Here is a 55,753-nt window from a genome sequence, read left to right as displayed (position 1 = left end):
CCGTCCCCGAGGTCGTGCTCAACCAGCTCTACAGGTTCACACCGCTGCAAACCAATTTCGGCGCCAACATGGTGGCGCTGGATGCGGGGCGGCCGCAGCTCATGAACCTGAAAGACCTGCTGACGCTGTTCGTCGCGTTCCGCGAGCAGGTGGTCACGCGTCGCACCAAGTTCCTGCTCAACAAGGCGCGCGACCGCGCCCACATCCTGGTCGGTCTCGCCATCGCCGTCGCCAACATCGACGAGATCATTCGCGTGATTAGGGAGTCGCCGGATCCCAACAGTGCGCGCGAGACCTTGATGTCGCGCGACTGGCCGGCGAAGGACGTGGCGGCGATGATCACGCTGATCGACGATCCGCGCCACCGCATGTCGCCGGACGGCACGGCGCGGCTGTCGATGGAGCAGGCGAGGGCCATTCTCGATCTGCGCCTGCAGCGCCTGACCGCGCTCGGCCGCGAGGAAATCTCCGAGGAACTCGACAAACTTGCTGTCGAGATTGCCGATTATCTGGATATCCTGCGCTCGCGCGCGCGCGTGCAGGCGATCGTCAAGACCGAACTCTTGGCGGTGAAAGCCGAATTCGCCACTCCGCGCAAGACCGTCATCGTCGAGCAGGAAGGCGAGGTCGAGGACGAGGACCTGATCCAGCGCGAGGACATGGTCGTGACCGTCTCGCACGCCGGCTACGTCAAGCGGGTGCCATTGTCGACCTACCGCGCGCAGAAGCGTGGCGGCAAGGGCCGCTCCGGAATGCAGACCCGCGAGGAGGATTTCGTCAGCCGCCTGTTCGTGGCGTCCACGCACACGCCGGTGCTGTTCTTCTCTTCGCGCGGCCAAGTCTACAAGGAAAAGGTGTGGCGTCTGCCAATGGCCGCGCCGAACGCGCGCGGCAAGGCGCTGATCAACATCCTGCCGCTCGAGCAGGGCGAGCGCATCACCACCATCATGCCGTTGCCGGAAGACGAGTCGTCCTGGGCCAATCTGGATGTGATGTTCGCCACCACCAGCGGCACGGTCCGGCGCAACAAGCTGTCCGATTTCGTCGACGTCCGCCGCTCCGGCATCATCGCGATGAAGCTCGGCGAGGGCGAGGCGATCGTCGACGTACAGATCTGCACCGAGCGTGACGATGTGCTGCTGACCGCCGCCGGCGGCCAGTGCATCCGTTTCCCGGTGACCGACGTGCGCGTGTTTTCGGGCCGGACATCGATGGGCGTGCGGGGTATCGCGCTGGCCGGCGGCGACCGGGTGATTTCGCTCTCGATCCTGCACCACTTCGAGGCGACGCCGGCCGAGCGCGCCGCCTACCTCAAGCAGTCCGGCGCGATCCGTCGCGCCGCGACCGGCGAGGATATCGAGCCCGAAGAAGCAACGCCGGAGGCCGACGAGGCCGCGCACACTGATCTATCGCTGCCCGAGGGCCGTTACGTGGAGATGGGCGCGGCTGAGCAGTTCGTGCTCACCGTCACCGCGCAGGGCTATGGCAAGCGGTCGTCGTCGTTCGAGTTCAGGGTGTCAGGTCGCGGCGGCAAGGGCATCCGCGCCTCCGATCCGACCAAGATCGGCGAGATCGGTCACCTCGTGGCCGGGTTCCCGGTCGAGATGTCGGACCAGATCATGCTGGTCAGCGACGGCGGCCAGTTGATTCGCGTGCCGGTGGAGGGCATTCGCATCACCAGCCGCGCATCCAAGGGCGTTCGCGTCTTCAATACGGCCGATGACGAGCACGTGGTGTCGGTCGAGCACATCCGCGAGGAAAACGAGAACGGCAACGGCGGATAAATCACGATGATTTGGATCGAATCGATCTAAAATCATGGTTGCAACATCTTGGAGCGGGATGCGAGCCGGGAGCCGCTCCACTTTTATCTCCATCCCTCAATTACGCGCCGGACCCTGCAACTATTGACCCGTGCGGGGGGGACCCCTACACAGCGCAGCAAGTGAGCGCGTAGCTCAGGTGGTAGAGCACGTGACTTTTAATCATGGGGTCGAGGGTTCGAGTCCCTCCGCGCTCACCAATCCTTGCACAGGCCGGGGTTCCAGAGTCTAATCCAACTTTGTTGCATCAGACTCTGACCTCTTGATTCGACGCGTTTTCTTCATCCGGTCATTTCGTCCCCGCATCCGGCGACAGACCAGCTACCTCATACTTTTAAGAAACAATCATAATGTATTGGATTTATTGTTGATTATTAGAATCAGAATGGAAATCCAAATGGCGTGCAAATTAACCTTGGCAGTGAAGCACTGCCGACGGGATTTGCATCGCCGCTCATTTTGAACACAATCGACCGGAATAACGCGGGAATCACAAAATCGAGGATCTGATCCATGCGCGTTGCTTGCGTTCGAACTGTTTTGTTTTCATGTGCCCTGACTGCGGGCTTCGCGATTCCGGCTCTTGCCGGAACGGATTATGACGGCCTTTGGAATGTCAGGGTTGTCACCAAGACGGGAAGCTGTGACCCGGTCGCGCAATACCCTCTCACCGTCAGTCACGGTAAGGTTTCGGCGGCTGGTGCTGACGTTACCGGTAGCGTTGGAAACCAGGGTTATGTGAAAGTGTCGATCCGTGGCGCGTTCGCCAATGGCCAGCTCAGCGGCAATACGGGGTCCGGCAAGTGGAACAGCGCATCCGCCGGAGTGCCGTGCAGCGGTCGCTGGGAAGCGTCACGTCAGTAGATTCGGGATTGGCGGCAATGGGACTGGGGATTGCTATGTCACGGGGATTAACGGCCATCGGCGCTGCGGTGCTGTTGTCGGTGTCCGCGGCTTCCGCGGACGCCGGCCCGTTTGAGGGCCTGGGCGGCGTCTGGACTGGACGCGGTACCATACAGCTCGAGGACGGCTCCAGCGAAAAAATCCGCTGCAAAGCCACCTACGCGGTGAGCGGCGACGCGCAGGGCCTCAATCAGACGCTGCTGTGCGCCAGCGACAGCTACAAGTTCGAACTCAAGAGCAACGTGCTTGCGCGCGGCGGAATTCTGTCTGGCGACTGGCGCGAGACCAGCCGCAATGTCGGCGGAACGCTTGAAGGACGCGCGGGGAACGGCCAGTTCAACGTCGACGTCAGCGCTCCCGCGTTTACGGCGAAGCTGAAGCTGACCACGAATGGCAACCGGCAGGACGTCGTCATCCGCTCAGACGGACAGTTCAGGGGCGCCAATATCTCGCTGTCGCGTTCCTGATCTTCCTGCTCTCTGTCTAGAGTTTTCACCATTTCACGGAAACGGTGAAACTCTAGATTCCTGATTTGACGCGTTTTCTTCACGCGAACCGGTATCCACTTCGCTCGAAAACGCTATACAGCTTGATCCCGAAGGCACCGGTTTGCGAAAAAGATCATGCTCCAACAAAAAGATGAGCGACGAGTCTGATTCGACGCAGTTGAAACAAACTCTCAAAGAGTTCGCTCGCAATCAAATCCCCTCAAACAGCGCGGTCGAGAGATAGCGCTCCGAGAACGACGGGACGATGGCAAGGATCGTTTGGCCCGCGCTTTCCGGGCGTCCGCCGATGGCAAGCGCGGCCGCGATCGCCGCGCCCGACGAAATTCCGCCGGGGATGCCTTCGCTGCGCGCCAGCGCGCGTGCGGTCTCAAGCGCCGTGGCGCTGTCGATCTTGATGATTTCGTCGATGACGGAACGATCCAGAATTTCCGGCACGAAACCCGCGCCGATTCCTTGAATCTTGTGCGGCGAATGCCGGCCGCCCGACAGCACCGCGCTCTCTTCGGGCTCCACCGCGACCACGCGCAGCGTCGGCTTGCGCGGCTTCAGGGCCTGTCCGACCCCCGTGATGGTGCCGCCGGTGCCGACGCCTGCCACAATATAATCGACGTTTCCCCCCGTATCGTTCCAGATCTCCTCCGCCGTGGTGCGCCGGTGAACCTCCGGATTGGCGAGGTTCTTGAACTGTTGCGGCATCACGGCGTGTGGCGTGGTGCGCACCAGTTCCTCGGCCATGGCGATGGATCCCCTCATGCCCTCCGCCGCTGGCGTCAGAACGATTTCCGCACCGAGATACGACAGCATCTTGCAACGCTCGGTCGAGACCGATTCCGGCATTACCAGTTTCAGGCGGTAGCCGCGCGAGGCTGCGACAAAGGCCAGGGCGATGCCCGTGTTGCCCGACGTCGGTTCGATCAGGACGGTGTCGGCGTGAATCTTGCCGGCCTTTTCCATCGCGATGACCATCGCGGCGCCGATGCGGTCCTTCACGCTCGCGGCCGGGTTGAAATATTCCAGTTTGGCCAGAATTGTCGCGTTCACGCCGTGCTGCTGCGGCAATCTGCACAACCGGACAATCGGAGTGTCGCCGACCGCATCGACAATGCTGTCGAACACGCGGCCCCGGCCGGCACGGCGCGACGTATCGGTATTCGACTTCGTATCCATGTCAGCCTCCTTGAATTTTGCGCTGAAACAACGCCCACCCTTTCCATAAGGTCAGCCGGCGCCCGGCGGCAAGCGCCGCGCTCGCGACAGCAATCCGTTGCACCGCGAAAAAACGGAAGGGCTCCAAATGGAGTGTCCACTAGCAACTTGTATTTGGTAGGGGTCCTTCGATTCTCACATTCGGAAGGAGGCTCGAAAAACCGGAGGCCAATATCAGAACGGGATTTCTAGAATCGTAAAAGAAACGCATTTGTGTTGCGACATCGTCAAACAATGAGAGTATGAAAAGCCCGGGCTGATCAAATCAAAGAGCAAAGAGGAGGTCACGATGCCAGCAATTGCTGAAATCCCGTCGACCGCCCTGACGCATTCCGCGCGGCGCGGAACCGATCGTCCGGCCTGCCCGGTGTGTGCGGATACGATGATCGCGGCGGAAGCATCCGCATACATGCCGGATAATGTCATTGGCCACCTGTGGACCTGCGACACCTGCGGTTATGGTTTCGTGACCAAACATGTCGTCCAGCGCATTTCCTGCAAACAGGATATCGTCCGCGGTCACCCGTGATCAGTGCGCGGCAATATCGCCGCGCGCCCAATCTTCTCGCGTCCGTTCGCGGAATTGCTGAAAGGTTCCTTCGGCGATCGCCGTTCGCATGGCCTGCATCAGGTTCTGGTAATATGCGATGTTGATCCCGGATAGCAGCATCGCGCCCAGCGTTTCGCCCGATCGCACCAGATGGTGCAGATACGCTCGCGAATAGGTCCGCGATGCCGGCCAGGAATTCTCCTCGTCAAGCGGTCGCGGATCGTCAGCGTGACGCGCGTTGCGCAGGTTGATCTGGCCAAAGCGGGTAAAGGCCATGCCGTGACGTCCGTTCCGCGTTGGCATGACGCAATCGAACATGTCGATGCCGCGCGCGACAGCTTCCACCAGATCGTCAGGCGTGCCGACGCCCATCAGATAGCGTGGCCGGTCCGCGGGCATCCACGGAACTGTCTCCTCGATCATCGCGAGCATGACGGTTTGCGGTTCGCCGACCGCAAGACCGCCAATGGCGTAGCCGTGGAAACCGATCTTGGTCAATTCGCGCGCGCTTGCGTGCCGCAGTTCCGGATTGTCGCCGCCCTGAACGATTCCGAACAGCATGCGTCCCTCGGGTGTTCCCTCGAAGGCGCGCCTGCTGCGCTCGGCCCAGCGCAGCGAGAGCTGCATGGCGCGCTCGATGTCGTCGCGCCCGGCCGGCAGACGAACGCATTCGTCGAGTTGCATCGCGATGTCGGAGCCGAGCAGCCGCTGTACGTCGATCGCGCGCTCCGGCGTCAATTCGATCGCTGCGCCGTCGATGTGGGATCGGAAGGTGACTCCGTGTTCCTTCACTTTTCGCAACTGCGCCAGCGACATCACCTGAAAGCCGCCGGAATCCGTCAGCATCGGACCATTCCAGGTGGTGAATTTCTGCAGGCCGCCGAGGTCTGCGACCCGCCCGGCGCCGGGACGCAGCATCAGGTGATAGGTGTTGCCGAGGACGATATCGGTCCCGGCGTCGCGCACCTCGCGCCATTGCAGGCCCTTCATGGCGCCCTGCGTCCCGACGGGCATGAACGCCGGCGTTCGCACCGCGCCATGCGGCGTGGTGAGAAGGCCGGTGCGAGCCTCGCCGTCGCGGCCGAGCAGCTCGAAATGATTGGCGAGGCTCATGCGGCAGGCGCTGCCGGGAACAGCAGGCAGGCGTCGCCATAGGAATAGAATCGGTAGCCGCCGGCGATCGCGTGGGCATAAGCCTGTTTCATGGTGTCCAGACCGCTGAAGGCCGACACCAACATGAACAGCGTCGAGCGCGGCAGATGAAAATTCGTCATCAGGATATCGACGGCGCGGAAGCGATAGCCCGGCGTGATGAAGATCGAGGTCTCGCCGGTGAACGGGGTGACCCGGCCGTCCTCCGTCGCCGCGCTTTCCAGGAGCCGCAGCGATGTCGTTCCGACCGCGACGATCCGGCCGCCATTCGCGCGCGCTGCGTTCAGCGCCTCGGCGGTCTCCGCGGAGATCGTGCCCCATTCCGGATGCATGCGATGCCCACCGGTGTCCTCGGCTTTGACGGGCAGAAAGGTTCCCGCGCCGACATGCAGGGTGAGACGGTTGATGCCAACGCCGCGGTCGCGCAGCGCCGCTTCCATCGCTGGCGTGAAGTGCAACCCAGCGGTTGGTGCTGCGACTGCGCCTTCATGAGCGGCGAACATGGTCTGATAGTCCGCTGCATCGCGATCGTCCGGCGCGCGTCGTGAGGCGATGTACGGTGGCAGCGGCGGCGAGCCAAGATCGGCGATGGCCTGATCCAGCGTCGGGCCATGGAATGAGAAGGCGAGGGTGACCTCACCTTCCTCGCCCTTGCTTTCGACCTTCGCATCCAGATGTCCGAGAAAACACACCCGTCCCTCGTTGCCGAAGCGGACGATATCTCCCGCGTCGAGTTTCTTGGCTGGTTTCACCAGCGCCTTCCACCGCGAGCCGTCGAGGCGCTTGATCAGCGTTGCATCGATTCTCGGCTCGGCTCCCCGGCCGATGCGGCGGCCATGCAATTGCGCGGCAATCACCCTTGTGTCGTTCACCACGAGCTGATCGCCGGGTCGCAGCCAGTTCGCCAGGTCGCCCACGTGTTGGTCGTGCAAACCGGCTGCCGGCTGCACGACGAGCATCCGGGCGGAATCACGCGGGCTCGCAGGGCGCAACGCGATGCTCCCGGAGGGCAGTTCAAAATCGAAGAGATCGGTTCGCATCGGATGATCAAGCTGACGGTTCTAGTGGAGTGAATTTGACATTCGCTACCCACTTTGCAGCGAACGTGTCAGGCGAATGTCAAAATTTCAAAACTTCACTAGAAACCTGATAGTTGCTAGTGGTCCTTTAATTCTAACATTTGCAAGAACTCCCTGCCGCAACGGGATGCAAATGTTAGAATCGGACCACTAGTGGAGTGAATTTGACATTCGCCACCCACTTTGCAGCAAACCCATCAGGCGAATGTCAAATTCAAAACTCCACTAGAAACCTGATAGTTGCTAGTGGTCCTTTAATTCTAACATTTGCAAGAACTCCCTGCCGCAACGGGATGCAAATGTTAGAATCGGACCACTAGCCCGTCCCTGAACCTGCATGCCCGAAACGTCAATGGCCGGAATACATCCGGCCATTGCTTCGGTCTTGGAATGTTGGAATCGACGATCAGGCCGCGTCCGCGGCAATCCTGGCCTTGACGATCTTGTCGGGATTTTGCACCGGCTCGCCGCGCTTGATCTTGTCGACGTTCTCCATGCCTTCGATCACCTTGCCCCAGACGGTGTATTGTCCGTCAAGGAACGTGGCGTCATCGAAGCAGATGAAGAACTGGCTGTCGCCTGAATCCGGGCTCTGCGCCCGCGCCATGGATGCCGTGCCGCGTACGTGGGGTTCCCGGTTGAATTCGGCTTTCAACTTCTGGCCGGAGCCGCCCATTCCGGTTCCTTGAGGGCATCCGGTTTGCGCCATGAAGCCGTCGATGACGCGATGAAAGACGATGCCGTCATAGAACCCTTCACGAACCAGCTCCTTGATCCGCGCAACATGACCGGGTGCGAGATCGGGACGCATTTGGATCGTCACGGGTCCCTGCGTGGTTTCGAGAATCAAAGTGTTGTCGTTGTCAGCCATGCTCTCTTCTCTTTCGGTTTGGGATGGGTTCGTCGATCGTCAAATCGGATGGTCAGGGGACGGCCCGCAATTGCGGCACCCATGCCCGCGGTAAATGGCATCGGAACGCAGCGCTGCAACGCCTGCATCACGGCCGTCCGGTAGATGATGCGCTCGTCGTCCGTCGCCTCGTGCGTCTCATAGGTGATCCGGGGACGACCCAGAAGATTGCCGTCGCGCTTGAAGGTGAACTGCACGGTGATCTCCATGCCGGGATTTCCGCGCGGCAAGTCCGGCGGTTGCCAGCATCCCTTCAATCGCTCGGACATGGCGGCCAGGTTGGAAACTCCGTCTTCCTGCGCGAGCGCTTGTCCCCCTCCGAAGATTCCGGCGAGGATAAGCAGGATCGCAACCGGGATGGAGCGCAGCCGCACGTTACGCCGTCACTTGATGTCGGAGGCGACCTGAACCTTCAGCATCTTGTCCGGATCGGTGACGGTGCCGCTGGCCGAACCGGCCGGTGCCTTCTTCAACTGGTCGACCACGTCCATGCCGGACACCACATTGCCGACCACGGTGTATTTGCCGTTGAGGAAGGAGGCGTCGGCAAAGGCGATGAAGAACTGCGAGTTCGCCGAGTCCGGACTTGCCGCGCGCGCCATTCCGACCACGCCGCGCTTGAACGGCACATTGGAGAACTCGGCCTTGAGGTTCGGATATTTTGAGCCGCCGGTGCCGTTGAAATTCTGGCCGTCCCCGGTCTGCGCCATGAAGCCGTCCATGACGCGATGGAACGGAACGTTGTTATAGAAGCCGTCACGGGCGAGTTGCTTGATGCGCTCGGCGTGCTTTGGCGCGATGTCGGTCCGCAACTCGATGACGATGCGACCCTTCGTGGTGTCGATCACGATCGCATTCTGCTTGTCGATGTTGGCGGGCAGGGGTTGAGCGAAAGCGGGGATCGCGAACATCAGCGCGGCGACGAGGCCAAGGATTCTAATCATGACAACTCCGGATCAGAGGAAGGCTGGTTCATTCAGCCGGCGAATTTGGTCTTGAGGAGCGATACCACCGCTTGCGGGACGAAGGCCGACACGTCTCCGCCCATGGCCGCGATCTGACGCACCAGTGTGGCGCTGATCGGGCGGATGGCGGGCGAAGCCGGGACGAACACTGTATGCACGTCGCCCGCCATGGCCTCGTTCATGCCGGCGATCTGCATTTCATAGTCGAGGTCGGTGCCGTCGCGCAGGCCGCGGATCAGGATCGCGGCACCGGCCTTTTGCGCGGCGACGACCGTGAGACCGTCATAGGTGGTGCAATCGAAAGCGCAGCCAGCTTCGGCGGCGACCGGCGCGAACGCCGCCCGCACCATCGCCAGACGCTCTTGCGCCGAGAATAGCGGCGTCTTGCCCGGATGGACACCGATGGCGACGATCAGCCGGTCGCACAGGACGACCGCGTGCCTGACGACATCGAGATGGCCGTTGGTAACGGGGTCGAACGATCCGGGATAGAGCGCGACGCGTGACATATCCCCCTCTAGCGCGGCCGCTTTGAGGCCGCAAGCGAGCCGGGTTCCGCCGTCATGGCGGACGAAGCCGATTTTTATTTTCCTCCCTCGACCGAACCGTTTCAGGGCTTAACGCGTCTTATCAGGGTGGCAGCAAGATCACTGAAATCACTGAAGTTTTCAGGGTTTTGTTTCGTCGGGCAAGCGAAGGCGAAACAATTCGCCGGCCAATGAAACCACTTTCCGGAGGCAGCGAAGACATCGCGAAACCGGAGCCGGCTATCAATCCGCCCAACCAATCGGGCCGGCAAGCCGCAAACGGCAAGGCTCAAAACAGGGGACCGTCATGATCAAGGCTCTTTCCGCCGTCGCGGTTGCAGCGTTCATTGCAGCCGCCCTCACCATTCTCCCGGGTTTCGCTCCGCAGGTTTCGGCCAGCACGCCGGTCCCGCTCGCCAAGGGCGACCGTCTCGACATCCGTCCGGCGCCGACTGCCTGCTCGCAGCAGACATGGCCGAATTTCGCAGCGTCTTGCCTTCGTACCGCCGATTCCAGGACCACCGTTCGTGAAGCCCGTCTGGTGACGGCAAACAATCGCTGATCCGGATTTTCGAAACTCCGGATCGTCGAGCCTCCAAGGCAAAGCCGCCCGTATGCCCACGGGCGGTTTTTGTTTTTGCAGCACAAACGCGGCGCGGAACATGCCGCGACTGTGCATTTCGCATGGAAGTGCTTGAGCTTGACGAAAAACCTGCCCGATCGGCTTGAGGTCCGGACTGTTAAAACAGTTCATCGGATCCATGACTTACAGGCGGGATTTCCAGCAGTCACCAAACGGCGGATGTTGGCCGGGTCAGCTTGTTTCGCGCTGGATCTCAGGGCTGGCCGACCCGGACGTGTTCGTCTGAATCGGTATCGGCGCGCGCCGCAGCCCGATCAATTCGGCGCTGCGGATGCGGGCATTGCGCCAGAACGAGAATTCGTTGATGCGCGAGATCTCGAGGGAGGCGATCGCGACGGCAGCCAGGAAGGGCAGGCTTTGTAGCACCAGCACGCCCGCGAAGATGTAGATCTCGTGGACTCCCTTGTACTGGTTGGACGCGATCAGCACGGCCGCTCCGGCCAGCAGAAGGACGCCGATCACCGCTTCCCAGAACGCCTGAAACTCGATCGACATCCGCGACAGGCCGCCTTTTGATGTGCGCGCGAAGGCAAGGTGCTCCGTGATCAGTCCCTGCGCGACCGCCCGGGACACCGTCCATTGCACCGACATGGCGGCCACCATGGCGCCCAGCATCTGCGCGGTCTTGACCGGCACGCGCAGGCGGTACAGCGCCACGAAATGGACCAGCGACACCACGAACGCCGCGATGATGGGCAGGGTCAGGATCTTGTCCGGGATAGCGATATCAGCGAACGCCACGATCGGCACCCAGATCAGGTTGAGGATCGCAACGACGACACCCAGACTTTCGGCACCGAGCCAGTTGAGCCAGCCGAGCGTGAATTCGCGCTTCTGGTCCGGCGAAAGCCGGCTCGCGCCCGGCAGAAAACGGCGCCAGTGCTTCTTGACGATCTGGAAACCACCATAGGCCCAGCGGTGACGCTGTTTCTTGAACGCTTCGTAGGTGTCGGGCAGCAGACCGTGACCGTAGCGGGTGTTGGTATAGTGCGTGAGCCAGCCGTGCTCGGCCATCGCGAGGCCCAGATCGGTATCCTCGCAAATGGTGTCGCCAGCCCAGCCTCCCGCCATATCCATCGCGGCGCGGCGGATCAGGCACATCGTGCCATGGACGATGATGGCGTTGGCTTCGTTGCGCTGGACCATGCCGATGTCGAAGAAGCCTGCATATTCGCCGTTCATGATGTAGTGCATCAGCGAGCGGTCGCCGTCGCGGTGATCCTGCGGGGCCTGAACGAGGCCGACGCGCGGATCGTTGAAAGCCGGCACCAGGTCCCTGAGCCAGTCCGGCTGCACCACATAGTCGGCATCGATGACGCCGATGATCTCGGCGTCGGCGGCGGTGCGATCCATGGCGATGCGCAGCGCGCCAGCCTTGAAGCCTTCGACCTTTTCAGCATTGATGAACTTGAAACGCTCGCCGAGCGCGCGGCAGTGGTCCTGGATCGGCTGCCAGAATGCCGGGTCGGGGGTGTTGTTGATGATCACCACGCATTCGAAATTCGGGTAGTCGAGGCGCGCGAGCGCATCGAGCGTCTGCTTGAGCATCTCGGGTGGCTCGAAATACGCCGGGACGTGGATCGAGACCTTGGGCAGCGGCGCGCCGGCCGCCGCCTGCATCGCCGCCATCTCCCGCGTGATCAGCCGCTGCGGGCGTCGTCCGAACGCCACCGCCGCGATCTCCTCGATGCGCGCCATGGCGATCAGGATCAGCGGCACCAGCAGGGTCAGGCCGAGCGTCAGCGCGAAAGCCGAACCGAAAACGAAGTAATGGTTCGTCCAATAGGCGAAGACCGTTGCGACCCAGGCCCCGACGCCGTTGGCGGTCGCCGCAAGCACCATGACCTGCATCACCGTGGGGGTGGCCAGCCGCAGGATGGGAAGGGACAGCAGGATTCCGATCAGAAGCGCAATGCCGGCGAGCTTCCAGTAGGCTTCATTGACAACGGGGCCGGTCCAGGAAAATTTGGGCTCGCGATCCGCGTTGAGAATGCCCCAGTAGGGACCGACGCCGCCCTCGAAGAACTTCCACGGCTGATCGATGGCTTCGACGATGTTGTATTCCATGCCGATCGATTCGGCCTTGGTGACGAAGTTGCGAAGCGTGACCGCCTGCTGGAACGGACCGGGATCGGCGTTGCGGAGATTGTACCCGGCGCTGGGCCAGCCGAATTCAGCGATCACGATCCGTTTGCCGGGAAATGCATCGCGCAGTTTCTGATAGATGATGAGGGCTTGATCGACGGCCTGCTTGCTCGGAAAGCCTTCCCAATAAGGCAGGATGTGCGCGGCGATGAAATCGACCGACGATGCAAGCTCAGGGTGCTCCAGCCAGATGTTCCAGATTTCGCCTGTTGTCACAGGTACATTCACGGAACCTTTCACGCGCTGAATAAGCTTGATCAGATCCGCGACTTTTTGATCGCCGCGATAGATCGTTTCGTTGCCGACGACGATTCCGTTGACGTTGCTGTTGTGTTTGGCGAGGTCGATGGCGGCCAGCATCTCGCGCTCGTTGCGCTCGACATGCTTGTCGATCCACGCGCCGACCATGACCTTGAGGCCGAATTCATGAGCGATCGGGGGGACAAGTTCGACGCCTCCGGTCGACGAATACAGGCGGATCCCGCGGGTCAGGGGCGCCAGCGCTTTCAGGTCGGACCGGATTTTCTCGACGGTGGGAATATTGTCGATATCCGGATGCGCCGTCCCTTCGAAGGGCGCGTAGGACAGGCTGTTCAGAACACCCTTGAAGTCGGGGGCCTGTTGCCTGTCCTGAAGAAGCCCCCAGAGAGCGGCGTGTGCAGCGGTCACGAACAAAAGAACGGCGACGACAGCGCGCATCGCGACTAAACCATAAGGAGCGAGCAAAACAGGACCGCGGACCCGTCCCCTAGGCCCGACCTATCGGCAAAGATAATTCCGCCAAGCGATTTAACAACTCGTATGACGCCGTGGCGTTTTGAGGGCGGTCAACCGCCTTAACCTCGAAATTCGGATATCGTTCCTTCGCAGCCCCGACAGCTATTTTTTCGGCGGGGCGGGGGCGGGCGCCGGCTGTGCCGGCGGCGGAGACGCGGGGGCCGGTGCTGTGCCTGCGGCCGGCGCGGGTGCTGCGGCGGCGGGCTCGGCCGGCTGCGCGTCCGGATTGATCCAGCAGGCATGAACGCGGCCGCTCAGCGCATCGGGCGCCTTGGGGTCGATCGGTCCGAACCGGACCAGGCAGCGGAATGCCGCCTGAACGTGGCCGCCGGGGCAGCCGAAGCGGTCATAGAGGTCGAGATGGCGAAAGGCCGTGTCCAGATCGTCGCGCCACATCAGAACGACCACGCGACGGCCGAGCCAGACGCATTCCGGGTTTCCCGCCGGTCCATTGATGACGCGCGCGGCTTCGGCAAATTCGTCGGTTTTGCGCTGGCTGTCCTTGGCGGTATCAGCCGCATTGGTCGAGTTGGCCGCAGGCGGCTTGTTCTGATCCTGCGCGCGCAGATCGCCGCTTTGAGCGATCGCGCCGCCGATGCTGAACAGCAGAGCGAAGCCAGGAACGGCAAGGCCGCGCAGGAACGCGTTGTGGAATCTGAACAGCACTCGACGCATGAAGTCCCCCGACTCTCGCTGCCGCGACCGCATGGCGGCAACCGCCACCTTGTATCCAGGTGTCAGATGCCGCTTAAATTGGTCCCCAATACGGCGGAGGTATCACCGGTTTCCATGGCGGAAATTCTGGATTTTGTCCAGCAAGCCGGCTGGTTTAATTGACCGTGGTGAAGCCGTAGCCTGATAAGGTTGTGGCTGTCCGGCCGCCGCTCTTGGCAGACGCGTCTTGACCGGCTAATCGACGACTCGTCTCGCGGAGGATGGGGCCGATTTCGTTTCGTACGCCACTGGCGCTTCTCGTCATTTCGCTCAGCCTGATTGCGGCGGTATGGTGGTGGCTCGGCGCGCCGATCCGGCTTGCGCGCGCGCCGATCGATCCGGCCGCGAAACTGGAATGCGTGTCTTACGCTCCTTTCCGGGGCGAACAGACCCCGCTGGTCGCAACCACCGAAATTCCACCTGAGCAGATCGCCGAGGACCTTGCCCAACTGGCCACGATCTCGAAATGCGTCAGGACCTATTCGATCGAGAACGGCCTCGATCGGCTGCCGGCCCTGGCGGCAAAGGTCGGTCTCAAGGTGATCCAGGGCATCTGGCTCGGCAACGACCGCCTGAAGAACCTCGCCCAGATCAACGTCGCGGTCGGGCTGGCGAAGGAAAATCCCGACACCATCATCGCGCTCGTTGTCGGCAACGAGGTCCTGCTGCGTGGGGAAATGACCGCCGCCGATCTCGCCGCCAACATTCGCATGGTGAAGTCGCAGGTGAGCGTGCCGGTGACCTACGCGGACGTCTGGGAATACTGGCTGCGCAACCGCGAGGTCTATGACGCGGTCGATTTCGTCACCATCCATATCCTGCCGTATTGGGAGGACTTTCCGATCCGCGCGCGCAACGCGGCCGCGCATGTCGACGCCATCCGCAAGCAGGTCGCTGTGGCGTTCCCTGCCAAGGAAATCCTGATCGGCGAGACCGGGTGGCCAAGCGCGGGCCGGATGCGGGAGGGCGCGTTGCCGTCGCGCGCCAACCAGGCGCGCGTAGTGTCCGAAATTCTCGCCATGGCCAAGCGCGAGAAATTTCGCGTCAACCTGATCGAGGCCTACGACCAGCCCTGGAAGCGTGAGCTCGAGGGGACGGTTGGCGGCAACTGGGGTTTGATCGACGCGGTTGGGCGGAAGCTGAAATATCCACCCGGCGAGCCCGTCAGCAATTATCCGCTCTGGAAAATCCAGATGGGCGCGGGGATGGGCTTATGCGTTCTTGTTTTCATGGTCGCCATGCTGACGTTGCGGCGGAAGCCCTGGAAACCGCGGTGGACGTCCTGGATTGCGGTTGCGGTGTCGGCGACTTCCGCGGGAATCCTGCTCGGGGTGGCCGCGGACAAGCTGTGTTACGAAAGCTATGGTTTCGGCAACTCCCTGCGCTGGGGCTTGCTGCTGGCGGCCGGAATCCTCTCGCCGCTGCTGGGCGCAAACGCGCTGATGTCCGGACGCGCGCTGCCGACATTCGTCGAATTAATGGGGCCGCGCCCCGGCCGTACCGGCTCGGCGCTATCGGTCATGCTGGGAATCACGCTGTTGGTGACGACCCTGATCGCGGCCGAGACGGCGCTCGGCTTCGTCTTCGACCCCCGCTATCGCGACTTTCCATTCGCCGCGCTGACGATGGCGGTGGCGCCATACTGGGCGCTGGCCTGGCTCAATCGCCCGCTTACCGGTAGCCGTCCGATCGCGGAACAGGTTTTCGCCGGACTGCTGGTGATCTCAGCCATCTATATCGGGTTCAACGAAGGCCCGAAAAACTGGCAATCGCTGTGGACCTGCGTGGTTTACGCCATGCTCGGCATCACGCTGTGGCGGGCGCGGGCCGCGCAAATCCCAGGATAAGCAGGCCGATCGCGAGACCGGACAGGCCGACATTGTAGAGAACGATTCCGAACCCGGCGGCGGCGAGCCCCGCAGTCAACAGCACGATCGACGGTCGGATCACGTGCAGCACGGCAATGACCAGCGCGGCGATGCCGAAGACGTGGTTGCGAAACAGGTAGGTCGCGACGCTGCGGCTCCGGCACAGCATGGTTTGCAGGCCGCCGTCGCATGCCAGCGAAACCGTGGACAGTTCGACCGCGAGGTAGCGCAGATAGAGCGCGTAACCGACGCTCAGGAACCCGATGATCAGCAGCCATTGCACCTGGTAAGGTGTCAGCCGGAACGGATCTTTTTTCATGAGGCCAATATGATCCGGAACGATCGGCCCGGCAATCCGCTGGTGGTCGGATTTCAACATTTGCCCATTGCGGCAGAAGTTCCTGCAAATATTGGAATCGAAGGATCGCCAGCAACTATCAGGTTTCTAGAGCTTTTCACCATTTCACGGAAACGGTGAAAGACTCTCGGTTCTTGATCTGACGCGTTTTCTTCACGCGAACCGGATTCCACTTTGCTCGAAACCGCTCTAATGGAGTTTTGAATTTGGGCTTCACACGAGTGTCCGGTGCAACTGCGATGCATCAGACTCGTCGCTTATCTTTTTGCTTGAACATGATTTTTTTCGAAAACCGGTTGCTCTAGCCGAACGCGCGCGGTCGCGTATTCAGCGTGAAAAGAAAGAATTGAGTGGCGACGGCTGTGATTCCTGGGACGGCGGCGGTGGCGGTGGCGGTGGCGGTGGCGCCGGGGCCGCTTGCGGCGTCGGCGGAGGCTGGGACAATGGTTCTTCGGTGTGCGCCGCTCTTCGGTTGTGCCGATGTCGCGATGGCGCATGCGCCCATGTCGCCGGCTTTTTTATCGCGGAGACGGCTGTGTTCTCCTTGCCTTCTTCCATGTCGAGGCGCTGGCCATTGAATATGGCAGTTTCGCACGTTCGGCCGTTCTCAGACAGGACGGCGCAGATCTTCGCCGCCTCCGCTGCGTCGGACAGCGGTCCGGCCACAAGCCGCAACTGCATGCCCCGCGCGCCGTTGCTACGTTCCTTCAGCGCGATGATCGGACGCAGCGAAGTCAGCTCTTTCGCCTCCGATTTCAGGATACTTCGCCATAATAACCGCAAACCCTTGATCGAATTGGCGCTGCCGAGGTCGATGCCGAAATCGGTATGCGCCGCTGGAATCGGGGCGGGAGGTAAGGGTGGTACGGCGGTTGCGGGACCGGATATGACGATCGGCGGCCCCTTGCTCTTGGCGTCGTTCTTGGTATCGCCGCTTTTATGAGGCTCGCCGTCTTTCTGCGGCCCAGGCTTTGCGGGCGTCGTGGCCGCTGTTTCATCCGGCTTGCCGGGTCCTGTTGCGGAAGGATCGTGCGCGATCGCCGCAGGTTTCGATGCGGCCCGTGATGTCACCGGCATCGCCGGCGCGGCCATTGCCGGGGGCTTCGCCGCGGCCGCCGGATTTGCCGAGGGAGAGATCGTGGACGGCGGGTTTGCGGGTGAGGATTCCACGGGCGATGGGCTGGCAGGTGGCGGCATCGCGGCCGGCGTCTTTACGGCCGATATCTTTACAGCCGGTGTCTTTGCGGCCGGCGGTTCGACTGTTTCGGCCTGAGCGGCGGTAGCAACGGGTGCGAGCGCCGGAGGCGGGTGCGCGTTCGTGACCGACGCGGTTGCCCTCGAGGCATCGGGGTTTGGCTCGTCGGGCGTCCATGGTGGGCCAGGGGGGATCGCCTGCAGCGCGGAGAGGCTTGGCGTTGCGGCGGTGTTTCGGCTGATGGACCCAGTGACCGAATCGAGTCCCTGTTCGAGTACGGTGACGCGTGCAAACAAACGGTCGCGATCATTGTTCAACGTGTCGATGGCGGAGGACAGGCGTCTTACTTCGTTTTCGCTGCCCCTCGCGATCGATTGAATCTGCTGCGATTGACTGGCCAGATCGGCTGCGGAAACCTGTGCTTGCCGGCCTCCGGCGCGGTGCGCCAGAACCGCGATGATCACGGCGGTGATCGAGCCCAGTCCCCAAGATCCGAGCCGCAAGAGAGTCCGCCGATCGAATTCGGTCTCACTGGCCAGAAAGCTTCTTTGTCGCCCGCCGCTTCCATCCGCGGGCGAACTCCCGATCAAATCCTTTTGATTCTTCGCCATAATTGATGACGCCGGACCCCGCACTTCCGAATCATGGCCAGATGCTAACAGGAAATCCGTCCCGTCTCAGGAAACCGGTGGCGGATTCCCCTGCGGGCAAAAACACTTTATGACGGCGGCGGCGCATGACGCGCCTGGGAATAATGAGGGCTTGGATGACCGGCCGGAACTGTCTGACCATCGTGCTGGCCGCGGGCGAGGGGACGCGAATGCGTTCCTCGCTGCCGAAAGTGTTGCATCCGGTGGCGGGCAAGACGCTGCTGGCGCATGTGCTGGCTGCAGCGCCGCGCGGTCCGGGAACGTCGCTCGCCGTCGTCGTGGGTCCGGGCCATGAGGCGGTTGCGAGCGAAGCAAAACGCGTGCGGCCGGACGCCATGACGTTCATCCAGCACGAGCGCCTCGGGACCGCGCATGCCGTGCTGGCCGCGCGCGAAGCCATCGCACGCGGCGCCGACGACCTGGTGATCGCGTTCGGCGACACGCCGCTGATCTCGGCCGACACCTTCGCCCGGATGCGGGCGCCGTTGCAGGCTGGCGCGGCGCTCGCCGTCCTCGGCTTTGATGCCGCCGATCCGACCGGCTACGGCCGGCTGATCGTGGAGGATGGCCGGCTGACGGCGATCCGCGAGCAGGCCGACGCCAGTGCGGATGAACGCCGCATCACGCTGTGCAACGCCGGCGTCATGGCATTCGACGGCAAGACCGTTCTGAAGGTCATCGACAAAATCGGCAACGCCAACAGCAAGGGCGAATACTATCTCACCGATGCGGTCGGCATCATCCGCGACTCCGGCCTGAGGGCGACAGTGATCGAAACCGGCGAGGACGAGGTGCGCGGCATCAATACCAAGGCTCAACTGGCGGAGGCCGAACAGGTCATGCAGGCGCGGCTGCGCAAGGCGGCGCTCGATTCCGGCGTGACCATGACCGCCCCCGAGACGGTTTTTCTGGCCGCCGACACCTCGTTCGGCAAGGACGTCACCATCGAGCCTTTCGTGGTTATCGGGCCGGGCGTGACCATCGCCGACGGCGCCGTGATCCACGCGTTCTCCCATATCATGCAGGCATCGATCGGCAGCAACGCGTCGGTCGGTCCCTATGCGCGGCTGCGGCCGGGAACCTCGCTCGGCGCGGGCGCGAAGATCGGAAACTTCGTCGAGACCAAGGCCGCCACCCTCGAGGCCGGGGCCAAGGTCAACCACCTGACTTATGTCGGCGATGCCCATGTCGGCGCGAACGCCAACATCGGCGCGGGCACCATCACCTGCAACTATGACGGCTTCAACAAGTACCGCACCGAGATCGGCGAAGGCGCCTTCATCGGCTCCAATTCGTCGCTGGTCGCGCCGGTGAAGGTCGGCGCCGGCGCCTATGTGGGATCGGGTTCGGTGGTCACGCGCAACGTGCCGGATGACGCGCTCGCGGTCGGGCGCGGGCAACAGGCCGTGCGCGAGGGTTGGGCGAAGCGGTTTCGCGAGATGAAGGCGCTCGCCAAAAAGCCAAAGACCGGGTGAGAGACCGACCGGTTGAAAAATCGGGCAGGGACGAGCCAGGTATTGGTGGCTATCCCTCTTCCTCGAATTCGGAGAACATCGCCCGTGTTAGGCGCCAGCCGCGTGGCTTCGCCCGTTGCGGCTTCTCGTCCGGTTTATGCCGGATGATTTTCGGCTTCGCGACGGTGCTGCGGAACGGAGGCGGCCAGTGCGCGAGCCGCGATGACCCTTGTCCGAGCGAGGACTTTCGCATCGCGGAAAACTGACTGAGACTGCCGCGTTTGGGATCGCGCGTATGGTTCACCGTCCATGACCTCCTTTCATGCAAGCCTTGGGCAAAAAAGTTGCGCGCCGGTTAAAGTTGCGGGGCAAAGTCGAACGGTTGGTCATCCGGTCGCACGGCGGTAGGAGCGGATCAGGATTAGGCCGGGGCGAAAGGCCGTCGCCTAATGGGCTCCCGGGGCTGGTTGCCACAAATAAGAATCCGAGAGCCCGCTTCTGATTTCATCAGAAGCGAAAAGGCGCTGGGGAAATCACGCGCCGAGCGAACTCGGCTACGTCCTTGTAATCTCCCTTCGGCTTACGGGTGCTATTTTTCGATTGCTTCGAGGAATCGCGTGCGCCAACGCGCTTCGAAAGAGTCGTCCTGAATCGAAGCCTGCGCATCCAAGAGACTGTAATTCGCTGGAAGGCCGTTTAGTTTGCGGTAGGCATCCAGATCGGCCAGCCGTTTCTTCAGCTTTGCATTCTCATCGATCAGAACCTTGAGACGACGGGCCTCGGACGTATCCACATCGTTATCATGTTTCGCTTTGTGTGCTCGCGTCGTTTGAGTCGATGACCAGTGCAACATTGATTTCGGCAGCATCGGCTTGCCTGCATACCAGCATTTCCGACCGTCTATGAGACGATAGGACCAATACGATCGCGCGTGGGCCGGCCGTTCTGTGCTGCATTGGCTCGCCTGTGCAGGTATCACCGAAACGAAGAACGCAGGCGACGAAACTCCGGCAATGGAAGCCGCAAGAATAAGCAAATGAAATCTTTTCATTTGGACACCACGCAACTGGACACCACACAACAAAGGAAAAATAAAAGTTCTAATTGCAGGAGCTTAGTTAGCTAAATTGGCCGTAATTTTAGCAGTTTTCCACAGGCTGTGTACAGGATTATCCACAGAAGGGTCTCTGTCGAGGCAGGTGAGGACTTGCAGTTAGGAAGAAAAGCGTCGTCGGGCGGGTGTGAAAGACTAACCCGGGGGGCGTAGAGTTTTTCGCTTCTGATGGAATCAGAGACGGCGCTCTATGATTTTGATTTGACGCGTTTTTTTCTCACGAACCGGTGTCCGCTTCGCTCGAAAACGCCATAAAGCGGGGCAGCGCCCATTGGGGCCTTCGATGGAGGCGCCAACGAAAAAGCGCCTCATGGGCGCTCACACAAAGTAACCATCTGACTTTAAATGGCTCCCCGGGCTGGATTCGAACCAGCGACCATTCGATTAACAGTCGAATGCTCTACCGCTGAGCTACCAGGGAACATGCGAAACATCATCGCAGGCAGGGCAGCCTATAACAAAGCCTCCCACGCTTGCAAAGCGGGAAATGGGCAATCCGGGGTCGCTACCCAAAGGGAGAGCGGCGGGGCTAAATTTTCACCCGCCGGACGATCTGCAACCGACGGAAAACGCTGCGACAAAATGCTACGGCGGGCAATGTCCGTTCCACCAAATGCTTGCATCGATCGTGGGGGTGCCTTAGTCCTCGGGGAACTTTTGCAGGGGTCAAGGATCGCCGATGTCTGACTTTTCGACCGCTCGCAGAAATATGGTTGATGGGCAGGTGCGCCCCGCCGACGTCACCGATTCCAGGATCATCGACGCGATGCTGGCGCTGCCGCGCGAGGTCTTCGTTCCGGAGGATCGCCGCGCGCTGGCTTATATGGATCTCGATCTGGACGTCAGCGAAAAGGGTGCGCCGAAGCGGTTTTTGATCAAGCCCATGGTGGTCGCAAAGATGATCCAGGCCGCCGACATCAAGAGCACCGACAACATTCTCGTGGTCGGCTGCGCGACCGGCTACACCGCGGCGCTGGTTGCGCAGCTTGCGGGCCGGGTGACGGCGACCGAAGGCGACAAGGTCCTGGCGGCGAAAGCGGCCGGCATTCTCGCAACGCTCGGCTTTGGGCAGGTAAGCGTCGTGAACGCCGCAGCGCCTGAAGGCGCGCCGGCCAACGCACCTTATGACGCGATCATCCTGGAGGGTGCAACCGAGGTGACGCCGGAGCTGCTCTACCGGCAGCTCGGCGAGGAGGGACGCCTGGTCGGGGTGTTCGCCATGAGTACGCCGCGGGCGATGCTCATTACGCATTCGCACTCCGATTTCGGCGACCGACCTCTGTTCGATGCGTCCGTTCCGGTGCTGCCGGGTCTCGAACGCCCGCCGGCCTTCGTTTTCTAGCGGAATGGTTCACAGCGAGCGCGGCTGTTCGAAATCCGCTGCATGTTCCGCCGCGTTCATCATCGACTAAAGTCATAACGTTACCGGGCTCCTTTTAAACCTGCCGGGGCCTAAATCCTTGTTTTCGCCGACCCCTGAGCCTACCTTCCGTATAAACTTCGGCCGGACTCCGGCCGCCGATTTTTGGAGGATTGCAGGATGGGTTCACTGAGCATCTGGCACTGGATCGTGGTGATCGCGATCGTCCTGCTGCTGTTCGGCCGCGGGAAGATTTCAGACCTGATGGGCGACGTCGCGCAGGGCATCAAGGCCTTCAAGAAGGGCATGAAGGACGATGAGACCACTGCGGAAAAGCCCGAGCCCGTGAAGTCGATCGACCATAACGCGGAGGCGTCCGGCACGAACCGGTCCGACGTCGGCAGCAAGACGGTCTGACGCGCCACGGCTGAAAGGTCGCGAATCCGCGACAATAATGCGAGGACTGCGAGGCGGCCGGGCTGTCAACGCGCGTTAATCCCTCGCGTGAGCGGAAAATTTCATGTTCGACATCGGGTGGAGTGAACTGGTCGTCATCGCGGTCGTCGCGCTGATCGCCATCGGCCCGAAGGAACTGCCCGGGGTGTTGCGCACGATCGGACAGTGGATGGGCAAGGCGCGCAGGATGGCCGCCGAATTCCAGGGCCAGTTCAACGAAGCGATGCGCGAGGCCGAAATGGCCGACCTGAAAAAATCCTTCGACGAGGTGCGGGACGCCACCAGCGGACTAACCAGCGGCAAGCTGATGACCAGGCTGACGGAAACGCTCGGCGAGCCGCCGAGGCTTGAGGATTTTGATAAGCCTGCCCCATCCGTCGATGGCGCTTCCGCAAGCGCAGCGGCAATGCCGGAGGCTGCGACGCCTGAGCCTTCTACGACAGCCGATGCCGTGGCGCCTCCATCCGAGCCGTTGGCGATCACGCGCAATTTTCAGAGCGTTCCTGCCAGGCCAGAGCCGGTCCGGCATGAGACGCCGCATGAGGCCGGTAACGACGAAGCGGTCAAGGACGTCAAAGCGTCATGAGCGCCGAAGACATCGAGGCCAGCAAGGCCCCGCTGATGGATCACCTGATCGAGCTGCGCTCGCGGCTGATCAAGGCGCTGGTCGGCTTCGGCATCGCTTTCATTTTCTGTTTCTTCTTCGCCAAGCAGATCTACAACATCCTGATATGGCCGTTCGTCTGGGTCGCGGGGCCGGAGAATTCGAAATTCATCTACACCGCGCTGCTCGAATACTTCATCACCCAGTTAAAGCTCGCGCTGTTCGGCGCGGGCTTTATCTCGTTTCCGATCGTGGCGACGCAGATCTACAAATTCGTGGCGCCGGGTCTCTACAAACATGAGCGTAAGGCGTTCCTGCCGTACCTGATCGCCACGCCGGTTTTCTTCGTGCTCGGCGCACTGGTGGTCTATTTCGTGGTGCTGCCGATGATCGTGCGCTTCTCGCTCGGCATGCAGCAGGTGTCGGGCCCCGAAACCGCGCAAATCCAGCTGCTGCCCAAGGTCGGCGAATTCCTGTCGCTGACGATGTCGCTGATCTTCGCCTTCGGCATCGCCTTCCAGCTGCCAGTGATCCTGACGCTGCTCGGGCGGATCGGCGTCGTCACCTCGAAGATGCTGCGCGACAAGCGCCGCTATTTCATCGTCGCCGCCTTCGTCATCGCGGCGGTGCTGACGCCGCCCGACGTGCTGAGCCAGACCTCGCTGGCGCTGCCGCTGCTCCTGCTCTACGAGGGCTCGATCATCGCCGTCGGCATGGTCGAGAAAAAAGCCGCCAAGGCGGCCGGCGCGACGGCCACCTCGCCGCCGGCGGGAAACCCGGCGGAGTAGGGGCCGCCCAGCCGGACTCATCTGCTATCATCTCCCCGATTCCCGTCGTCATCGTTTGCCAACGGTTTCCAATTCCGGCCATTCGGGTTACTGGATGCCCGCTTTCGCGGACATGATGCCGCTGCTCTCGCCGCTTATTCTCTTTTGGACTGACTTTCATGCACGACATCAAGGCGATCCGCGATAACCCGCAAGCATTCGATGCCGCGCTGAAACGGCGGGGACTTGAGCCCTTGGCAGCGTCGCTGCTCGCGATCGACGAGAAGCGCCGCGCGGCCATTCTCGCGTCCGAACAGGCGCAGGCGCGGCGCAATGCGGCATCGAAAGAGATCGGCGAGGCCAAGAAGGCGAAAGACGAGGCGCGCGCCGCGAAGCTGATGGCCGAGGTCGCCGAACTCAAGACCACCATGCCCGACATGGAAGCGGCGGCGAAGACGGCGGACGAGGAGTTGAAAAAGGCGCTGGCCGAGATTCCAAACCTGCCACTCGACGACGTGCCCGAGGGTGCCGACGAGCATGGCAACGTGCAGCATCATATCTTCGGCAAGAAGCGCGACTATGCCTTTGCGCCGAAGCCGCATGACGATCTCGGCGGCGCGCTCGGCGACATGGATTTCGAGGCGGCGGCGAAACTGTCAGGCGCGCGCTTCGTCGTGCTGAAGCGGGGGCTGGCGCGGCTCGAACGCGCCATCGGTCAGTTCTTTCTCGACGTCCACACCGGCGAGCACGGCTACACCGAAGTCAATCCGCCGCTCCTGGTGCGCAACGATGCGATGTTCGGCACGGCGCAATTGCCGAAGTTTCGGGAGGATCAGTTTTCAGTTCTTGGAGCCGAACCAACCAAAATGGCTTTGGCTGAGTATCGAAAATTCAGAGAAAGACTGATCGGTCATCAGGAAAAATTCTCACCAAACTCTAAAAGCCCGACTACACGAGTAGTAGCAAAAGCGCTTCGTTTTGCGGGCGTTATAGCTCAGAGGCGGCTTGAGCTAAGTTCCCGTAAATGGCTCATCCCCACCGCCGAAGTCCCGCTCACAAATCTCGTCCGCGACTCCATTCTCGACGAAAAAGAACTGCCGCTACGCTTCACCGCGCTGACGCCGTGTTTCCGCGCCGAAGCTGGCGCTGCGGGGCGCGATACCCGCGGCATGATCCGTCAGCATCAGTTCAGCAAAGTCGAACTGGTGTCGATCACGACGCCGGAAGCATCAAAAGACGAACACGAGCGCATGTTGTCCTGTGCCGAGGAGGTGCTGCGCCGGCTCGGCCTGCATTACCGCGTGATGACGCTGTGCACCGGCGACATGGGCTTTGCCTCGCAGAAGACCTACGACATCGAGGTCTGGATGCCGGGGCAAGGTGAGGGGGGCGCCTATCGCGAGATTTCGTCCTGCTCGGTATGCGGCGATTTCCAGGCGCGACGCATGGACGCCCGCTATCGGGCAAGCGACGGCAAGCCGCGCTTCGTGCATACGCTGAACGGCTCCGGCACCGCGGTCGGCCGCGCGCTGATCGCGGTGATGGAGACCTACCAGCAGGCCGACGGCTCCATCGCCGTGCCTGACGTGCTGCAGCCTTACATGGGCGGCCGCAAGGCGATCGGCCGCGAGGGATGATGCAGAGGCCGCACCTCACCGAACGGCAATTGCGATCGGTCCGGGTCATCTCGACCCGGTGGCAGCGGCGGGTCATTTTCGTCGCGGGCGGTGTTGCCGTCGGCGCGGCGGCGGTGGGACTGACGCAGGCCTCCGACCTCGCCCAGTTTCTGTTCGCGCGCCTGCTCGAAAAATGGCGCTACGCGTCCTTCGTCGTCACCCCGCTCGGATTTGTGCTGTCGGTGTTTCTCACCTTGCGGTTCTTTCCGAACTCGCAAGGCAGCGGCATTCCGCAGGCCATCGCGGCGCGTCAGCTCGGCGACCATGAGGCGCGCGGCCGGCTGGTCTCGTTTCGTATCGGCGTCGGGAAAATCCTTCTCACCGTACTGGGGCTGCTCTGCGGTGCATCGGTGGGGCGCGAGGGGCCTACGGTGCAGATCGGCGCGTCCATCATGTTCGCGATCGGGCGGATGTCGCCGCGCCGCCAGCCCGGATTGATCCTTGCGGGAGCGGCCGCAGGCGTCGCTGCGGCCTTCAACACGCCGCTTGCGGGGATCGTCTTCGGCATCGAGGAAATGAGCCGCGCCTTCGAGGTGCGCACCAGCGGCCTGATCATCGGCACCGTAATCGCTGCCGGGCTGACATCGCTGGCGCTGGTCGGAAATTACGCCTACTTCGGCCACACCGCGACCACGCTCGGCAACGGCGTCGACTGGCTGGCGGTGCCGATCTGCGGCGTCGTCGGCGGCCTTGCTGGCGGATTGTTTAGCCGTCTTGTGATCCTGGTGGCGTTCGGGCTTCCGGGGCGGCTCGGCTTGCTCATCAAGCGCCATCCGCTTGCATTTGCTTTTGCGTGCGGGCTTGGCGTCGCCGTGTGCGGATACCTGTCCGGCGACACGATCTACGGCACAGGCTATGCGCAGGTGAAACACGCGCTGGAGAGCGAAGCGCCGCTGCCCGAGAGTTTCGGGGTGCTGAAACTGCTTGCAACCCTGTTTTCCACTGTGAGCGGCATTCCCGGCGGGATCTTTTCGCCCTCGCTCGCGGCGGGCGCGGGCCTCGGATCCAACGTGGCTCATTTTTTCCCGGGCACGCCGATGGGTGCAATCCTGCTGCTCGGCATGGTGTCGTATTTCGCGGGCGTCGTGCAGGCGCCGATCACCGCCTTCGTGATCGTGACGGAAATGACCGATAATCACGCCATGGTGGTGCCGCTGATGGCGGCAGCGCTGATTGCCTATGGCAGCTCGCGGCTGGTCTGCAAGGAAGGCGTCTACCACGCGCTGGCCAAGGGGTTCTTGCAACGCGCCCGCGCGGACAACGCTTGTGCGTCCGGAAACGCGCAGTGAGGGCAGACTGGTGCGGGCGGCGCGTGTGACGCCGCCCTCGGAGATCAGGGAATGCACGTTCCGCCGATATGAGATGGCGTTTTGATCTGACCACAGACCGAGCCGCCGGTGACCCAGACTGCGACGCCGTATTTGCCGAAGGACACCTCGATCCCGAAATAATCCTTGTCGGCGACGACGGTGATCTCGCCGCCGCCGACTTCCTTGAGTTCGCCTGCGGTCAGCTCTCTTATGTCGCTATGCATGTCTCACTCCTGTCGTCGAGCCGGGAGGAGTCCCGGCGTCGCATCAGGGGTACACGCTCCGGTTTGAGGATGATGTGAGATGCATCACGCTCGTCGTAAAAGTCCGCAGGCCAGGGTGGAAAGTCAGGTTTGCAAGGTTTGGCCGGGCCGGATAAGAGGTGTCCGAACGGCGCTCGCGTCCGGATTCCGAAGCTCCTCACCCGGTGCGGCAACTTTGATACCAACTCGGGGATCAAAGGCCGGAAAAGGCAACCTCACGAATGCGAATCCTCTGTACTAACGACGACGGCATCAACGCGCCGGGCCTTGAGATCATCGAGCAGATCGCAAATGAGCTGTCGGACGATGTCTGGGTAGTCGCGCCGGAGCACGATCAGTCCGGCGTCTCGCATTCGCTGTCGCTCAACGATCCGCTGCGGCTGCGCGAAATCGGACCGCGCCATTTCGCGGTGAAGGGCACGCCGACCGATTGCGTGATCATGGGATCGCGGCACATTCTCGGTAAAAAGGGGCCCGATCTCGTGCTGTCCGGTGTCAATCGGGGCCGCAACGTCGCTGAGGACGTGGTTTATTCCGGCACCATCGCGGGCGCGCTTGAGGGCACGATGCTTGGACTGCCGTCGTTCGCGCTGTCGCAGGAATTCAGCATGGAGACCGGCGACAGGCCGGTATGGGAAACCGCGCTCACGTTCGGGCCGCAGATTCTGCGCAAGGTGATCGACGCCGGCATTCCCAAAAACACGGTGGTCAATGTCAATTTTCCGGCCTGCGCGCCGCAGGATGTGGCGGGGGTGCTGGTGACGCGGATGGGCAAGCGCAATCTCGGCTTTCTCAAGATCGTTGAACGCCGCGACGGCCGCGGCAACCCGTATTTCTGGATCGGATTCGAGAAGGCCGACGCCGCGGATACCCCGGCGGCAGGGACCGATCTCGCGGCGATCGCGTCGCGATGTGTCTCGGTGACGCCGTTGCGGCTGGATCGCACCGACGATGTGTTCCTCAAGGTTCTGACGACGGCCTTGAAGTAGGACGCGCTGTCACGCTGGGGAGCGGGTGACCGCGCTGCCTAGCTGCGCTCGGCCGTGGCGCTGCGGTTGAGTGTGCTCTCGATCATGACGGCGAGGTTTTCCATCTGGAATGGTTTCTGCAACGCCGGGCGGTCGCGATATTCCGGCGGCAGGCCCTGTGTCCCGTAGCCGGTTGCGAAAATGAAAGGTCGGTTGCGTTCTTCGATCGCGTCGGCCACAGGGGAAATCAGCTTGCCGTTGACGTTGACGTCGAGGATTGCGATGTCGAAGTCAGTGGTCTGCGCGAGCATGAGCGCTTGGTCGATATCGCCGGATTCCGCGGCGATGCTGTAGCCAAGCTCTTCCAGCATGTCCGCAACCATCATGCGGATCATGACCTCGTCCTCGACGAGGAATACCGAGCCACCGGGCGGTTTGATTGGCGCCATGGAGGAGACTGATCCCTTGCCCATTTCCAATACAGGGTCGCAAATTACGCCGACCAAGGCAATGCGTGCCGCTGCCGCGGCGAGCGCATGATAAGGTATTGCGGGGTCGAATTGCAGCTACTTTGGGCGTAATTTTGAGGCTCCCGGCATCTCCGGAGGGACGGGCAGAGCCGCCCCGTTCCGGACGGGGAACAAAAATTTTGAAAGTCCGGATTGACCCGGCGGATGATCCGGGCAGATTGCATCAACATATCTTGATATCCGCTGTGACCAGACGCCAGCGCTCGAGATCCCGCCCATGCCCCCCGACAATCGCCTGCCGCCTGAAAAGATGATGTTTCAGCTCACCTTGCGGCGACGCGGCATCAGCGACCAGCGTGTGCTGCGCGCGATGGACAGCGTTCCGCGCGATGTCTTCGTGGAGGAGAGCGATCGCGGCGACGCTTGGTGCGACACCGCGCTCGGCATCGCCTGCGGCCAGACCATCAGCCAGCCCTTCGTGGTTGCCTATATGACGGAGCGGCTGGAATTGCGCGACGACAGCCGCGTGCTGGAGATCGGCACGGGCTCGGGCTATCAGGCCGCGATCCTGTCGCGCCTATGTCGCGAGGTCGTGACCATCGAGCGATTTCGCGAGCTTGCCGATCGCGCTCGCGCCCGACTGGAGCAACTCGGTTGCGACAACGTCGAGGTCATGCTGGGCGACGGCTTCGACATTCCTGCCGAAGCGGGACAGTTCGACCGCATTCTGGTGACGGCGGCGATGGAGCGGATTCCCGACGGGCTGATAGCCCGGATCGAGCCCGGCGGGCTTCTGATCGCGCCGGTCGGACCGCACAACGGACGGCAGACGCTGATACTTCTCCGGCGCACCACCGCCGGACTCGCTCGCAAGGAGCTGATCGACGTGCGCTTCGTGCCGGCGCTGCCCGGCATCGCCCGCGAGCTTTAGGATATTATTGCAGCGGGTTTGTCTTCAGGAATTTCAATCGAGAGCGGGGCTACAAGCATAAAGTTGCGAGCACCCGTCGTTTCCTGAAGTTCATTGAAGGCGGGTGTTGTGCCCCCACGAACTTCGGAAGGTGGTACTGGCCCACCGATCGGGTGCTGATTCATTCACCGCCGCAACACATTGTTCCAGCGACATTAATTTTCAAGGCGGCGGCGTGTCACGGTTAAAGGCTTGTTTACTCAGGGCGTGTTTAGTCAATTTTGTAGTTAAGTTGCGTCGAGTGAGTAACCATGTCCCGTATCGTCGAGGTGCTTTGCTCGCGTCGGGTACCGCAGGTCGCGGTGCTGGCGCTGGTGTCGATCGGTTTTGCCGGATGCAGCGCCGACATGTCTTCGCGCCTCGCGCAGATCGACAGTGGGCCGCAGCAGTCAAATTTCGGGTGGCAGCGCGAGTCCACCGGCTCGGTGGCGGCAGCGCCCGCGGCTCCTGTTCAACACCGCGAGTTGCCGCAGTATTCTCGGCCGCAATATCAATCATCGTATCAATCCCGGCCGCTGCCGCCGCCGATCTCGACGCCGAAAACCTATCCGGTGGCGTCGAGCGTCTCTGACAGCGGGCGAAACGTCCACCCGTCTGCGCCGCCGGCGCGTCCGATCGAGTCCACCGGTCCTGTCGCATCGCGGGACGGGTGGAATCACAACGGCGGCACCCCGATCATCGTCGGCACCAGCGATACGCTAGAGGGGCTCTCGCACCGCTATGGCGTCTCCACCGCCGAAATCCTCAAGGCCAACGGTTACCGCGGCCCCCGCCGGTTGCAGCCCGGCCAGCAACTGATCATTCCGAAGCGCGCGGCGGCGGCGGAAACTCACGCCGGTCCGGCTGCGAAACCCGTCGCGGTCGCCGAGGCCGGCTCCGCCGTCCACTACGTCAATCGCGGCGACACGCTGATGAGCATCGCGCGCCGCAATCATATCGCAGTCGGCGAGCTTGCCCGCGCCAACGGCCTGCAGCCGGGTGCGACATTAAAGGTCGGCATGAAGATTGCGGTGCCGACGAAGGCCGCCGCGGTCGCCGCGCAGCCTGTTGCCGCTGCGGCGGCTGCTCCTCCCGCTGCGGCTGCGCCTGTGGTTCACACTGCGGCGGCGGCGCCGGAAGGTCCGGTGCAGAAGGTCAATCTCGCGGTTGCGGCGACGACGCCCGAAGAGGCCGTGGTCAAGCCGGCGACGAAGACAGCCGAAGCAACCGGTGCGCTGCCGACCTTCCGCTGGCCGGTGCGCGGCCGCGTGATCGCAGCCTATGGCGCCAGGACCAACGGCAAGTCGAATGACGGCATCAACGTCGCCGTGCCCGAGGGCACGCCCGTCAAGGCGGCTGAGGATGGCGTCGTTGCCTATTCCGGCAACGAGCTCAAAGGTTACGGCAACCTGATCCTGGTTCGGCATCCCAACGGTTACGTGACCGCATATGCCCATGCGAGTGAGTTGTTGGTGAAGCGTGGAGATACCATCAAGCGCGGCCAGGTCATTGCCAAGTCGGGTCAGTCGGGCGAAGCGGCGTCGCCGCAGCTCCACTTCGAGATCCGAAAAGGATCTTCACCGGTTGACCCGCTTCATTTCCTCAACGGGGCGTGACAGCCTTGGGCCAAACCTGCAGTTCCACTCCTCATCCCTGAGCCGGGTCGGCTGCAGGTCGCGCTCCAGGAAAGGCTCCGGACTCGCCGTGGCCACTTTGCGCTGATGGCGTCGAACTCCTGACGGCGCCTCTAATTGCACGCTTGCGATAAGATGAAGCGCTTACCTCGCCAGCCGCACGCCAAGCCGGCCCGCCAGTTCCTGCGTGAACTGCCAAGCGGCGTCGCCGCAGCTCCACTTCGAGATCCGAAAAGGATCTTCACCGGTTGACCCGCTTCATTTCCTCAACGGGGCGTGACAGCCTTGGGCCAAACCTGCAGTTCCACTCCTCATCCCTGAGCCGGGTCGGCTGCAGGTCGCGCTCCAGGAAAGGCTCCGGACTCGCCGTGGCCACTTTGCGCTGATGGCGTCGAACTCCTGACGGCGCCTCTAATTGCACGCTTGCGATAAGATGAAGCGCTTACCTCGCCAGCCGCACGCCAAGCCGGCCCGCCAGTTCCTGCGTGAACTGCCAGGCGACGCGTCCTGATCGCGAGCCGCGCGTGGTCGACCATTCCAGCGCCTCCCGTTCAAGTTTGGTGTCGTCGAGCTTGATGCCGAAGTGGGCGCAATAGCCGCGCACCATCGCGAGATATTCGTCCTGGCTGCAGCGATGAAAGCCGAGCCAGAGGCCGAACCGGTCGGACAGCGAAACCTTTTCCTCGACGGCCTCGCCGGGATTGATCGCTGTCGATCGTTCGTTTTCGATCATGTCGCGCGCCAGCAGGTGGCGGCGGTTCGACGTCGCGTACAGGATGACGTTGTCGGGGCGTCCCTCGATGCCACCCTCCAACACCGCCTTCAGCGATTTGTAGGAGGCGTCATTGCCGTCGAACGAGAGGTCGTCGCAGAATACGATGAAACGAAACTCCGACAAGCGAAGCTGCTCCATCAGTCCCGGCAGACTCTCGATATCCTCGCGGTGAATTTCGATCAGCTTGAGTTGCCCGTTGACCGCAGCGTTGACGCTGGCATGCGCCGCCTTGACCAGCGACGATTTGCCCATGCCGCGCGCGCCCCAGAGCAGGGCGTTATTCGCGGGCAGGCCCTTGGCGAAGCGCTCGGTATTCTCGATCAGGATGTCCCGCAGCCGGTCGATACCCCTGAGGAGATCGAGATCAACGCGGCTGACGCGCGGCACCGGCGCCAGTCGTCCGTCCGGATGCCAGATGAAGGCGTCGGCGCTCGCAAGCGTACGGCCGTTGTCGGGTTTTGCCGCCGCCGAGGACATGGCTGCGGCGATCGCCTCAAGCGCGCTGGCGATGCGTTCCGCAGCAGCCAGGGCCGTCGATTCCGGACCTTTTGTCGCGCCGCCGATCGTTTTTCCGGGTCGAGCCCCCGGTGTTTTGCGGGAGCCGGGTTTTCGTGACTTTTTTGCCATCTTGTCCTTTCCTGACCGCGCACCCTTAACGGGGTGCCCCGCTGCCCGCAAGCCGCGGAATAATGAGGCCCTATCAAGGGGCTGGCAGCGTTGCAATTGGGACTGCTGCCGCTATAGTCCGCGCGAATTTGATCTCCACCGGACGACTCTGCGTCGTCCTGGCTGCTCCGTTTCAAGGAAACGTCCGAATGTTCATAACCCCTGCGTTTGCTCAGGCTGCCGGTGCCGGCGATACCAACAGCCTGCTGATGTCGTTGCTGCCGTTCGCGCTGATCTTCATCATCATGTATTTCCTGATCATCCGGCCGCAGCAGAAGAAGGCGAAAGAGCATAACGAGCTCGTGAAGAATATTCGCCGCGGCGACACCGTCATCACCTCGAGCGGTCTGGTCGGAAAGGTCACCAAGGTTGTGGACGACGAGCAGATCGAGTTCGAAATCGCGGACGGCGTCCGGGTGCGGCAGATGCGGCAGATGATCTCGATCGTCCGCGCCAAGGGCGAGCCGGCCAAGGGCGAGCCGACCAAAGGTGAATCGGCAAAGGCGCGCGCCAAGGGCGAGGACGCCAAGGATGACAACGCCGCGCGCTGACGGGTTATCTCGATGCTGTACTTCACGCGGTGGAAAGCGCTGGCGATCGTCTTGACCGCCCTCCTGGTCTGCCTATGCGCCGTGCCGAATTTCTTTCCGGAGGCGCAGGTCAAGACCTGGCCGAAATGGGCGCAGCGCCACCTCGTGCTCGGGCTCGATCTTCAGGGCGGCTCCTATCTGCTGCTCGAGGTCGATTCCAACTACGTCAAGAAAGAGAAACTCGATCAGGTCCGCGACGACGCACGCAAGGCGCTGCGGGACGCGCGGATCGCCTATACCGGCCTTGCCGTGAAGAACGGCGCTGTCGAGGTGCGCATCAGCAAGGAGGATGAATTCCAGACCGCGCTTGGCAAGTTGCGCGAGCTGTCGCAACCGCTAGGTGGCCTGCTCGGCTCCAGCGGTCAGCGCAGCCTTGAAATCAGTAGTGCTGAAGGCGGGGTGATCCGCCTCACGGTCCCGCAGGCTGCGATCACCGACCGCATCCGCCAGTCGGTCGAGCAGTCGATCCAGATCATCGAGAAGCGCGTCAACGAACTCGGCACGGTCGAACCGCTGATCCAGCGCCAGGGCGCCGATCGCATTCTGGTGCAGGTGCCGGGACTGCAGGACCCGACGCGGCTGAAGGAAATTCTCGGCAAGACCGCCAAGATGGACTTCCGCATGGTCGATTCGAGCGTGTCGCCCGAACAGGCCCTGCAAGGCCGGGTGCCCGCCGATTCCGAAGTGCTGATGAGTTCGCAGGCGCCCAAGACGCCTTACGTCGTCAAGAAGCAGGTGCTCGTCTCCGGCGGCGACCTGATCGACGCGCAGCCCGGATTCGATTCGCGCACCAGCGAGCCGATCGTGACCTTCCGGTTCAACAGCAACGGCGCGCGCAAGTTCGCGCAGGCGACGTCGGAAAACGTCGGACAGCCATTCGCCATCATCCTCGACAACGAGGTGATCTCCGCACCCGTCATCCGCGAACCGATCACCGGCGGCTCCGGCCAGATTTCGGGGAATTTCACGGTGCAGGAGGCCAACGACCTTGCGATCCTGCTGCGCGCCGGCGCGCTGCCGGCGCCGCTGACCATCATCGAGGAACGCACCGTCGGTCCCGGCCTCGGACAAGATTCGATCGAAAAAGGCGAGCTTGCCGCCTATGTCGGTTCGATCATGGTCATCCTGTTCATGTTGCTGACCTACCGGCTGTTCGGGGTGTTTGCGAATATCGCCGTCGCCATCAACGTCGCCATGATTTTCGGCGTGCTGTCGTTATTGAACGCGACGCTGACGCTGCCCGGCATCGCCGGCATCGTGCTCACGGTTGGCATCGCCGTCGATTCCAACGTGCTGATCTATGAGCGCATCCGAGAGGAACTTCGCGGCGGCCGCACCGCGATTTCGGCGATCGACGCCGGCTTCAAACGCGCGCTGGCGACGATCCTGGATTCCAACATCACGACGTTCATCGCCGCAGCGGTGCTGTTCTATATCGGCACCGGCCCGGTGCGCGGCTTCGCCGTGACGCTCGGCATCGGCATCATCACCACGGTGTTCACCGCATTCGAGGTGACCCGGCTGATCGTCGCAACATGGGTGCGCTGGAAGCGGCCGCAAAGCGTGCCGATCTGATGACGCGGAGCCGGCTGTGACTCACTGGATTTTGCTCGGGCTCGGTGCCCTCATTGTCGTGCTGACCATCGTCAGTTGCTTCAACCTGCTGCCGTCGCTGCGGATCGTCCCGGACGACACGCATTTCGATTTCACCCGCTTCCGCCGCATCAGCTTTCCGATATCGGCCGTACTGTCGATCGTCGCCATCACGCTGTTCTTCACGCACGGTCTGAATTTCGGCATCGATTTCAAGGGCGGCACGCTGCTGGAAATCCAGGCAAAGTCCGGCGACGTCGATATCGGGACGATGCGCACGAAGCTGAACGGTCTCGGTCTCGGCGAGGTCCAGCTACAACAATTCGGCGGCCCGACTGAAGTGCTGATTCGCGTTGCCGAGCAGCCGGGCGGCGACGCCGCACAGCAGGCGGCCGTGCAGAAAGTGCGCGGCGCGCTGGGCGAGACCGTCAACTATCGCCGCGTCGAAGTGGTCGGGCCGCGCGTATCCGGCGAACTGCTTGCCTACGGCATGATCGGCCTGATGCTCGCGATCCTCGGCATCCTGATCTATCTCTGGTTCCGGTTCGAGTGGCAGTTCGCGCTCGGGGCGATGATCGCCAACGTGCATGACATCGTGCTGACCATCGGCTTCATGTCGATCTCGCAGGTCGATTTCGATCTCACCAGCATCGCCGCGCTTCTGACCATTCTGGGTTACTCGCTGAACGATACCGTCGTCATTTACGACCGGATCCGCGAGATGCTGCGGCGTTACAAGAAAATGCCGATGCCTGAGTTGCTCAACGAGTCGATCAACTCGACGCTGTCGCGCTCGATCATTACTCACGTCACGGTGACGCTCGCCTTGCTTGCGTTGCTGCTGTTCGGCGGACCGGCCATCCACAGCTTCACTGCCGTGATGATGTTCGGCGTGGTGCTGGTCGGCACCTACACCTCGATCTTCATCGCGGCGCCGATCCTGATCTATCTCGGGGTCGGTGATCATCGTGCCGATGTCGAGGAGAGGCCGGCCAAGACTCAGGTGACAAGTTCCGACAAGGCGGCCAAGCAGCCTGAGACCGCCAAGCCTGAGGAACTGGCCAAACCCGAAAAGGCGGCTAAACCGGAAAAGAAGATCAAGTCCGAAAAGCCGGCCAAAGCTCGGAAGCCATCGAAGTCGTGAGTGCCGACCTGCCGGAGGTGCCGCACCTTCCGCGGCCTGCGGCGATCGAGGCCTACGGCAGCGGCGGATTCCGCTTTGACACCATGTCGCATCGCGGCTCCCTGCTGTGCCTGCCGGACGGGATCTGGGCATGGCCCATAACCCGGCCGGACGACATCGACCGCCATGCGCTGGCGCGTGTCTTCGCAGGCTCGGCCGCGATCGATACGTTGCTGATCGGCACGGGCACAGAAGTCTGGCTTGCCCCTGACGAGCTGCGCCAGGCTCTGCGCCGCGTGAGCGTCGGAGTGGACACCATGCTGACCGGAGCGGCGATCCGGACCTACAACATCATGCTGGGCGAGCGGCGCCGGGTCGCGGCGGCGCTGATAGCTGTTCCATGAGAACCTCACCGCATTGGCAGCGCCTGATGGCGCTCGTTGCCGTTCCGTGACAAAAACGATGGCGAGGCGGCACCCGACGGTCCTGCGCGTGACGTCATGAGCGGCGGGGCATCTGAAAATTCGTCCGCTGCGTTCTGCGCGGAGCTTGTGCGCAACCAGGATTTCGAAAGCTATGCGGCAACGCTGTTCGCGCCGCTGCGTTGCCGCCGTGCGCTGCTGGCCCTTTATGCTTTCAACGTCGAGATCGCCAAGGTCAGGCAGCAGATCACCCAGCCGCTGGCCGGTGAAGTCCGTTTGCAATGGTGGACGGACGTCCTTTCAGGCGAGGGCCACGGCGGCGTCGAAGGCAATCCGGTCGCGGCCGAACTGTTGCTCGCGATCCGCGACCATGGCCTGCCGGTCGAACGTCTGTCCCGGCTGATCGAGGCGCATCAGTTCGACCTCTACAACGATCCGATGCCGGACATGGCGGTGCTGGAACAATATCTCGACGATACGTCATGCGCGGTATTTTCGCTCGCCGCACGCGTCGTCGGACACGAGACCGATGCGATGGATCATCTGGCGCGCGACGCCGGCCTTGCGCACGGCATCGCGCAGGTGATCGCGCGGCTAGGTTTTGACGCATCGCGACGGCAGTCGTTCGTGCCGCTGCAATTGCTGGAACGGCACGGCGCCGATCCGGAAAAGATGTTTGCGGGCCAGGACACGCTGGCGCTTCGCGCAGCTCTCCGCGAACTGGCGGACGGTGCGCGGTCGCATCTGGACAAGGCGATGGCCACGCTGCCGGAATTGTCGCCGGAACCGCGCACTGTCTATCTCCCGCTCGCAATGGTGCGCCGTGCGTTGAACGATCTGGCGCGCGCAAGTAACAATCCCTTCGTGCCGCAGCCTGCATCGCCGCTGCGCATTCTGTGGACGTTGTGGCGAGCCTCGCATGCGAGACCATTTCGCGGCTGATGGATCAGGACGGTAGCGCCTGGTCGGTCGAAGCAAAGTTGAAGCGGTCGCGCAGGTTTTTCCGGCTCTCCAGAATACCGCGGAAGAATTCACGGTCCGCGGGGCTCGCGATCAGCGGCTCGATCAGATCGATCTGGTTCATCGCAATGAGCTGGAGGATTTCCGTGCGCACTTGACCACTTGCATCACGCGGCAAACGGGGAACGATCTGGATGTGCTCCGGCGGTTTGGGGTCGCGCGCCGAGGCGAGCGCCGAGCGCAATTGCGTTTCCAGTCCGGGCAGATCGGCTTCCACAAAGGCATAAAGCCCGACGCCGCTGCGGCGATCCGCGAAGGCGACGATGGCCGCGTCGCGCACCTCGCTGTTTTCGCGGATGCGCGCGATCAGCACAGGGGCGTCGTTGACGAGACGACGGCCGCCGCCCTCGCGGTCGGTGAAGCTGAACAGCCCGCGCGTGATGGCCTGATACACCTTCTTGCCGGTCATCAGCCAGGTGCGCGCGATAACTGACTTGCGTGCAAGTATCCTGCGCTCACGCGGCGTCAGGGCCTCCGGCGCATAAGTGCGCTTGTGCTTCAGGAGATGCCGCAGGTCTTCGTAAGCGGCGAGGCGAAACAGCGGCGAGCGGCGCATGAAGCAGGCGGCTAGCTGGAAGTCGGTGAGGTAGGCGCGGCCGTCGCTGCCGCGCAGCCAGTTCTGTTCCTTGGCGAGATCGTTGTGGCAGATGCCGGCGCGATGCAGCTTGCGCAGCGCCGCCTTGGCGGAGCGGAAGTAGGCGACATCGCCATTGGGTCTGGCAAGATGCAGCGCAACGCCGTCGATGAAGCCGCGCACCAGCGAGCGGCGGCCACTCCACAACAGCTTTGGTCCGACGCCGAGATCGCGCGCAAGCGTCAATGCCTTGCGTTCGCGCTCGAACAGATGCCGCGCGACAACATAAGACCACCACGGCACCTCATCGAGTCGTCGCAGCACGGCGTCGACCTCGCCGGAGTCCGTCCGGAAACGCCCGCGCTCCACGGTCGAGAACACGTCGCGTTTCAGCAGGACTCCTTCGGTCCAGGTCGTGGACAGCAATGCGGCGTCCTGTTTCGGAAGGGACATGAATGATCCTAAAAAAGCGGCGTTGCACTATGCCGCCGCTGCCGGATGAAGCGCATCTGTAATCCAGCGGTCGAGGTCCGACAGCGCGCGGGCACAGATCGCCTGTTTTTTCGCTATCGTCTTTTCATTGCCGCGCAGCCGCGCGCCGTCCAGCTTCTTGGTCGGCGGACTGGCGAGTGGCGGAAACAATCCGAAGTTGATGTTCATCGGCTGGAACGAGCGCGGTCCGGCGTCGATGGTTTCGATGTGGCCCCCGGTGATATGGCCGAGCAGCGCGCCGAGCGCCGTTGTGGGCGGCGGGGCGGTGAGAGCCCGCTCGTGCGAGTCGGACGCCGCATGGAGGCCGGCGATCAGGCCGATGGCCGCGGATTCGACGTAGCCTTCGCACCCCGTCATTTGCCCGGCGAAGCGTAGCCGCGGCTCGGCGCGCAGGCGCAACTGAGGGTCGAGCAGTTTTGGCGAGTTCAGGAAGGTGTTGCGGTGCAAGCCGCCGAGGCGGGCGAACTCCGCGCTTTCAAGACCTGGAATGGTGCGGAAGATGCGCGTCTGCGCGCCGTGCTTCAGCTTGGTCTGGAAGCCGACGATGTTGTAAAGCGTGCCGAGCTTGTTGTCCTGCCGCAACTGCACAATGGCATAGGGCTTCACCGTGGGATCGTGCGGATTGGTCAGTCCGACCGGCTTCATCGGCCCGTGCCGCAGGGTCTCGCGGCCGCGCGCCGCCATCACCTCGATCGGCAGGCAGCCGTCGAAATAGGGCGTGTCAGACTCCCACTCCTTGAAGTCGACCTTCTCGCCCTCGATCAGCGCGTCCACGAAGGCGTGGTACTGCGCCTCAGTCATCGGGCAATTGATGTAATCGGCGCCGCTGCCGCCCGGACCAGCCTTGTCATAGCGCGACTGGAACCAGGCCTTCGACATATCGATGGAGTCGCGATGAACGATCGGCGCGATTGCGTCGAAAAACGCGAGCGCGGATTCGTCCGTCAGCGCGCGGATTGCGTCGGCGAGGGGAGCCGAGGTGAGGGGACCGGTGGCGATGATGACGTTGCGCCAGTCCGCAGGCGGAAGGCCGCCGACTTCGCCGCGGTCGATTTCGATCAGCGGGTGATCGTCGAGGGCTTTGGTCACGGCGGACGAAAAGCCGTCACGGTCCACCGCGAGCGCGCCACCGGCCGGCACCTGATTGGCATCGGCGCAGCGCATGATCAGCGATCCCAGCCGGCGCATCTCGGCATGAAGCAGTCCGACCGCGTTGTTCGCTGCATCATCGGAGCGGAACGAATTGGAGCAGACCAGTTCCGCCAGGCCGCCGGTCCGGTGCGCGGCGGTCATGCGCTGCGGCCGCATTTCGTGCAGCACGACCCGAACGCCATATCTTGCAATTTGCCAAGCGGCCTCGGAGCCGGCGAGGCCAGCGCCGACAACGTGGACGGCGGCGCGGGTCGGGTCGATTTGTGTCATGGGCGAAGAGGTAGCGCCTTTTTCGAGCAAGGGAAATCTGCGTTTGCCTGCGACGGCCGCGGCGATGGCGGCATCCCACGCTTTTCAAGCTGTGTGCAATGCTGGTCTTACAATTAGCGGTAGTATAAGCTCCGGTGAGCACTCCGTTGCGTGCAAAGGCTGCCTCGATCGCATCGAGGCAGCCTTGAGCGAGGGTTTTTCTTCAATCGGCACTATCGTAATATCGGTGCTTGCGCCCGTAAGGCGGGAACAGGACAGACGGGAAGTCCGCCGCGTAGCGCTTTTCCCTTTCCGTTTCCGGAACTTCGTGTGCTGACGATGTCAAAGGGCTCTCGATCGCCTTGCGATAGAGGTGCCAAGTCGCATGACCGAGCAACGGCATTACGATGGTAAGGCCGAGGAAGAAGGGGATCGACCCGATCACCAGCAGGACCGCGACGATCAAGCCCCATTCGGCGGCTGCAAGCGGATTCTTCGCGACCACGCGCATCGACGTCAGCATGGCGTCGGCCATGTCGGCGTGTTGATGAAGCATCAGCGGAAACGACACGATGCTGATGCACAGGGCGACCGCCGCGAACAGGAATCCGACGCCGCAGCCGACCACGATCAGGCGCCAGCCTTCAGAGGTGGTGAAGACCTGCGTGAGAAAATCGGGAATGACCGAAGCCGGGGCGTTGCCGAAGGTGGACACGTAAATTGCGTGTGCCGTTGCCACCCAGACGAAGAAAATGACAAGCAGCAGCCCGCCCAGTCCGAGCATCGAGCCGAGCGAAGGCGCGCGCAGCACGCGGAACGCGTGCCAGGCGGACGCCTCCATGCCGAGTTCGCGCCGGTAGCTCAGTTCATAAAGCCCGAGCGCCGCAAACGGCCCGATCAGGGCGAAGCCGGCGGCGAGGGGAAACAGCAGCGGCAGGACCGAGTAGCCGAGCACCATTCGGGCCAGCACGATTCCGAGCACGGGATAGATCACGCAAAGAACGATGGCGTGGCTCGGGACCGCCTTGAAGTCTTCCCAGCCCAGCCGCAACGCGTCGATAAGATCGGAAAAATTGATGTGACGGATTATGGGTCTGTCGGCACCTGTGGTTCCCGATCGCACAGGTGACATGCCGTCTACAGGGTAAGAGGTGGCCATATTCGTTGTCTCCCATTGCGGGCCGATCCTCGAGCCGGAAGGCGCGAGTTCGCCCTTCGGAAACGATCACGATCAAGCCCGGACGCGGGAGCAAGGAACCGGGTCTTGCCGCGACCTCTTCTGCAACTCTAATTCCGATCATTGATTTTCGTTGCTCATGGTTCAGTGAATTTAATGTCGCGGGCCAGCGCCGCATCACGGCCGGCCGCTGCTTTGGGCCGCCTGGAAACGGATGCTCGGGGACAAAATGCGACGTTGCAGCTTGTAGTCATGTCGTCTGCGTGTGGCGCGGAGGAACACTGCGCCGGAGGCCGGGCATTGCCGCATTGGCAAGCCCCAGTCAGGCGGTTACTCTTTTCGAGACTGGACGCGAGTTCCGTATCGGATCGATCTGCGTACGAGATCTGCACAAGGCATGAAGCTATTGTACGAGATCTGCACAAGGCATGAAGCTATTGGGAGCGGCACAATGAGCATATTCGGAAAGATCATGGGCGCCATCTTTGGCACGCACGCGGAAGCGGCAACGCCGGCGCCTGAAGCAGGCGGTGGCGTTGCACCCTCAGCTGCCGCCCCCGCGGGCGGCAGCGTGGATGTCGCGGCCATCCTCGACAAGGCTGTCGCGGCCAAAAAGGAAAAGCTGGAGTGGCGGACGTCGATCGTGGACCTCATGAAGGCGCTCAATGTCGATTCCAGCCTGAGTGCCCGCAAGGAACTGGCGAAGGATCTGAAATATCCTGGCGACACCAACGATTCAGCGGCGATGAACATCTGGCTGCACAAGCAGATGATGGCTCAACTCGCGGCCAACGGCGGCAAGCTGCCGCCGGACCTCGGAAAGCACTGATCCTGTAGCGGCATTCACCGACGCGGTTTTTTAGTGTCGCCGAGCGAAGCATGTCCTCGGGCCTGACCCGAGGATGGATACCGGTTCGCGTGAAGAAAACGCGTCAAATAATAGTCTGGAACTTCACTTCTGATTGAATCGACCCGCAGGCGTCAAGCCATGCGGTCGGCTTCTTCCGGATGCTTGTCGAGATAGTCGGCCACGAATCCGCAGCCGGCGACCACCTTCAGGCCCTCGGTCCGGATCAGCGCCAGCGCGCCCTTCACCAGCGCCGAGGCGATGCCGCGTCCGCGCAACTCGTGCGGCGTTTCGGTATGGGTGATGACGACGATACCCGGCGCGAGGCGGTAGTTCGCGAAAGCAACGCCACCCTCGACTTCCAGTTCAAAGCGGCTCAGGACTTTGTTGTCGTAGACCGCAGCCATGTTGCGTGTTGCGCTCAAATCCCTCCGGGCGGATCAGTACCCGCAATGGGTGTTCCGATCGCGCATGGCGGTGACAGCTTGTGGCAGCCCCTTCAATCGCGCGAGTCTCGTTGAGACGATGCCGCGCGCATCCTCACAAATTCGCTCTCAGCAGGTCGGCGTAATCCGGATGCTTCTCGATCCAGTCCTTCACGAAGGGGCACTGAGCGCTGGCCCGGAAGCGATCGGCGCGCACCTGATCCAGTGCGCCCTGCACGAGTTCCGAAGCTACGCCCTTGTCTCTCAGTTCGGGCGGAACCTGAGTGTGGGTGAACACGATGATGCCGTCCAGGAACCGGTAGTAGACCGCGGCGATATGCCCGTCCACTTCGAGTTCGTAGCGATGTTTTTCCATGTTGTTGACGACTTCGGACATTTCGCAGCCTTTATATTTTCATGCCTGAACGGCAACATTCAGGGTTCGACCGTGTCCGTCAACAGTCCGCAGCTAGATCACGGATCGCAGGGTGTGAGCTGCGGATGTTGCCGGACGGAGCGGGAAAGGCTCTGTAGGGCAGGTTAGCCGAGGGCGCAACCCGCCAATTCGCGCCGATCGGCCCTGTTGGCGGCAGGCCGGGCCGCGCCATTCCGCCGTGGTTGCGCTGGACAAGAGGGCGGCGGGATGCCATCAAATCAGGGTGTTGATGCCCTTTTTCGCGACGGACCCTGCCATGAAGCAGTTTTTTCTCAAACTCTTTACCTGGTGGAACAGCCAGACCTTCGGCACGCAACTCTGGACGTGGCGCTTCGGCGAACTGGTCGGCGAAGACAGCCAGGGCAACTGCTATTACCGGACACGCGGCGGGAAGATTGATCCGACGCTCGGCTTCGAGCGGCGCTGGGTAGTCTACAATGGCTATACGGAAGCCAGCCGCATTCCGCCCGAGTGGCACGGCTGGATTCATCACATCGTGGATGTTCCGCCGACCAAAGAGGACTATCGGCCGCGCGAATGGCAGAAGCCGCATGTGCCGAACATGACCGGGACGCCCGCAGCCTATCGCCCGTCCGGCTCGACGCTTGTGAGCGGCCGCCGCCCCAAGGCGACGGGTGATTACCAGCCTTGGACGCCGGGGCAGTAGAGGCGCTGCTCGGCGACGTCAACGCCTGCCTGTAACAATCGCAGCCCGCGCGTCGTGGGTGATGAACGCCGCGCGCTACGCATGCGGCTGTCGCGGCTATAACGGCTTTTGCTGAACGTCGCGCGCACGGGGCAGATATCAGAAGCAAAAAAGCTCTGGAAACCTCAGCGCCTGCTCGCCGCGAAAATGCCGCTGCCGAGATAATTGTCCTTGGTGCTGGAAATTGCGACGCTTCCGCCCATCTCGCCGACCGGACTGTTCGGGCCCTGGAAAAAGCTGCCTTGCAGCGCCATGGTGCGGCCGTCACTATTGATATTGGTGCTGTCGATCGTGCCGCCGAAATTGCGCGGGTCGGTGTTGAAGTTCACGATGCCGGAATAATTGGTGCTGTCGAGATTGGTCACACTGACGGCTCCCGTGCGTCGACCGAAATCGACTGCGTTGGAGAAGCCGCCGGCGACGAAGCCCGCGCTGTTCACGTTGGCGACGACGTGACCGGTGTAGGTTGCGGTGCCCGTCGTGGGCACGTCACTGACGCTGCCAACCGGCCGGCCGGCGACCCAGGTGCCAATGAGCGCTTCGTCCGGCGTCGCATTGCCGTTGGCTGCACTGACCGCCCAGAATCCCCAGCGCGTATAATCGCACTGACACGCCGTCAGATTTGGAATCGCTCTGGTGACGACCTGGTTCGCTGCGACGCCGTTGGCGGATACGAGCACGCCGGTGACCGCTTTGTTGTTGACGGTGGAGTTGTCGGGGATGTTCGCATAAAAATTGTTGTAATCGGAATAGCCGCTGTTGGCTGGGCCGGTCGATCCTGTCGATCCGAACTGGAGCAGCGCGTGAATACTATGTGCGAGCTGCGTGAACGGATTCGCCGGGTCATAGGCGTATATGTCCAGATTGCCCTGAACGCGATTGTTGGCCGCATCGAGGTTGATCGCCGCCGTGCCGGTGATCGGACGGTTCGGGTTCAGGTTAACGACGTCCAGTCCCCCAACGTACCCGGTCAGCGTTGTTGAAGGTCGCGGGTTGTTATCGATTGGCGGGGGTTGGCCGTTGTTGTCCGTTGGTGGATTGTTGTTGCCGCCCGTCGGTCGATCCTGTGCGATCTCCTGCAGCGCGGTCGCCTGGCTGGATGTCTGGATCGATTGCGTGAAGGCTGTTGCGATTGCGTTGATCTGTCCAATGATGGTGGGCGGAGTGGGCGTAGGCGGAGCACCCGATCCTGCCACCAGCCCATCGGGCGATCCGGTTGCCCTGTGCTCTGCGGCCGCGATGTTCGCCGCCGATGCCGCGCCCGGACGCGCGCCGCCGGATTGACCGGTTGCACTCTGAAAGAGCGCGATCTGCCGCTGAACGAATCCCGGCGGCGGCAGGCCGGGCGGAGTCGGCGGACCGCCCGATTGGGTTTGGGTGAATTCGCCCGCGCCCAGCGTCACGGTCTGGCCTCCGGATTGCACGGTCATCCGGCCGTAGCCAGCATAGATGCCGCCCTTGCCGTCGGTTATCATCACGCCGCCGCGAATGCCGATCAACGCCGACGCGGTCTTGATCTCGGCGTCACCATTGTGGCTGATCTGGCCACCGACGAAACGCAGCGCTCCCTTGCTGAGCGTCGCCGCCAGTTTGCCGGTGTTGGCGCTGGGGTCATAGACGTATTCATCGATCGTAAGGTCGCTGTTCGGACCGATGGTCATCGATGTCTTGTCGAGAAACAGCAATTGCACCGAGCCGCTGGACTTGGTCTGGATACGTTCCTTGTGGGCGATCGACTGGCCGATGGTGATCGTTTTCAGATTTGCGGTTGCGGCCGGATTGACCGCCGACGCCGTGCCGACCTGTTGGGCCTGCGCCGTCGCGCCGCAAAGCGCCAGCACAGCCGTCGTTATCGCAAACTGAAGCGCCCCCGTCCGGCTCATGGCAATTCCCCGACACGCAACACTGTAAGGCGAGTATAGCCTCGAATATAGCCTTGAACACCTCGAATGCGCCAACCCCGCTGGTTTACCGAAATACCCCTGCCGGTCGAATGATGCAGTCTGTTGCTCCAAATCCACTCCCATTCGGGATGATCCGCGTAAATGGCGAGGGCGCTCGCTGATCGACTTGTCGGCGCGCCCGCCGCCCTTCCCCCGCCGCAATCGCCGTGTTAACCGGACCGCCTGCGAGCGGCTTGGAGCCTTTAAATTTCTGTACAATGTTCCGGCCCTGATTCGAGCCAGACGAAGCCGCGCAAGATGTTCCGAACCATTGTCATAGCCGGTTGTGCGGCTTTCGTTGTCGCCGTCCTGAGCGCGGCAGCGTCGCCCGTGCAAGCGCAGATCGGAAATATTTTTTCGGATCCCGTGCCGCGTCCGCCAGCCTCCATTCCGCGCGGGCAGGGGGCACCCGATGACGATGAGGAAGACGTGCCGGACCTGCCGCGGCAGGGCCGCGTGCTGCCGGCGCCGCTGAATCCGGGGCAAGGAGTTGCGCCGCCGGGACCGGTGCAGAGTCAGCCGCTGCCGCCGCCCGGCACCACCGTGGTTCCTCAAAACGCGCCCGCTGGAGTCGCGGTCGCGCCGCCTTCGTCCAATCCGACGCCAGCCCAGCCCCCGCCGCGCTCGGCTCCGCCCGCGCCCGCCACGCTGCAACCGGGCGACGAGGTCGTCACCGAACCGCCGGCCCAAAAGGTCATCAACAAGAAGGCGGTCTTTTCCGGCCTCGACAAGATCACGGGCCGCATTATCCACTTCGACGAGGAGGTCGGAGAGACCGTGCAATTCGGCGCGTTGCGGGTGAAGACCGATGCCTGCTACACGCGCCCGGCGACCGAAGCCGCAAACATCGACGCCTTCGTGGAGGTCGACGAGATCACGCTTCAGGGCGAGGTGAAGCGGATCTTCTCCGGCTGGATGTTCGCGGCAAGCCCCGGCCTGCATGGCGTCGAGCACCCGGTCTATGACGTCTGGCTGACCGACTGCAAGGATCCCGAAACGACGGTTGTCAACGCGCAGCCGGATCCGCCGAAACCGCCGCCGCCCGCCAAGCGAACGCCCCGACAATCCACGCGCCAGCCGCGCCAGCCGCCGCCGCAACCGGCGCCATCTCCGCCGCCCCAGCAGCAACCATCAAGCAATCCGTTCTTCCCGCCCTTCGGGCGATAGCCTTGGAGCCTTTTCGTCTCTGATGGAGTCAGAAGAGGCTTTAAGATTGTGGCGCGCCCCTTCGGGGCGGATCATGCTCCAGAGTCTGCTTCAACAGTGTTGAATCAAAACAGGCTTCCACTTTTCAGGATCGTGCTCTAAACGCCGATATTGTCGATCAGGCGCGTTGTCCCGATTTTTGCCGCGACCAGGAGGCGGACCGGGCCGTCCTTTGTCGAGCGGATCGGAGCCAGCGTCTCAGCATGACGCGCCTCGAAATAATCCAGATCGAAGCCTGCATCACCGATCGTTCTTGCCCCGTCGGCCATGACGGCGCCGAGATCGTCGCCGTTCCGCAAACGCCTGGCGGCATCCTTCATGGTGCGATAGAGCGTCGGCGCGTCGGCGCGCTGTTCGACCGACAGATAGACGTTGCGCGACGACATCGCGAGCCCGTCGCGTTCGCGCACGATCGGAACCCCGATCACCTTCACGCCGAGATCGAGATCGGCGGCCATTCGCGTCACGACCTTGAGTTGCTGATAGTCCTTCTGGCCGAACAGGGCGACATCCGGCCGGCATTGCGCGAACAGCTTGCCGACCACGGTCGCGACGCCGCCGAAAAAATGCGGCCTGAAACGGTCTTCGAGACCTGCCTGTGCCGGTCCTTCGGTCAGTATCCGGCTTGAGAATCCCGGCGGATACATCGTGCTGACGCCCGGATTCCAGACCAGATCGACACGCGCCTCCGTGAGCTTGGCGAGGTCGGCTTTCCAGGTCCGGGGGTACGATCCGAAATCCTCGTGTGGCGCGAACTGGGTTGGGTTGACGAAAATCGAGACCACCACCTTTGACGCGTGCCGTTTTGCCTGATGCACCAGCGCCAGGTGGCCGTCGTGAAGCGCGCCCATGGTCGGCACCAAAGCGACGGTTGCCCGGCGCACTCGCAGAGTCTCCATGGCGCGGCGCAACGAGGGCAGGGTGCGGACAACAGCGGGGGGGCGGGGCATTGCTGTTCTGTGCGATTTTTTGCCTTATACGTCATACCTATATGGCATATATCTCGACAATGGTGGGAAGACTTTCGGCAAGTCTGACATCGTCACTCCCGTTGGAAACGTTGCAAAAGAAACCGAAGCCGCATCGATTTATTCACTCCGCCGGCGTGTATTGAATCATCCGTGGTTTGCGCCACATTGTGTGTTTAATTTCTTGCGAGTCTCGATGTCCCGCGATCCGCTGCCGCCGAAATATCCTGCTGCCCCCTCCACGAGCCGGAGTAGTACGCCGCTCGGCGGTAATGCACCGCTGCCTGACGTCAAGCCGTCGACCGCGTCCGATATCGCGGCATTTGTTGCCAAGGCGCGCGAGATGTCGCCTTATGCGGCCGACAGTCGCGGCAGGCTGATGTTCGCCCTCGATGCGACAATGAGCCGGCAGCCGACGTGGGACATGGCCTGCGCCCTCCAGGCCGATATGTTTCGCGAAGCCGCCGCGATCGGCAGCCTCGACATCCGCCTGATCTACTATCGCGGGCTCGACGAATGTCGTTCCAGCGGCTGGATATCAGACAGCAAGAAGCTGGCAAGGTTGATGAGCGCCATCGATTGTCGAAGCGGCGACACTCAAATCGGCAAAGTTCTTTCGCATGCGCGCAGCGAAGCGGTGGCGTCGGGCATCAAGGCTGTCGTGTTCGTCGGTGACGCGATGGAGGAATCGGCCGACGATCTCTGCGCGACGGCCGGCCAGTTGGGGTTGCTGAAGATTCCCGTGTTCATGTTCCAGGAAGGACATGATGCGACCGCCGAGAAGGCGTTTCGCGATATCGCGCGGCTGACCGGCGGCGCCTGGTGCCGGTTCGATCCTGGCGCCGCAGCCCAGTTGCGTGAATTGCTTCGGGCGGCCGCGGCCTATGCCGCGGGCGGTCGGGACGCGCTGCGGCGGCTGTCGACCACCAGCGCGACGCTGCTTCTGGGGCAGATGAAGCTTGCGCCATGATGCCTCCGGCGGTTTGCACGCCGCCGTAACCGCTGCGAACAATCGCTTTCGCCGATTGCTCCAACATACTATCTATCCGCCATGCCGACTCTGATCTTGGGCCTCGTCGCCTTTCTTTTCCTATATTTGCTGCTTCAAATACTTCGGGCGGCGAACCCGGCCGTGCTTGCGCGGGGAATCAGGCTTGCGGGCGGCATCATCGCGCTCGCGGTGGCTGCCTTCGTCGGCGCCAAGGGAGAGGTGGTGATCGCGCTGCCGCTCGGGATTTTCGGCGCCACGCTTCTGGGCTGGTCGCCGTCCCTCGCGTCGTTTTTCGGCAGGCTTTTCGGCCCGGGGACACAGAGCGCAAAGGGGCAAACGTCCCAGGTGCGCTCGCAGTTTCTCGACATGGTCCTGGATCACGACAGCGGCCGTCTCGGCGGATGGATCCTTGTCGGCCCCGACGCGGGCCGCTCGCTCGATGATTTCGACCTGCCGCAACTCGTCGCAATGATGACGAGCTTCGATGCCGAGAGCTGTGCGTTACTTGAAAGTTATCTGGACCGCCGGTTTCCCGCCTGGCGTCAGAACGCGCAGGGCGATCCGGCAGGGGGGCGACGTCATGCGCCGGCGGGCGGTAAAATGACGGACGAGGAGGCCTACCAGATCCTTGGCTTGGAGCCGGGAGCGAGCGGGGACGACATCCGGCGCGCGCATCGAGGGCTCATGAAGAAACTGCATCCCGACCAGGGGGGGTCGACGTACCTGGCGGCCCGTGTAAACGAGGCCAAGGATACCTTGCTTCGCACTCATCGCAGCTAACTCCAACGCCACCAAACGCTACACAACTGCGAGCTGCTTCTGCCTGTCTCCGCTTGACGTCCCGTGTCATCCGCCGTTGTCCGGCGTCGTTGATTGTTGCGGTCACTCTATCCGCGAATTCTTGACGAGTGGTTTGCGTGGCCTGGGTTCAGTCGCATTTTCGAACGAAGCACCTCCGCGAGCCTATCCCCTTATCGCACCGGTTCATGCGGAGACGGAACACGAACGGAGCATCACGCACGCAGGATTTTGGCGTCTTTCAGCGAAATGGCCGGGCAAAGCCCGGCCACGCTTGCTCAAAACGCGGGAGGATCGTCGATACGGATGGCCGCGATCAGTTTTTGATCGTGATGCAGGGCAGTTCCGAACGCTTCAGGGTGCGGCATACGGCTTCGGCCTGATCGCGGTCGAGGCCGGCGAAGCGGGCGCGGTACAGCTTCTTGTTGCCCTTGCCGACAGGCTCGGTGAAAGGATCGGCCTTGCCGAGCATACCGCGGGCGCGGCCTCGCGCTGCGTCGAGACGGTCACGCGCCTCGCCCTCGGTTTCCAGCGCACCGACCTGTATAATCCAGCCTGAGTGCGGCGCCGCCACAGGCTTGATCGCGCCATTCTGCTGAACCGCCTGCGGTTGGGCGGTCCACGACTGAACCTTGGGCGCAGTATCCGCATACGCCATCGCCTGCGATGTCGAGGCGGGAAGACTTGAGGCTGGGAGCACGCCCAGGATGCCTTGTCCGGTGCCGAAGTTGGCGGGCTGCGGCGGCATGTTGGCCCGCGCCACCACAGAGCCCGAGGTTTCCGGCGCCCTGTCGCGAGCGGCTGCGGCGTTGCTGGCGACCGGCGGCACCGATGATGCCGGTTCGGCTGAGGCCAGCCTGACCGATCCGGCCCTGACCTGGACCGTCTTCACCCGCACCGGTTTCATCGGTTCGGTAGAGCCGGGAACGGCGTCGATCTGCTGGGTCGCGATGACGCCGCTTGTCAGGGGAGCCGGCTCGGGCCTGGCGCGTTTCGGCGGCAGCGCGGCGGTCGAGGCTGCTATCAGCGAGCGGGCCAGATGGGCGGGGCGTTCGGGCGGCAGTGCGACCGCTTCGGGCTGAGCCGACGCGGCCTGAATGGCGCCATCGACCTGAGCCATGTCGGTGGGCCGCGAGCGCGCCTGGTCCTCGGCCACCCGCGCATTGGCGTCGGCGGTGTTGCTCTCGGTAATGGCGGCGACTGTCCGCCGCGTTGCCGCCTTGTCGAGATTTTCGGCCAGCAGGCTGCGCATTGTCGCATCGCGCGCGCCGCTGCTGCGACCTCCCAGGACGACGCCGACTAGATGGCGGTTGCCGCGCTTGAGGTTGGTGACGAGGTTGAAGCCGGACGCCCGGATATATCCCGTTTTGATGCCGTCGACGCCATCGACGCTGCCGAGCAGATGGTTGTGGCCGCGAATGGTGCGGCCGCGGAAAGTGAACGAGGTCGTCGCGAAGTAGCGATAATAGCGCGGGAAGCGGTCCTGCAGCGCCCGGCCGAGCGTTGCCTGATCACGCGCGGTGGTGACTTGATCGTCGTCGGGAAGGCCGGAGGCGTTGCGATATACCGTTCGGGTCATGCCGAGCGCGCGCGCCTTCCGCGTCATCATCCTGGCGAAGTCACCCTCGTCGCCGCCGATCGCCTCGGCGATGACGACCGCCGCATCGTTGGCGGATTTCGTCACCAGCCCCTTGATCGCGTCTTCGGCGCGGATGGTCTGGCCCGGCCGCAAACCGAGCTTCGTTGGATCCTGTGCTGCCGCGTGAGCGGAGACCGGCATCTCGGTATCGAGACTCATCTTCCCCGAATCCAGGCGCTCGAACAGCAGATAGAGCGTCATCATTTTTGTCAGCGATGCCGGATGGCGAAGGCTGTCGGGATTTGTGGATGAGAGCGTCTCGCCGGAATTGGCATCAACGATGATGGAAGCGAAACGCGGATTGTAGCTCTGCCTTGCCTCATGTTGAGCATGATGGCGATGGTGACGGGCGCGGCGTGCGTCGGCGTGATCGATTGTAAATAAGACGACGGCGGCGATCGATGCCAGTCCGACTGCGCCAGCTCGCATGACGCGTGCGGAAGCCAAGGTTGTGCGAAGCATGAACGTCCCCGTCCCCATTTTTTCGACTTTAGTCACTGGTTCGTGAGGCAAAATTGTGCCCGACGGTCTGATCTGAACGTTCAGCACGAACCGGTCTCAAAGGCGAGGTGGCAGATCAGGTTGCCGTTCTGGCTAAGAGCCTGGTTCAACGGTGTTTTTTTGATCGTCCACCGGAACGCCCAGGAATACCGGAATTCAGCCTAGGGGGGTGGAGTTTCCAAAAGGTTAAGCAACCCTTGATGGCCTCTGTCGGATTTGCTTCGAATTGTGATTGTGCGTCGCACAAAAACAGTTGCTTTTATTGTGCAGTGCATTATATCTCGTGCCGAGAGGCCGGATGACCGGCTCCGAATACCAACCCGGTGAGGAACTATTATGATGAAGATCGAAGAAGTTCAGCAGCACGGAAAAGAGCAACTCGACGCGGTTGTCGCGGCGGCTGGCAGTTTCCAGAAAGGCGTCCAGGCGATTGCGCTAGCGTTCGGCGACTACACGCGGAAGTCGTTTGAAGACGGCAACGCATTTACCGAGAAACTCGCCGGCGTCAGATCGCTGGACAAGGTCGTCGAGGCGCAGACCGAATATGCCAAGAAGACCTACGAGACGTTCGTCGCGGAGTCGCAAAAGATCGGTGAGCTCTATGCCGATCTCGCCAAGCAGACCTACAAGCCGTTCGAGGACTTCGCAGCGAAGTTCGTTCCGGCGGCTCGCTGAAATCGCAGGACTACCCTCAAAAGAAAAAGCCCGGCCACATTGGCCGGGCTTTTTTTGAATCGTGGCGTGTGCGCTACCTTGCGATGCGGAGTTGCGAGAGCGACGCGCCGATCTGTCCGAATGCGCCGGCGATTCCGCTTGCCGAGGTCGTCGGAAAGAAGCCGTCGGTGGCGCAGTTCTTCAGAACGGTCGATTCAGGGTCGCCGTCAGTATTGACCTGGATGGTGAATATCTTTGTCGTGGTGTTTGGATCGTTCTTGATGTTTTGGCAAAGCGTTGCCTGCCGGTCGTCAACGTCGGAAGACCAATGGCTACCGTCACCATACCAGCGATCCTTCGTATTCATGCCGTCCGAGAGTAAAATTATCGCATCCGTATACTTGTATTTTGGATCCTTGGCCGGCGCAGGGAAGGGAACGGTCGGTTGCAGCATCATCCAAGCCATCTGCATGGCGATGGCCTGGTTTGTAGCGCCGTTCGCTGTGAGATTGTTGATCTTGCCTTTTAGTGTTGTGTCATCGGATGAATCGTCCGCTTCCGTGGCTTTGAAGGCGGACGTCATCTGAAGGATCGACGACGGACAGGAGCTGTAGTTCTGGGCGAGATAAAGCGAGGTGGGCGCGCTTGCATCCGGCACGGCCTTGGTCGTGTCATAGACATCGCTGCTACGGGGGGTCGATGAAGGGCCGCGGTCGGTTACGCAGCCTTTCCATTTGTTGACGCCGCTGGGAGTCCACGTCTTGCCGGCCGCCAAACATGCGCTTTTTGTGCGTTTGGATGATTTGCTGCAGCTGCCGTAATCGTTGTTCCAATCCAGCCATGCCTCGGCCTTGTTAGCGGTGCCGACATTGATCATCTGGTTGAACGGAATGATCGAGATATACACGTCGTCTTCGGCCGTAGCCGACGCCTTGAGAGTCTTGATCAATCCGATGGCCGCCGCCTTCATGGCGTCGAGTTTGCCGGCGCTGTCCATCGACCCCGTGACGTCCAGCGCCATGGCCACGCGGAGTTTGGTGTTGCCCCAGGTCGAGGTGGAACTGGTGCCGAAGTTGAGTTGATTGTAGCCCAGGACCTTCATGAAATCGGTCTGCACGTTTCCCGATCCGGTCAGAACAACGGTCGCCGGCACGTTGTTCGAGTAGGGCGTGTACACGGCGTCGACCGTGATGCCCCGTGCCTCCTTGCTGTGGTAAAGGGCATTGAAATATTTTCGAGCTGCTGCGGTGACCTGCTCCGCTGTCAGGGGCGGGGTCGCTGCGTTGGCGTCCTTGGCGACCATCAAGGCCGCCGAATCCATTGCTGATTGCATCGATGAGCGGGCCGCATTCGCCCGCGAATAATCGACGGCGACGCCGACGAAGCCGAGGATCGGCAGGAGGGCGATCGCAAAAATTGGTGCGATATTACCTCGACGGTCCCGACTGAAAGAGACGGCCGAACTGCTAATCCGCTTGCGAATTGACGTACCAGACATGGCTGTCACCGATCCCGTTGGTTCCAGCCGGCATTTCGGGCCGGAGGGCTAAACGGGTGGTAAAGTTGTCCTGAGAAAGCAGGTAAATAGCCGCACAAATTGCGCGGACAGGCTGGAAGATCGCCGTCGTCGTCAACGGAGTTCAAAGCGCCATATCGGATATTTCCGCATGCCGGCAGGACCCCGTTAACCGTGCCCCGCGATGTCGACGTGTTTCTGCCTTGATTTGCGATCTTGCGGTTGGGCGAATACGGACCCATACTTGAGAAATCCGGACTTGAGGGGCCGGACACCCAGCCGGCCGCCGACCCCCCGGGGGTGCTGGAGACCGTAACATTTGCCCGGATTGATGACCGCCGGGCGGCTTTGGCCGCCGGTTGTTGTTGATCCGGCGGAGATATCGAACGCCTGAGCCATGTTGAAGCTGTCCGCCATTCCGACACCTGAGACGTCCACGCTGCTTGCGGCGGATATCCATTCTTCCTCTGCGCCGCGGATGAGTGATGACGAAGGCCGCGCCGATGATCGGGGCGATCCGGCCGGTTCAGTCATCACCAAGGTCAAACCGAAGACCAAACGGCCCAATCTCTACCGCGTGTTGATATTGAACGACGATTACACTCCGATGGAGTTCGTCGTTCACGTTCTTGAGAAATTCTTTCAGAAGGACGTGGAGGCCGCCACCCAGATCATGCTGCACGTCCACCATCACGGCATAGGCGAATGCGGCGTGTTCACCTACGAGATTGCCGAGACCAAGGTGACTCAAGTGATGGATTTCGCGCGCAAGCACCAGCATCCGCTGCAATGCGTGATGGAAAAAAAGTAGCCGTTCCCGTTCCGCGAAATCGAAACGGGTTTTCGAATCTGGCCGGGTGGGTTCGAGACCAGCCCGCGCGCGCGATCCATTACAAGTGACCCGCAGGACATAAGTAACTTGCAGGACAAGTCACTTGTAGGCGGCTTGCCGAATTCGGAACAAGCCAGGCACAATTTCTGCGCTGCACCGGCACTTCCCCTCGGATAGTGTATTACTATATCATTGACGAAGGTTGTTGTTGCCTGATGGGGCGATGGCGATCATGATGGCCAAGAGACTCCAGAGGACGCGGAATGCCAACTTTTTCTCAAAGCCTGGAACAATCCCTTCATAGGGCGCTCGCGATCGCAAACGAGCGGCATCATCAATATGCCACGCTCGAACACCTTCTGCTGTCGCTGGTCGACGATTCGGACGCCGCAGCCGTAATGCGGGCTTGCAGCGTCGATCTCGACAAACTACGCGGCAGCCTTGTGAACTATCTCGAAACCGAATTCGAGAATCTGGTGGTGGATGGCGCCGACGACGCCAAGCCAACGGCCGGCTTCCAGCGCGTCATCCAGCGCGCGGTGATCCATGTGCAGTCATCCGGCCGCGAGGAGGTGACGGGCGCCAATGTGCTGATCGCGATCTTCGCGGAGCGTGAAAGCCATGCCGCCTATTTCCTGCAAGAGCAGGATATGACGCGCTACGACGCGGTGAATTACATCAGCCACGGCATTGCCAAACGTCCCGGCGTGTCCGAAGCGCGTCCGGTGCGCGGCGTCGACGAAGAGACCGAAACCAAGAGCGGCGACGACGCCAAGAAGAAGGGCGACGCGCTCGAAACCTACTGCGTCAACCTCAACAAGAAGGCGAGGGACGGCAAGATCGATCCGGTGATCGGGCGCAACGCCGAGATCAACCGGGCGATTCAGGTGCTGTGCCGCCGCCAGAAGAACAATCCGCTCTTTGTCGGCGACGCCGGCGTCGGCAAGACCGCGATCGCTGAAGGCCTCGCGAAGCGCATCGTCGACAGCGAGGTTCCCGAGGTGCTGGCGGCCTCGACCGTGTTCTCGCTCGACATGGGGACGCTGCTGGCCGGCACACGTTATCGCGGCGATTTCGAGGAGCGCCTGAAGCAGGTGCTCAAGGAACTCGAGGCGCATCCGAGCGCGGTTCTGTTCATCGATGAGATCCATACGGTGATCGGCGCTGGCGCGACCTCCGGCGGCGCGATGGACGCGTCCAACCTGCTCAAGCCCGCGCTGGCGTCGGGAACGATCCGCTGCATGGGTTCGACCACCTACAAGGAATACCGGCAGCACTTCGAGAAGGATCGCGCGCTGGTTCGCCGTTTCCAGAAGATCGACGTCAACGAACCGTCGGTCGAGGATGCCATCGCCATCCTGAAGGGACTGAAGCCGTACTTCGAGGACTATCACAAGCTGAAGTACACCAATGATGCGATCGAGGCGGCTGTGCAGCTGTCGTCGCGCTATATTCACGA

At 62.2% G+C, this 55,753-nt stretch carries 52 protein-coding genes, 2 tRNA genes and 3 pseudogenes (2 of these 57 only partly in view); 33 read left to right on the top strand and 24 right to left on the bottom strand.

Going from position 1 to position 55,753, the window contains the following annotated elements; all coding sequences use genetic code 11:
- The 4 genes from gyrA to BGO16_RS00570 all read left to right on the top strand — a co-directional run.
- Positions 1–1,784 carry part of the coding region annotated (gyrA, locus tag BGO16_RS00585; RefSeq protein WP_292616184.1) for a DNA gyrase subunit A on the top strand (this coding region is incomplete at its 5' end). The annotated region extends 633 nt beyond the left edge of the window, so 1,784 of the 2,417 annotated nt are shown.
- 163 nt (positions 1,785–1,947) lie between these two features.
- Positions 1,948–2,023, top strand: a tRNA-Lys gene (locus BGO16_RS00580).
- A 313-nt stretch (positions 2,024–2,336) separates the two neighbouring features.
- A complete protein-coding gene (locus tag BGO16_RS00575) occupies positions 2,337–2,687 on the top strand; it encodes a hypothetical protein (RefSeq protein WP_292616181.1) in 351 nt (116 codons plus the stop codon).
- Positions 2,688–2,704: 17 nt separating this feature from the next.
- Positions 2,705–3,193 carry a hypothetical protein gene (locus BGO16_RS00570; RefSeq protein ID WP_292616179.1) on the top strand — a complete coding sequence of 163 codons (489 nt, stop codon included), beginning with the start codon at positions 2,705–2,707 and terminating at the stop codon, positions 3,191–3,193.
- Between the two features lie 231 nt (positions 3,194–3,424).
- Here BGO16_RS00570 and cysK read toward each other — a convergent pair whose 3' ends face one another.
- Positions 3,425–4,402: a cysteine synthase A gene (gene cysK / locus BGO16_RS00565; protein ID WP_292616177.1), complete on the bottom strand. Its 978-nt coding sequence runs from the start codon at positions 4,400–4,402 to the stop codon at positions 3,425–3,427.
- A 328-nt stretch (positions 4,403–4,730) separates the two neighbouring features.
- Between cysK and BGO16_RS00560 the strand changes: the two genes are divergently transcribed.
- The gene (locus BGO16_RS00560) at positions 4,731–4,970 is read left to right on the top strand and encodes a hypothetical protein (protein WP_292616175.1); all 240 of its coding nucleotides are present in this window, start codon (positions 4,731–4,733) and stop codon (positions 4,968–4,970) included.
- Here the strand turns inward: BGO16_RS00560 and tgt are convergent, their stop codons facing one another.
- The 6 genes from tgt to coaD form a co-directional block, all read right to left on the bottom strand.
- Positions 4,971–6,104 carry a tRNA guanosine(34) transglycosylase Tgt gene (gene tgt, locus BGO16_RS00555; RefSeq protein WP_292616173.1) on the bottom strand — a complete coding sequence of 378 codons (1,134 nt, stop codon included), beginning with the start codon at positions 6,102–6,104 and terminating at the stop codon, positions 4,971–4,973.
- The gene (gene queA, locus BGO16_RS00550) at positions 6,101–7,183 is read right to left on the bottom strand and encodes a tRNA preQ1(34) S-adenosylmethionine ribosyltransferase-isomerase QueA (RefSeq protein ID WP_292616171.1); all 1,083 of its coding nucleotides are present in this window, start codon (positions 7,181–7,183) and stop codon (positions 6,101–6,103) included. Before queA ends, tgt begins: the two co-directional genes overlap by 4 nt.
- A gap of 445 nt (positions 7,184–7,628) precedes the next feature.
- Positions 7,629–8,093: a peptidylprolyl isomerase gene (locus BGO16_RS00545; RefSeq protein ID WP_292616169.1), complete on the bottom strand. Its 465-nt coding sequence runs from the start codon at positions 8,091–8,093 to the stop codon at positions 7,629–7,631.
- Entirely contained in the window at positions 8,069–8,506 is a 438-nt protein-coding gene (locus BGO16_RS00540; RefSeq protein ID WP_292616167.1) for a hypothetical protein, read from the bottom strand. The genes BGO16_RS00545 and BGO16_RS00540 overlap by 25 nt, the downstream gene beginning before the upstream one ends.
- A gap of 9 nt (positions 8,507–8,515) precedes the next feature.
- A complete protein-coding gene (locus tag BGO16_RS00535; RefSeq protein ID WP_292616165.1) occupies positions 8,516–9,076 on the bottom strand; it encodes a peptidylprolyl isomerase in 561 nt (186 codons plus the stop codon).
- Positions 9,077–9,108: 32 nt separating this feature from the next.
- Positions 9,109–9,606 carry a pantetheine-phosphate adenylyltransferase gene (gene coaD / locus BGO16_RS00530; RefSeq protein ID WP_292616162.1) on the bottom strand — a complete coding sequence of 166 codons (498 nt, stop codon included), beginning with the start codon at positions 9,604–9,606 and terminating at the stop codon, positions 9,109–9,111.
- A 325-nt stretch (positions 9,607–9,931) separates the two neighbouring features.
- On the opposite strand from coaD, the gene BGO16_RS00525 reads away from it, so the two are divergent.
- A complete protein-coding gene (locus tag BGO16_RS00525) occupies positions 9,932–10,186 on the top strand; it encodes a hypothetical protein (RefSeq protein WP_292616159.1) in 255 nt (84 codons plus the stop codon).
- Positions 10,187–10,438: 252 nt separating this feature from the next.
- Here BGO16_RS00525 and BGO16_RS00520 read toward each other — a convergent pair whose 3' ends face one another.
- Positions 10,439–13,111: a glycosyltransferase gene (locus tag BGO16_RS00520; RefSeq protein WP_292616157.1), complete on the bottom strand. Its 2,673-nt coding sequence runs from the start codon at positions 13,109–13,111 to the stop codon at positions 10,439–10,441.
- Positions 13,112–13,291: 180 nt separating this feature from the next.
- Positions 13,292–13,864 (bottom strand): beta-1-3, beta-1-6-glucan biosynthesis protein, encoded by a 573-nt coding sequence (locus tag BGO16_RS00515; protein ID WP_292616156.1) that lies wholly within the window; start codon positions 13,862–13,864, stop codon positions 13,292–13,294.
- A gap of 260 nt (positions 13,865–14,124) precedes the next feature.
- Between BGO16_RS00515 and BGO16_RS00510 the strand changes: the two genes are divergently transcribed.
- Entirely contained in the window at positions 14,125–15,750 is a 1,626-nt protein-coding gene (locus BGO16_RS00510; protein ID WP_292616154.1) for a beta-(1-6) glucans synthase, read from the top strand.
- Here the strand turns inward: BGO16_RS00510 and BGO16_RS00505 are convergent.
- On the bottom strand, positions 15,710–16,090 hold the full coding sequence (locus tag BGO16_RS00505) for a hypothetical protein (RefSeq protein WP_292616151.1): 381 nt from the start codon (positions 16,088–16,090) through the stop codon (positions 15,710–15,712). The two genes, BGO16_RS00510 and BGO16_RS00505, sit on opposite strands and share 41 nt — an antisense overlap.
- A 304-nt stretch (positions 16,091–16,394) precedes the next feature.
- Here BGO16_RS00505 and BGO16_RS00500 point away from each other — a divergent pair, with 304 nt between their 5' ends.
- The 3 genes from BGO16_RS00500 to glmU all read left to right on the top strand — a co-directional run bounded on the left by BGO16_RS00500 (position 16,395) and on the right by glmU (position 19,449).
- Positions 16,395–17,072, top strand: a complete 678-nt coding sequence (locus BGO16_RS00500; protein WP_292616148.1) for a hypothetical protein — start codon at positions 16,395–16,397, stop codon at positions 17,070–17,072.
- 39 nt (positions 17,073–17,111) lie between these two features.
- Positions 17,112–17,402, top strand: coding sequence for a hypothetical protein (locus BGO16_RS00495; protein WP_292616145.1), 291 nt, complete (start codon positions 17,112–17,114; stop codon positions 17,400–17,402).
- 688 nt (positions 17,403–18,090) lie between these two features.
- Positions 18,091–19,449: a bifunctional UDP-N-acetylglucosamine diphosphorylase/glucosamine-1-phosphate N-acetyltransferase GlmU gene (gene glmU, locus BGO16_RS00490; protein ID WP_292616142.1), complete on the top strand. Its 1,359-nt coding sequence runs from the start codon at positions 18,091–18,093 to the stop codon at positions 19,447–19,449.
- A gap of 568 nt (positions 19,450–20,017) precedes the next feature.
- Here the strand turns inward: glmU and BGO16_RS00485 are convergent.
- Positions 20,018–20,479, bottom strand: coding sequence for a hypothetical protein (locus BGO16_RS00485; protein ID WP_292616140.1), 462 nt, complete (start codon positions 20,477–20,479; stop codon positions 20,018–20,020).
- A 409-nt stretch (positions 20,480–20,888) separates the two neighbouring features.
- Positions 20,889–20,963, bottom strand: a tRNA-Asn gene (locus tag BGO16_RS00480).
- Positions 20,964–21,221: 258 nt separating this feature from the next.
- Between BGO16_RS00480 and BGO16_RS00475 the strand changes: the two genes are divergently transcribed.
- The 7 genes and pseudogenes from BGO16_RS00475 (at position 21,222) to BGO16_RS00450 (ending at position 26,694) form a co-directional block, all read left to right on the top strand.
- Positions 21,222–21,884 (top strand): protein-L-isoaspartate O-methyltransferase, encoded by a 663-nt coding sequence (locus tag BGO16_RS00475; protein WP_292616139.1) that lies wholly within the window; start codon positions 21,222–21,224, stop codon positions 21,882–21,884.
- Between the two features lie 198 nt (positions 21,885–22,082).
- A complete protein-coding gene (locus BGO16_RS00470; RefSeq protein ID WP_292616136.1) occupies positions 22,083–22,319 on the top strand; it encodes a twin-arginine translocase TatA/TatE family subunit in 237 nt (78 codons plus the stop codon).
- Positions 22,320–22,422: 103 nt separating this feature from the next.
- Complete coding sequence (gene tatB, locus BGO16_RS00465; protein WP_292616133.1) at positions 22,423–22,944, top strand: Sec-independent protein translocase protein TatB; 522 nt, start codon at positions 22,423–22,425, stop codon at positions 22,942–22,944.
- Positions 22,941–23,750: a twin-arginine translocase subunit TatC gene (gene tatC / locus BGO16_RS00460; RefSeq protein ID WP_292616130.1), complete on the top strand. Its 810-nt coding sequence runs from the start codon at positions 22,941–22,943 to the stop codon at positions 23,748–23,750. Before tatB ends, tatC begins: the two co-directional genes overlap by 4 nt.
- 158 nt (positions 23,751–23,908) lie before the next feature.
- A pseudogene (locus BGO16_RS18080) lies at positions 23,909–24,571 on the top strand (serine--tRNA ligase); the annotation flags it as partial.
- A gap of 183 nt (positions 24,572–24,754) precedes the next feature.
- Positions 24,755–25,366, top strand: a pseudogene (serS, locus tag BGO16_RS18075) (serine--tRNA ligase); the annotation flags it as partial.
- Entirely contained in the window at positions 25,366–26,694 is a 1,329-nt protein-coding gene (locus tag BGO16_RS00450) for a chloride channel protein (RefSeq protein ID WP_292616126.1), read from the top strand. The pseudogene serS and the gene BGO16_RS00450, both read left to right, overlap by 1 nt.
- A gap of 44 nt (positions 26,695–26,738) precedes the next feature.
- Here BGO16_RS00450 and BGO16_RS00445 read toward each other — a convergent pair whose 3' ends face one another.
- Positions 26,739–26,939, bottom strand: coding sequence for a hypothetical protein (locus BGO16_RS00445; RefSeq protein WP_292616124.1), 201 nt, complete (start codon positions 26,937–26,939; stop codon positions 26,739–26,741).
- A 260-nt stretch (positions 26,940–27,199) separates the two neighbouring features.
- On the opposite strand from BGO16_RS00445, the gene surE reads away from it, so the two are divergent.
- Positions 27,200–27,967: a 5'/3'-nucleotidase SurE gene (gene surE / locus BGO16_RS00440; RefSeq protein WP_292616122.1), complete on the top strand. Its 768-nt coding sequence runs from the start codon at positions 27,200–27,202 to the stop codon at positions 27,965–27,967.
- Between the two features lie 38 nt (positions 27,968–28,005).
- Here the strand turns inward: surE and BGO16_RS00435 are convergent, their stop codons facing one another.
- Complete coding sequence (locus BGO16_RS00435; RefSeq protein WP_292616120.1) at positions 28,006–28,395, bottom strand: response regulator; 390 nt, start codon at positions 28,393–28,395, stop codon at positions 28,006–28,008.
- Positions 28,396–28,693: 298 nt separating this feature from the next.
- Here BGO16_RS00435 and BGO16_RS00430 point away from each other — a divergent pair, with 298 nt between their 5' ends.
- A complete protein-coding gene (locus tag BGO16_RS00430) occupies positions 28,694–29,347 on the top strand; it encodes a protein-L-isoaspartate(D-aspartate) O-methyltransferase (protein ID WP_292616117.1) in 654 nt (217 codons plus the stop codon).
- A 290-nt stretch (positions 29,348–29,637) separates the two neighbouring features.
- Positions 29,638–30,981 carry a peptidoglycan DD-metalloendopeptidase family protein gene (locus BGO16_RS00425; protein WP_292616115.1) on the top strand — a complete coding sequence of 448 codons (1,344 nt, stop codon included), beginning with the start codon at positions 29,638–29,640 and terminating at the stop codon, positions 30,979–30,981.
- A 460-nt stretch (positions 30,982–31,441) separates the two neighbouring features.
- Here the strand turns inward: BGO16_RS00425 and BGO16_RS00420 are convergent, their stop codons facing one another.
- On the bottom strand, positions 31,442–32,401 hold the full coding sequence (locus BGO16_RS00420) for an ATP-binding protein (RefSeq protein WP_292616113.1): 960 nt from the start codon (positions 32,399–32,401) through the stop codon (positions 31,442–31,444).
- Between the two features lie 188 nt (positions 32,402–32,589).
- Here BGO16_RS00420 and yajC point away from each other — a divergent pair, with 188 nt between their 5' ends.
- The 5 genes from yajC (at position 32,590) to BGO16_RS00395 (ending at position 37,110) form a co-directional block, all read left to right on the top strand.
- Positions 32,590–32,991, top strand: a complete 402-nt coding sequence (gene yajC / locus BGO16_RS00415; RefSeq protein ID WP_292616111.1) for a preprotein translocase subunit YajC — start codon at positions 32,590–32,592, stop codon at positions 32,989–32,991.
- Between the two features lie 12 nt (positions 32,992–33,003).
- Positions 33,004–34,605 (top strand): protein translocase subunit SecD, encoded by a 1,602-nt coding sequence (gene secD, locus BGO16_RS00410; RefSeq protein WP_292616109.1) that lies wholly within the window; start codon positions 33,004–33,006, stop codon positions 34,603–34,605.
- A 16-nt stretch (positions 34,606–34,621) separates the two neighbouring features.
- Entirely contained in the window at positions 34,622–35,767 is a 1,146-nt protein-coding gene (gene secF / locus BGO16_RS00405; protein ID WP_292616107.1) for a protein translocase subunit SecF, read from the top strand.
- Positions 35,764–36,150: an Mth938-like domain-containing protein gene (locus tag BGO16_RS00400; protein ID WP_292616105.1), complete on the top strand. Its 387-nt coding sequence runs from the start codon at positions 35,764–35,766 to the stop codon at positions 36,148–36,150. The genes secF and BGO16_RS00400 overlap by 4 nt, the downstream gene beginning before the upstream one ends.
- Positions 36,151–36,246: 96 nt before the next feature.
- On the top strand, positions 36,247–37,110 hold the full coding sequence (locus BGO16_RS00395; RefSeq protein WP_292616191.1) for a phytoene/squalene synthase family protein: 864 nt from the start codon (positions 36,247–36,249) through the stop codon (positions 37,108–37,110).
- Between the two features lie 4 nt (positions 37,111–37,114).
- Here the strand turns inward: BGO16_RS00395 and BGO16_RS00390 are convergent, their stop codons facing one another.
- The 3 genes from BGO16_RS00390 to BGO16_RS00380 form a co-directional block, all read right to left on the bottom strand.
- The gene (locus BGO16_RS00390; protein ID WP_292616103.1) at positions 37,115–38,215 is read right to left on the bottom strand and encodes a serine/threonine protein kinase; all 1,101 of its coding nucleotides are present in this window, start codon (positions 38,213–38,215) and stop codon (positions 37,115–37,117) included.
- 27 nt (positions 38,216–38,242) lie between these two features.
- Positions 38,243–39,676 carry a methylenetetrahydrofolate--tRNA-(uracil(54)-C(5))-methyltransferase (FADH(2)-oxidizing) TrmFO gene (trmFO, locus tag BGO16_RS00385; RefSeq protein WP_292616100.1) on the bottom strand — a complete coding sequence of 478 codons (1,434 nt, stop codon included), beginning with the start codon at positions 39,674–39,676 and terminating at the stop codon, positions 38,243–38,245.
- A gap of 202 nt (positions 39,677–39,878) precedes the next feature.
- Entirely contained in the window at positions 39,879–40,814 is a 936-nt protein-coding gene (locus tag BGO16_RS00380) for a DUF2189 domain-containing protein (protein ID WP_292616097.1), read from the bottom strand.
- 469 nt (positions 40,815–41,283) lie between these two features.
- Between BGO16_RS00380 and BGO16_RS00375 the strand changes: the two genes are divergently transcribed.
- Positions 41,284–41,661 (top strand): DUF3597 domain-containing protein, encoded by a 378-nt coding sequence (locus tag BGO16_RS00375; protein ID WP_292616095.1) that lies wholly within the window; start codon positions 41,284–41,286, stop codon positions 41,659–41,661.
- 152 nt (positions 41,662–41,813) lie between these two features.
- On the opposite strand, the gene BGO16_RS00370 is transcribed toward BGO16_RS00375, so the two are convergent.
- Positions 41,814–42,086 carry a GNAT family N-acetyltransferase gene (locus tag BGO16_RS00370; RefSeq protein ID WP_292616189.1) on the bottom strand — a complete coding sequence of 91 codons (273 nt, stop codon included), beginning with the start codon at positions 42,084–42,086 and terminating at the stop codon, positions 41,814–41,816.
- 133 nt (positions 42,087–42,219) lie between these two features.
- Positions 42,220–42,501 (bottom strand): GNAT family N-acetyltransferase, encoded by a 282-nt coding sequence (locus BGO16_RS00365; protein ID WP_292616092.1) that lies wholly within the window; start codon positions 42,499–42,501, stop codon positions 42,220–42,222.
- 295 nt (positions 42,502–42,796) lie between these two features.
- On the opposite strand from BGO16_RS00365, the gene BGO16_RS00360 reads away from it, so the two are divergent.
- On the top strand, positions 42,797–43,207 hold the full coding sequence (locus BGO16_RS00360; protein ID WP_292616089.1) for an NADH:ubiquinone oxidoreductase subunit NDUFA12: 411 nt from the start codon (positions 42,797–42,799) through the stop codon (positions 43,205–43,207).
- A gap of 164 nt (positions 43,208–43,371) precedes the next feature.
- On the opposite strand, the gene BGO16_RS00355 is transcribed toward BGO16_RS00360, so the two are convergent.
- Positions 43,372–45,129 (bottom strand): FecR domain-containing protein, encoded by a 1,758-nt coding sequence (locus tag BGO16_RS00355; protein WP_292616088.1) that lies wholly within the window; start codon positions 45,127–45,129, stop codon positions 43,372–43,374.
- Between the two features lie 318 nt (positions 45,130–45,447).
- On the opposite strand from BGO16_RS00355, the gene BGO16_RS00350 reads away from it, so the two are divergent.
- Complete coding sequence (locus BGO16_RS00350; protein WP_292616085.1) at positions 45,448–46,356, top strand: DUF2155 domain-containing protein; 909 nt, start codon at positions 45,448–45,450, stop codon at positions 46,354–46,356.
- 137 nt (positions 46,357–46,493) lie between these two features.
- On the opposite strand, the gene panC is transcribed toward BGO16_RS00350, so the two are convergent.
- Complete coding sequence (gene panC, locus BGO16_RS00345; protein WP_292616082.1) at positions 46,494–47,345, bottom strand: pantoate--beta-alanine ligase; 852 nt, start codon at positions 47,343–47,345, stop codon at positions 46,494–46,496.
- 214 nt (positions 47,346–47,559) lie between these two features.
- Here panC and BGO16_RS00340 point away from each other — a divergent pair, with 214 nt between their 5' ends.
- Positions 47,560–48,333: a VWA domain-containing protein gene (locus tag BGO16_RS00340; protein WP_292616079.1), complete on the top strand. Its 774-nt coding sequence runs from the start codon at positions 47,560–47,562 to the stop codon at positions 48,331–48,333.
- 81 nt (positions 48,334–48,414) lie between these two features.
- Positions 48,415–49,134, top strand: a complete 720-nt coding sequence (locus BGO16_RS00335; RefSeq protein ID WP_292616076.1) for a DnaJ domain-containing protein — start codon at positions 48,415–48,417, stop codon at positions 49,132–49,134.
- A 334-nt stretch (positions 49,135–49,468) separates the two neighbouring features.
- Here BGO16_RS00335 and BGO16_RS00330 read toward each other — a convergent pair whose 3' ends face one another.
- The gene (locus BGO16_RS00330; RefSeq protein ID WP_292616074.1) at positions 49,469–51,253 is read right to left on the bottom strand and encodes a serine hydrolase; all 1,785 of its coding nucleotides are present in this window, start codon (positions 51,251–51,253) and stop codon (positions 49,469–49,471) included.
- Between the two features lie 375 nt (positions 51,254–51,628).
- Between BGO16_RS00330 and BGO16_RS00325 the strand changes: the two genes are divergently transcribed.
- Positions 51,629–51,967 carry a phasin family protein gene (locus tag BGO16_RS00325; RefSeq protein ID WP_292616072.1) on the top strand — a complete coding sequence of 113 codons (339 nt, stop codon included), beginning with the start codon at positions 51,629–51,631 and terminating at the stop codon, positions 51,965–51,967.
- A gap of 73 nt (positions 51,968–52,040) precedes the next feature.
- On the opposite strand, the gene BGO16_RS00320 is transcribed toward BGO16_RS00325, so the two are convergent.
- Complete coding sequence (locus BGO16_RS00320; RefSeq protein ID WP_292616070.1) at positions 52,041–53,444, bottom strand: TadE/TadG family type IV pilus assembly protein; 1,404 nt, start codon at positions 53,442–53,444, stop codon at positions 52,041–52,043.
- 496 nt (positions 53,445–53,940) lie between these two features.
- Here BGO16_RS00320 and clpS point away from each other — a divergent pair, with 496 nt between their 5' ends.
- Both clpS and BGO16_RS00310 read left to right on the top strand, forming a co-directional pair.
- The gene (gene clpS, locus BGO16_RS00315; RefSeq protein WP_292616187.1) at positions 53,941–54,273 is read left to right on the top strand and encodes an ATP-dependent Clp protease adapter ClpS; all 333 of its coding nucleotides are present in this window, start codon (positions 53,941–53,943) and stop codon (positions 54,271–54,273) included.
- A 284-nt stretch (positions 54,274–54,557) separates the two neighbouring features.
- Positions 54,558–55,753 (top strand): annotated as a pseudogene (locus tag BGO16_RS00310) (ATP-dependent Clp protease ATP-binding subunit); it runs 1,089 nt beyond the window's last position.

Origin of the sequence: Nitrobacter sp. 62-23, assembly GCF_001897285.1 — a bacterium.
GTDB lineage: Bacteria > Pseudomonadota > Alphaproteobacteria > Rhizobiales > Xanthobacteraceae > Nitrobacter.
Note: the sequence above shows the minus strand (reverse complement) of the source record. Positions and strands in the feature narration are given on the sequence as shown.

Excerpts from the sequence above, each read along its gene's own strand:
- BGO16_RS00330 (WP_292616074.1), bottom strand. The coding sequence starts at position 51,253 with ATGCTTCGCACAACCTTGGCTTCCGCACGCGTCATGCGAGCTGGCGCA.
- BGO16_RS00355 (WP_292616088.1), bottom strand. The coding sequence starts at position 45,129 with ATGAGCCGGACGGGGGCGCTTCAGTTTGCGATAACGACGGCTGTGCTG.
- BGO16_RS00350 (WP_292616085.1), top strand. The coding sequence starts at position 45,448 with ATGTTCCGAACCATTGTCATAGCCGGTTGTGCGGCTTTCGTTGTCGCC.
- BGO16_RS00365 (WP_292616092.1), bottom strand. The coding sequence starts at position 42,501 with ATGTCCGAAGTCGTCAACAACATGGAAAAACATCGCTACGAACTCGAA.
- BGO16_RS00545 (WP_292616169.1), bottom strand. The coding sequence starts at position 8,093 with ATGGCTGACAACGACAACACTTTGATTCTCGAAACCACGCAGGGACCC.
- BGO16_RS00515 (WP_292616156.1), bottom strand. The coding sequence starts at position 13,864 with ATGCGTCGAGTGCTGTTCAGATTCCACAACGCGTTCCTGCGCGGCCTT.
- trmFO (WP_292616100.1), bottom strand. The coding sequence starts at position 39,676 with ATGACACAAATCGACCCGACCCGCGCCGCCGTCCACGTTGTCGGCGCT.
- BGO16_RS00470 (WP_292616136.1), top strand. The coding sequence starts at position 22,083 with ATGGGTTCACTGAGCATCTGGCACTGGATCGTGGTGATCGCGATCGTC.
- panC (WP_292616082.1), bottom strand. The coding sequence starts at position 47,345 with ATGCCCCGCCCCCCCGCTGTTGTCCGCACCCTGCCCTCGTTGCGCCGC.
- BGO16_RS00390 (WP_292616103.1), bottom strand. The coding sequence starts at position 38,215 with ATGTCCCTTCCGAAACAGGACGCCGCATTGCTGTCCACGACCTGGACC.
- coaD (WP_292616162.1), bottom strand. The coding sequence starts at position 9,606 with ATGTCACGCGTCGCGCTCTATCCCGGATCGTTCGACCCCGTTACCAAC.
- BGO16_RS00445 (WP_292616124.1), bottom strand. The coding sequence starts at position 26,939 with ATGCATAGCGACATAAGAGAGCTGACCGCAGGCGAACTCAAGGAAGTC.
- BGO16_RS00435 (WP_292616120.1), bottom strand. The coding sequence starts at position 28,395 with ATGGCGCCAATCAAACCGCCCGGTGGCTCGGTATTCCTCGTCGAGGAC.
- BGO16_RS00575 (WP_292616181.1), top strand. The coding sequence starts at position 2,337 with ATGCGCGTTGCTTGCGTTCGAACTGTTTTGTTTTCATGTGCCCTGACT.
- BGO16_RS00370 (WP_292616189.1), bottom strand. The coding sequence starts at position 42,086 with ATGGCTGCGGTCTACGACAACAAAGTCCTGAGCCGCTTTGAACTGGAA.
- BGO16_RS00395 (WP_292616191.1), top strand. The coding sequence starts at position 36,247 with ATGAGCGGCGGGGCATCTGAAAATTCGTCCGCTGCGTTCTGCGCGGAG.
- secD (WP_292616109.1), top strand. The coding sequence starts at position 33,004 with ATGCTGTACTTCACGCGGTGGAAAGCGCTGGCGATCGTCTTGACCGCC.
- BGO16_RS00485 (WP_292616140.1), bottom strand. The coding sequence starts at position 20,479 with ATGAAAAGATTTCATTTGCTTATTCTTGCGGCTTCCATTGCCGGAGTT.
- tgt (WP_292616173.1), bottom strand. The coding sequence starts at position 6,104 with ATGAGCCTCGCCAATCATTTCGAGCTGCTCGGCCGCGACGGCGAGGCT.
- BGO16_RS00375 (WP_292616095.1), top strand. The coding sequence starts at position 41,284 with ATGAGCATATTCGGAAAGATCATGGGCGCCATCTTTGGCACGCACGCG.
- BGO16_RS00510 (WP_292616154.1), top strand. The coding sequence starts at position 14,125 with ATGGGGCCGATTTCGTTTCGTACGCCACTGGCGCTTCTCGTCATTTCG.
- BGO16_RS00570 (WP_292616179.1), top strand. The coding sequence starts at position 2,705 with ATGGGACTGGGGATTGCTATGTCACGGGGATTAACGGCCATCGGCGCT.
- clpS (WP_292616187.1), top strand. The coding sequence starts at position 53,941 with ATGAGTGATGACGAAGGCCGCGCCGATGATCGGGGCGATCCGGCCGGT.
- yajC (WP_292616111.1), top strand. The coding sequence starts at position 32,590 with ATGTTCATAACCCCTGCGTTTGCTCAGGCTGCCGGTGCCGGCGATACC.
- BGO16_RS00425 (WP_292616115.1), top strand. The coding sequence starts at position 29,638 with ATGTCCCGTATCGTCGAGGTGCTTTGCTCGCGTCGGGTACCGCAGGTC.
- BGO16_RS00450 (WP_292616126.1), top strand. The coding sequence starts at position 25,366 with ATGCAGAGGCCGCACCTCACCGAACGGCAATTGCGATCGGTCCGGGTC.
- BGO16_RS00335 (WP_292616076.1), top strand. The coding sequence starts at position 48,415 with ATGCCGACTCTGATCTTGGGCCTCGTCGCCTTTCTTTTCCTATATTTG.
- BGO16_RS00505 (WP_292616151.1), bottom strand. The coding sequence starts at position 16,090 with ATGAAAAAAGATCCGTTCCGGCTGACACCTTACCAGGTGCAATGGCTG.
- cysK (WP_292616177.1), bottom strand. The coding sequence starts at position 4,402 with ATGGATACGAAGTCGAATACCGATACGTCGCGCCGTGCCGGCCGGGGC.
- BGO16_RS00535 (WP_292616165.1), bottom strand. The coding sequence starts at position 9,076 with ATGATTAGAATCCTTGGCCTCGTCGCCGCGCTGATGTTCGCGATCCCC.
- BGO16_RS00560 (WP_292616175.1), top strand. The coding sequence starts at position 4,731 with ATGCCAGCAATTGCTGAAATCCCGTCGACCGCCCTGACGCATTCCGCG.
- surE (WP_292616122.1), top strand. The coding sequence starts at position 27,200 with ATGCGAATCCTCTGTACTAACGACGACGGCATCAACGCGCCGGGCCTT.
- BGO16_RS00320 (WP_292616070.1), bottom strand. The coding sequence starts at position 53,444 with ATGTCTGGTACGTCAATTCGCAAGCGGATTAGCAGTTCGGCCGTCTCT.
- BGO16_RS00430 (WP_292616117.1), top strand. The coding sequence starts at position 28,694 with ATGCCCCCCGACAATCGCCTGCCGCCTGAAAAGATGATGTTTCAGCTC.
- BGO16_RS00475 (WP_292616139.1), top strand. The coding sequence starts at position 21,222 with ATGTCTGACTTTTCGACCGCTCGCAGAAATATGGTTGATGGGCAGGTG.
- BGO16_RS00325 (WP_292616072.1), top strand. The coding sequence starts at position 51,629 with ATGATGAAGATCGAAGAAGTTCAGCAGCACGGAAAAGAGCAACTCGAC.
- tatC (WP_292616130.1), top strand. The coding sequence starts at position 22,941 with ATGAGCGCCGAAGACATCGAGGCCAGCAAGGCCCCGCTGATGGATCAC.
- queA (WP_292616171.1), bottom strand. The coding sequence starts at position 7,183 with ATGCGAACCGATCTCTTCGATTTTGAACTGCCCTCCGGGAGCATCGCG.
- tatB (WP_292616133.1), top strand. The coding sequence starts at position 22,423 with ATGTTCGACATCGGGTGGAGTGAACTGGTCGTCATCGCGGTCGTCGCG.
- BGO16_RS00380 (WP_292616097.1), bottom strand. The coding sequence starts at position 40,814 with ATGGCCACCTCTTACCCTGTAGACGGCATGTCACCTGTGCGATCGGGA.
- BGO16_RS00525 (WP_292616159.1), top strand. The coding sequence starts at position 9,932 with ATGATCAAGGCTCTTTCCGCCGTCGCGGTTGCAGCGTTCATTGCAGCC.
- BGO16_RS00340 (WP_292616079.1), top strand. The coding sequence starts at position 47,560 with ATGTCCCGCGATCCGCTGCCGCCGAAATATCCTGCTGCCCCCTCCACG.
- BGO16_RS00420 (WP_292616113.1), bottom strand. The coding sequence starts at position 32,401 with ATGGCAAAAAAGTCACGAAAACCCGGCTCCCGCAAAACACCGGGGGCT.
- BGO16_RS00520 (WP_292616157.1), bottom strand. The coding sequence starts at position 13,111 with ATGCGCGCTGTCGTCGCCGTTCTTTTGTTCGTGACCGCTGCACACGCC.
- glmU (WP_292616142.1), top strand. The coding sequence starts at position 18,091 with ATGACCGGCCGGAACTGTCTGACCATCGTGCTGGCCGCGGGCGAGGGG.
- BGO16_RS00360 (WP_292616089.1), top strand. The coding sequence starts at position 42,797 with ATGAAGCAGTTTTTTCTCAAACTCTTTACCTGGTGGAACAGCCAGACC.